Origin of the sequence: Wolbachia endosymbiont (group B) of Philonthus cognatus (genome assembly GCF_947179345.1) — a bacterium.
Taxonomy (GTDB): Bacteria; Pseudomonadota; Alphaproteobacteria; order Rickettsiales; family Anaplasmataceae; genus Wolbachia.
This window is the reverse complement of the sequence record NZ_CAMXBG010000001.1, coordinates 57,672-115,342: the sequence shown is the minus strand read 5'-3', so window position 1 is coordinate 115,342 and position 57,671 is coordinate 57,672. Positions and strand designations below refer to the sequence as shown.

The following is a 57,671-nucleotide window of genomic DNA, read 5'->3' as shown; positions in this document are numbered from 1 at the left end:
CTTAGCGGAGGATAATTTAAAAAGAAGATTAGAAGGTCTTTTTAAGTTCGAATATGGTAATCAAGAAGTTAAGCGAAGACTAGTAAAATCAGTAATGAGAAAAGCAAAGGGTGAGTTAAGCCTGTTAGGAATATTAAGCTTAATGGGCCAGTTTCGAGATTTAGAAGAGGAGATAAAAGGTCCTTTGAATGGGGAAAGTTTAGAAGAAGCTTCAGGTAAAGTGAATGATTTTATAGCAAAGATGTATTTAGAAATAACGAAATGTAAAATGCAAAATTTATTTAAAGGTCAAGCAAAGGGTATAGAGAATTCATGTAAGTTATTAGAAAGGGAGGCACCAGATCTAGTAGAAAAGATTAATTCACATCGAGTGAGAATTGAAAAATACTTAAAAAGACCTGAAAAACCTATGCTATTGAGAAAAATAATAGAAGGGAGTAAGGATTTAAATAAGTACTTAAAAGATGAGCAAGAGAGAAGAGGAGAAAAGCATCCAAATACAAAGCTAGTACAGAAGCACTTAGAAAATAACAAAGAAATTCTAAAAACATTAGAACAGTTGAAATTGGAAGAAAAAGGATTATTGATAAATGAAAAAACAATAAATGATTATAGAGAAGAACTAGAATCTCGTGAAAAAATAAAATTTGCAATAATAGAAGATGATTTACTGAAGGCGTTCGAGCATGAAACTTTTAACGAAGAAGCAATTAAGAAATTATTAGAGAGAGCAGAACTTGAGTACTATTTTGCAGAAAAGTGCATAAAAAGTCCTGTGATTAAGACAAAAGACAATATCAAACATTTTTGTCAAGATTTATTGTCTCCTTTAATAAATAGGTTGGTGGAAAATATAGTAAATAATGTACCAAAAAGTGATAAGAGTTCATGGCTGCAGCCTATAAAAGCTATTAGGACAGGCTTGGGATATATTCAAACAGGTCTTGCCGTTGCAATGCGTGGGGATAAGAGCACAGAAGGGAAAGCATTGAGTGTGGCACATGATACTCATAAGGAAGTAGAGACATTTCTTCAACATTTTCAATCAAGTTATGAGGAAGTAGGAGTTTTTTTGGGTAATTTATTTTCTGATGATGGAACGACATTTAAAAATGATGTATGGCCTAAAGTAGAAGAGCATTTGCATGGAATGTGGGATAGGTTTTTCAAGGATATTGAATTCAAGATAGGGAATAAATTGGATGAAGTAAACGTGACACAGCAAAATCAGGAAACGGCGATTACGGCTTAATGATGAGCTCTCAAAGTTCCTTCAGTATTTTCACACACTAAGTTGACTATCATATTTGATTCTTTTTGGATTTCCTCTTCAGTTAAAGTGTGAGTTGGAGAGCAGAAAGTAACTGAAAATGCTATAGACATCTTATTCGATTCTATATTGTTTCCATGATATACATCAAATATCAAAACTTCTGTGATGAGCTCTGAGCTTTTTTTCACCATATTGATTATACTGCCTGCTGCTACATCTTTATTTACAATAAATGCAAAGTCGCGTTTTACACTTTGATATTTATAATCGATAAATTTTTTTCTACTTATAGGTAAATTTTCGATATTTTCTAATATCAACTCAAAGCCTACAATTTTTTGTTTGATGTTAAAAAAATCCAATATACTCGGATGCAATTCTCCAAAATAACCAACTATTTTACTTCTAAAAGATAAGGAGCCTGATTTTCCTGGGTGATAATATTCTTTTTCTGCTCTCTCTATTGCTAAATTATCACAATTGACATTAAAAAGTTCCAAAGCTGTTATGAGGTCAGCCTTTGCGTCAAAAATATCTATTTTTCTATCAGTGTTATAGTGGTTTTTCGGCGAATTATTTCCTGATCTAATTCCACTTAAAACGTACTTAGACTGAGCCTCACCATTATAAATTGGTCCAATTTCAAAAATTGCGAGATCAGATATCCCGTGAGCAATATTATCTGCAGTGACTTGCAACAAATTTGGTATGACACTTGGCCTCATTATATTGAAGTTATTATTAAATGGATTATCGATAATGAATAACTTATTCAAGTAACCAAACTTTTCAGCTATTGATTCACTCATAAAAGACCAAGTTATCACTTCATGAAACCCTCTGCTTGTCATTAAAATGCGCAAATCATCTTGTGTCTCTTCTTCTACTGTAACGTCTTCTGCTAGTTGCTCTTCCTTTATTTTATCATAGCCGTATATTCTTACTACCTCTTCAACTAAGTCAGCAGGTATGGTTACGTCCGGTCTCCAGCTTGGTACTTGTATATTCCAATTACCTTCGGTTTTTTTATCGATACTAAACCCTAGCTTTGTTAAAATATCGAATACCTCATTAGGTGATGCAGATACACTTCCAAGTTTGTTTGCATCTTGATAATCAAAATTTATCTTGGTATCAGCCTTATTCAAATTGCCAGCAGACACTATGCTTGACACTTCTCCGCCACATAAATCCAAAATCATTTTGGCTGCAAGATTGAGTCCATCAAGGGTAAATTCAGGGTCAATTGAACGTGCAAATCTGTAACTTGAGTCTGTGGAGATGCCTAGCTGCCTTGAAGATTTAGTGATGGAGATGGGGTCAAACCAAGCAGACTCTAAAAAGATATCAGTAGTTTCAAGTGTACATTCGCTATACTTGCTGCCCATAATTCCAGCAATTCCATGAACATTTTTATCATCAGAAATAACTCTTATTTCTTTATTTAATGAATATTCTTTACCATTTAAACCAATAAATTTTTCTCCATCATTTGCTTTGCATACTATGAGCTCACCTTCTATTTTCTTTGCATCATATGCGTGCATTGGGCGGCCAAAAGATATCATGATGTAATTAGTAATATCAACTATTACAGAAATGGAGCGCATTCCTATCGATTCCAATTTATCTTTTAACCATTTTGGGCTTTCTTTATTTTTTACATTGGTGATGTATATTCCACTAATAAAGCTCTCCCCGTCAGTAACTTTGACGTTTACTGGTGAATTTATAGAGCAGGCAAGTTGTGGAATGTTTGAAGCCTTTAACGTTCCAATTCCAGTTGCTGCTAAATCTCGAGCTATTCCATATACGCCTAAGCAATCTCCACGGTTTGGAGTGATGTTTATGTCAATTACAGGATCGCAATTGAAAAATTTATCTCCTGTTTTATAATCATCAGAAAGCTCGATTATTCCTTCACTTTCATCTTGAGTCAGCGAAAGCTCAGAGGCAGAGCAGAGCATCCCTTCACTTAGCACTCCTCGTATTTTTGTAGGCTTAATTGTAAAGTTGCTTTCTGGCAATGTGCTACCAAGAGATGCAAGTACAGTCTTCATGCCTTCTTTAACATTTTTTGCTCCGCAGACTATCTGCAGAACTTTACTTCCATCATTTACTCTACATAATTTTAATTTATCAGCATTTGGATGAGGTGCGATTTCTAATACTTTTGCAACAACAAACCCGGCCAATCTGGAATTGTCGATCACATTCTCTACTTCCAACCCTATGTGAGTTAATTTATCAGTAATTTCCTCTAAACTAGCATTGGTTTCTAAGTACTCTAATAACCAAGATAATGTGAACTTCATTTATTTAACAGAAAATAAAAAAGTTATTGTAATGTAAAATATAATGATTTTAAAGCTTGTTGTAGTGAGTAGCTTCTCTAATTGTAAAAAACGAAGGAGAAGCCTACTTTTTCTACAAAGAAAGAATTTTCTTTATATCACCTTTGCAGTCCATTTCCATGCAGAGTTGAATGTTCATATTGTGATCATCTATATGGAAATTATAAATGTAAGCATCACCAGTGAAATTTCCTATAACATCATGGCTTTCATTTAGCATTTCACCTGCCATGTGGAAAAGACCAGTGTCTGAGTTAGAAGAATAATCTGTAAACTTGATGTACCCGTTACCACATTCCTGTTCTAAATTTAAAGGTGGATTAGTAAAATCTATTTCGTTCATAATTGCCTCATATTAAAATTAAATTATAGTTAAAATAAGATGTTAAGTCAAGAATTTAGAATAAGATTGGTAGCTGACTATAATTTGCATTTTAATTGTATATTTTGTTAATATGTTAATGCTATAATAATACAGAGCTCCTTATCTTAATTCTTGACTTTATTTTATAAAATTTATACTTTATTTACTGCTGCAGTTTAAGTATACAGGGTCAAAATGGCGTTAAATCCGCTAGAACAATTTAAAGTATATACAATAATAGAACTACCAAAATTATTTGGGTATGACATAAACTTTACCAACTCATCTCTTTTTATGATGATCTCGGTGATATTAATGGTACTGTTTTTGCTCCTTGGAATAAGAAAAGGTGCAGTAATACCAGGATATTTGCAAGCTGCAGTTGAATATGTATATGATTTTGTTGTTTCAATAATAGAAAGTAACACTGGAAGCAAAGGTTTGGAGCACATTCCTTTGATATTTACAGTATTTATTTTCATTTTATCGTGTAATTTAGTTGGTGTTCTTCCTTATAGTTTCACAGTTACAAGTCATGTGATAGTTACCTTCGCTTTATCAATGGTGGTTTTTACTTATATAACGATTGTTGGGTTTAAAGAAAGAGGAGTAGAATTTTTACGCATATTGCTACCAAAAGGAACTCCTTCGTGGCTTGCACCTATAATCATCATTATTAAATTATTTGCTTATTTAGTAAGACCGATTAGTTTATCAATAAGGCTTGCAGCAAATATGATTGCGGGTCATACAATCATCAAAGTGATAGCAGGATTCGTCATAAATATGAACATATTTTTTACACCTGCACCTTTTTTGTTTATAATTGCACTAATAGGATTTGAAGTATTTGTTGCAGTTTTGCAAGCTTATATATTTACTATATTAACATGTGTATATTTGTCAGATGCAGTAAAGTAATTGACTTCCTTGCAGAATATTTTACAATTATATTATAAAGAAATAGTTAAAGGTAATATATGGATTTAGTGGCTTTAAAATTTATAGCAATTGGTTTGGCTGTATTTGGAATGCTCGGTGCTGGTTTAGGTATAGCTAATATCTTCTCTGCTATGTTAAATGGGATTGCGAGAAATCCTGAGTCAGAAGGTAAAATGAAAAGTTACGTTTATATTGGTGCTGCCATGGTTGAAATCATGGGGTTGCTTGCGTTTGTACTTGCAATGTTATTAATATTTGCTGCTTAACAGATGCCACAGCTTGATGTTTCAACTTTCTCTTCTCAAATTTTTTGGTTTTTAATTTTTTTCTCTTCACTTTTTTTTGTAGTCAGTTGTTTGTTTTTACCGAAGTTAGATGAAATAATAAGCACTAGAAGTAAAGAAGTGTTAGATTCATTTAATAGTTCTATTCACCTTTTAAGACTTACAGAAGAGCAAATTGCCAAGTATAATGCAGCTTTAAATCAAGCTAGAGTACGGGCAAAAAAAATCATAGATGATGCATTTGCTCAAGTAGAAGAAATGAGAGCGAATGTTAAGGATATATTGGGAGAGGAAGACAAGAAGATGATTAAACTTGTTGAAGAAAAGGTAGTACAATTTAAATCTAAGTATATTAGTGAATTAAAACAAATGGCTACTAGTATTGCTTTGATTTACTATACTAAGTTAACCAATTCTGAAATTGAAGAGGAATTTGTTGCTGACTTGGTGTCAAAAGAATTTTAGGGTTTTTATGTCTACATTACTAGTTATAAGCCTTGCTTTTTTAGTAGGTTTTATCCTCTCATATAAATTGTTAAGGAAGGTAATAAAAAACGTGCTTAACAATAAACGTAACAAAAGCAAGTTTTCAAGTGAAGAAACTGAAAAATTCAGAAAAGATATGTTGGAGTATTACAAAAAATCTTCTGAAAAATACAAAAGATTAGATGCAGAAGTTAACAAAATGATGAATGAAGCACTTGATAAGGCTAATAGTATTATTAAGCATAATAGACAGCAACTCGATCAAACGTTAGATGAAAATGCCCATTCTAATTTGAAGAAAGTTACTGACCAAGTTGAAAAAGCTCTTGGGGATTTACAAGCTAACACAGCGAGTATAGCTGCTGATGCTGTAAAAAAAATAATGCATGAACGTAAAGATGATAAGCGTAGTAGTGAGGTTATATCTTCGTTTTCACGTGACTTGAGCAAAAAGTTGCATTAAGTTTAATGCCTGTACTTCAAACTGATAATGTAGAAAAAATTAAATTTGATTCTAGTTTATGCAAAGAACAAGAGAAACTTTTCTACTATAGGTTTAATATAATTCCTTGGCAAAAATTAAATGATACTACTTTTTTTATGGTTGAAGACATAAGCCAAGATATCAACCTTTGGGTCGAATCTCATTACGGTATTGAATATGTATTGATAAAAGTAGATAGCAAACAGATTTTAAATCTTCTTAACTCACACTTTGGTATTTCAGAATTCGCAAGTAACTACTTATATTATAAGAATCCTAATTTTTCAGCTAAAAGCATTAGGCTCAGTTCAATCTTTTTTTCCTCTTTCTTTGTTATGATTTCGACTTTAACACTGACAAAAAAATATGCATATTTTGCTTTGGTGTTGATATTTATAATCGGGTGTTCTAGTTCTTTATTCAAATTTGTAACTAAAATTTTTGGCTTGCGTAAAATTTCTAACCAAAAAGCAGATTATGATAAGATGAATGAACCTATATATACTATTTTATTGCCTGCTTTTAAAGAGAATGCGGTTATAAAGCAATTGATTAAGAGCATTGAAAGTTTGGATTATCCAAAATCAAAATTAGATGTAAAGCTTGTGATAGAGAGCGATGACCAAGAAATGTTAGCAGCTATAGAAAAATGCACCTTACCGCAGTATTTTGAAGTAATAAAAGTGCCTCATTCTCTGCCTAGAACAAAAGCTAAGTCATGCAATTATGCTATGAACTTTGTTAGAGGAAAGTATGTGGTAATATATGATGCAGATGACAAGCCAGATCCGTTGCAGTTAAAAAAAGCACTAATTGAATTTAATAAGGGCGACGAAAAGTTGGCGTGTGTACAGGCGAAATTAAATTACTATAACTTTGGTTGCAATTTTCTTACAAAATTCTTTTCTCTCGAGTATATGAACTGGTTTCAATATTTTTTGCCTGGATTTCAAAAAATGAACATGCCAATACCTTTGGGTGGTAGCAGTAACCATTTTTCAGTGGAAATTTTAAAGAAAGTGCTTTTTTGGGATGCTTACAATGTCACTGAAGACGCTGACCTTGGTTTGAGACTTGCGCAAATGGGATATAAAACCAGGATTATTGATTCAGAAACATTGGAAGAATCACCAATTACTGTGTTTGCTTGGATCAAACAAAGAGCACGCTGGATTAAAGGTTATATGCAAACTTATATCGTTCATTTAAAAAATATAAAATTACTTTTTAAGCACACTGGGCTTAAGGGAGTTTTGCTATTAAACCTTTTTGTTGGTTCCTCAGCTTTTATATTTTTCACGACTCCTTTTTTGTTACTTTCATTGGTGCTGACTCAAATTTTCAATGAATTATTCTTATATTATTTTATAATAGTATACGGTATTAACTTGATTTTTTTGATAATAGCTATCAGACAACAAAAAATGCCTTTTTATTTTTATATAGTATCAATATTTTTTCCCGTCTATAGTCTACTACATAGCGTTGCAGCTTTTCTCGCTTTGTGGGAATTTGTTATTCACCCTCAGCAATGGAATAAAACTCAGCATGGATTATGGAAGCAAAACCTGTAGCTATTTGGCTTTTTCTCTGCTCTCTCATGGTGATTTGCATGGTGGGAATTGGTGGATTTACCAGACTTTCAAAAGCAGGATTGTCAATCACGGAATGGAAACCAATTACCGGAACATTGCCACCGCTGAGTGAACAAGACTGGCTAAAAGAAAAATCAAAATATGAAGCTACACCTGAATATAAAGCATTTAATTATGGTATGAGTATGGAAGAGTTTCGCACCATATACTTAATAGAATATGTGCACAGGTTAATTGCAAGGCTGACAGGTTTAGTTTTTATCTTACCATTTATATACTTTACACTAAAAAAAAGAATACCTAAAAATGCAGTAATAAGGTTATCTACAGCACTATTATTTGGAATTTTACAAGCTTTTGCTGGTTGGTATATGGTAAAAAGCGGTTTGGTATCTAATCCTCATGTTAGTCACTATAAGCTCGCACTTCACTTACTGCTTGCGTTGGTTATCTTTGCATTATTGTCATATCAATTTTTTGATTACCAAATCAAACCAAAACAGATAATTAAAATTAATAGCAACATTACATGTTACATATGGATAATTTTAATCCTAGTGACAGTACAAATAATCTTCGGTGCATTTGTTGCAGGGCTAAATGCTGGTTTAATTTACAATACCTTTCCACTGATGGATGGACAAATTGTTCCGGAAGATTTATTTTACTTACAGCCTGCTTGGCTAAATATCTTTGAAAATAGAGTAACAGTGCAATTCATACACCGGGCATTGGCATTGCTGATATTAGTTCTGACAGCAATACTCACAATAAAAAATGCCAGTATAAAACCATTATATGTTATGCTATTCTCCGTCATCATTCAGGTAATTCTAGGAGTAGTCACTTTGTTGCTGCATATACCAATGGCCGTTGCTATAGCCCATCAAATGTTTTCATTTATCTTATTTGGGTCAAGTTTATACTGCTTATGTTATTTAAGAAACCAGATCTAATACTAAATCACCAGCATGTATATTTTTTCCTTCTTTAACAGGGATATTTTTTATCACCATTTCTGATTCAGCACATATTATATTTTCCATTTTCATTGCCTCTACAACAAATAGAGGTTGTCCTACCTCTACCTGATCTCCAGCATTGACGTGTAATTTAACCAATAAACCGGATATTGGAGATTTTACAGCGTCTACTGAAATCCCTTCTGTTTTGTTGTTTAGCATTAATTTGCTTAGTTCAGCTGCATGAGGTTTTAATACACAACATTTAGCTTTCATACCTGCGTGTCTTATAAAGTATTTGCTGCCTTGCCTTTCTATTTTAAGTGCTATATTGGTATCATCATTAATTGTTATATATAACAACCTGTAACTTGGTTTCCACTTACCTACCACGGAGTATTTATTGTGGTTATATACTGTTGTTAATGTGTTATCTTGATATTTTGCATTTACGGAGTACTCATTATCGTCTATTTTCACTATGAATGCTTCATCTATTGACTTACTGTAATACTTTCCCTCATTTTCTAAGTGAATATACAGTGCAGTAAAGATAAATATTTTAATATATTCCTCTGTGATAAAATCGCCTTGAAACCCGCTAGGGTAATGATCTGGAATGAATCTCGTGTGAAGCTTTGCTGCAATAAAATTTGGATTATGGAAGATGGATTCTAGAAATTCTATGTTGTTTATTACTTCCCCTATATAGCACTCAGACAAAGCTTTTTGCATTCTGCTGATCGCCTCTATTCTATCTTTTCCATAGGTTATAATTTTTGCAATCATTGAGTCGTAGAACATGCTGATTTCTGAACCGCTAGCTACTCCATCATCTATTCTTACATAATTATTTTCATCCGGTTTATCGTAATATTTTATTCTTCCGCTGGAAGGGAAAAATTTCTTTGATGGATCTTCAGCGCAAATTCTGCTTTCTATTGCAGAACCAGTAAGTTTAATATCATCCTGATTGAATCTCAATTTTTCTCCACAGGAAGTTCTAATCATTTCTTCTACTATGTCTATTCCAGTTATAAATTCTGTTACTGGATGCTCAACTTGTAATCTCGTATTTACCTCAAGAAAATAGAAGTTTTGGTCTTTATCTACAACAAACTCGACAGTACCTGCTGAAAAATAACCAACTTGCTTTGCCAGAGAAACACATTGGGCATACATTTTTTGTCTTACTTCTTCACTAATAAATGGACTTGGAGTTTCTTCCATTATTTTCTGGTTATTCCTTTGTATCGAGCATTCCCTCTCTCCAAGACACACTATATTGCCATATTTATCTGCTATGATTTGTATTTCAATGTGTCTTGGCAGCTCTATATATTTCTCTATAAAAATACTGCCATCTTTAAAACTTTTCTCCGCCTCATTTGTTGCTGATGTAAATGCTAGTTCAATTTCTTTTTTGGAATGTACAATTCGCATTCCTTTGCCACCACCACCTGATGCAGCTTTGAGCATAACGGGAAAACCAATTTCTTCAGCAACCATGGATGCGTGGTCAGCATCTTCGATCTTACCCATATATCCTGGCACTACATTTACTCCAGCCTTTCTTGCCTCTTCTTTTGCCGTTATTTTGTTGGCTGTAGCTTCTATTGTCTTTGCACTTGGACCAATGAAATCTATGTTATGTTTTTCCAGAGCACGGGGAAAATCTGGATTTTCCGCTAAAAACCCATAACCAGGATGAACTGCCTCAGCACCTGTTTCAACTGCCACCTCGCATATTTTTTCAATATTTAAATAACTCAGGCAAGAAGGTGAAGGACCAATGTACTTCGACTCATCTGCTTGCCTTACATGCACAGAATTTACATCTGCATCTGAATATACGCATACACAAGATATACCCATCTTGCGCGCAGTTTTGATTATCCTGCAAGCAATCTCTCCTCTATTTGCTATTAAAATTTTACTATACTTCTTTCTTATCATCTTATCAGTATACTTTCTTAAGTTAAGAAAGTAAATTTCTATATTACTACCTGCAAATACTTCACACTGGGGCTAAACCACTATCTAAAAGTTGCATAACATCAGGATCTGTAAGTATAGTACTTTCGTTATAGAGGCCATATACTTCATTACATGCCTTAAATAACAGATATGAAGATCCTCCAGAAGCTATTGTTGCTATTGAAGCCAATGCAAGAGATTGAGAAGCCGAAAATAGAAGATACAAAGATACACACCTAGCGGTAGCACACACTATAGCTCCTACTATATATAAGCATATATGAAACTTCTTATTACATATAAAGCCACATTTTATATCTGCAATTTGCTTAACTTCCTTCCGCTCTGCAGGGTCCAAGAAATAAAGGGGTGATACTGCCTTCTTCCCGTCATCCTTAATATAGCTTTTATCGAGGAGTGCTTCCTTAATATATTTCTTATTATTCTTAAGTTCCTTTTCTAATCTTTTTACTTCTTCCCAATCTTTAGCTTCTTTTGCTTTCTTGACTTTGCTCTCAGTATCTTTTTCTAAATACTTTATGATCCCCTGTAACGCAGATAATAGAAACCCTTTACTTGCTGCTATATGAAATGGGTTTCCATTTTCATCAATTCTATGCTTAGCTACACAAGCAACTCTTTTCTTGCAAGCTTCAATAAATTTATTTTCATCCTCTTTTGTTACAACTCCTCTTGCAATTTCAAATAAATTATCCATATATACACCTCACTGCATTCACTAATATTAAATTATACAATGCAGTTTGTTAAAAATAAATGTAAATTGATCTTTCAAATTTACTATAGTTCCACGTTGTTGCAAGTACAAATTTTAGTTATCATCGGTTACGTTATCACAATAGACAAATATGCCAGGTATAGTCACTAGATTCGCTCCATCACCAACAGGATTTTTACATATTGGAGGAGCTCGCACAGCTTTGTTTAATTGGCTCTATGCGCAGCGTCATGGTGGCCAGTTTTTACTAAGGATTGAGGATACCGACAGAAAACGTTCAACACAGGAAGCAATTGATGCAATAATAGATGGGTTAAAATGGCTTGGAATAAACTATGATGGAGAAATAATATACCAATCGAGAAGAATAGCTAGACATATTGAAGTTGCAAATCTTTTAGTTGAAAAGGGTAGGGCGTATCACTGTTACTGCCCTGAAGATGAAGTTGCAGAAAAGAAGGCAAGAGCAAGAGAAGAAGGAAAAATATATAAGCATAAGTGTACTCATTCGACATCAAGCGCAAACCCTGTTGTCCGTTTCAAAGTGCCAGACTCAGAAGATATTGTTGTTGACGATAAAATATACGGCCAAGTTACAATAAGTAGCGATCAGCTTGATGACATAGTAATCTTGCGCTCTGACAATACTCCAACATATATTTTTGCTGTAGTGGTTGATGACCATGATGCCGGAATAACCGATATTATACGTGGCTCTGATCATCTCACTAATACCTTCAAGCAATTACTAATATATCAGGCTCTTGATTTTGATGTCCCACGCTTTGCACATGTACCGCTAATTCATGGAGAAGACGGGAATAAGTTATCTAAAAGACATGGGGCTACAAGTGTTTGCGATTATGAAAAGATGGGAATATTGCCACAGGCAATGCGTAATTACTTGCTAAGACTTGGCTGGAGTCATGGCAACGATGAGATTATTAGCGATGAGCAAGCAATAGAGTGGTTTAATTTAGAAAGCATCGGTCGTTCACCTGCACGGCTCGATTTCAAAAAACTGGAGCATTTAAATAATCATTATATTAGTAATATGAGCAATGAAGATATTCTGACTCTAATGCTTAGAGAAAATACTCTAACTGACAAAAAAAAGGGCTATTTACTGCAGGGACTGACAGAGCTGAAAAAAAGAGCAAACTATCTGACCGAATTATTGGACTTAGCAAAATTTTATATTCAAGTTGATTTTAGTGAAGAAGCTCAGCAAATTGTCAAATCTAACCTCAATGTAATTAAGTTACTTGCATCATTTCTTTCGAGTGTAGGTAGTGAAGATTGGAATAAGAATTTTTTATCTTCTCAGATTAAGGAATTTTCAAAATTACATAATATAAAAATGAGCGATATATACCACTCATTACGCGCCCCAATAACTGGAATAATGGATGCGCCTGGAATCATCGATATCATGGTAATTCTTGGTAAAGATGAGTGTATAAAAAGATTGCGAGCAGTTTAAATAAAAAATTACTTGACAGACTCTGGTGGCTTCATTATAGTGGAGAATGAAGATTTTTTAGGATCCAAAATCTATCTTCACCTGCAGGTTTTTTCACCAAATAATCAAATTTCAGCAAAAAATATATAAGTTTATTTTTGCTAGCTCTTTATTCATATAGGAGGGTTTATGTCTAGAATTCCTGATACTTGACTTTTATTTTTAAGTTAAAAAAACAATTGGCGCCTATGGTTTTCACATTAAATCATTTTAAATTGTTAAAGTTAATACGGGCTTTTTTTGCCTTTTTTTATTGGTATTTTTTTCATATTTTATTATATCATTATACTGTGGTACCATATAGACTTCAGTTTCATGATAAGGGGAGCAGGCTCCGTCTCTCAGCTATGGCATTAAAAAATGACTATGCATAAGATCTAATGGTGTGTCTAATCTATAGATAATTTTTTGTATTGCTAAGTTAATATTTTGCATATCTGTTCAGCAAAGTGGCAAAAAAGACAACTAAATGAGTGTCATGAAAGTAGCTTACACGTAGCTGTAGGAATATTCATTTTTTAAGGTAAATTACACAGCAAATATTGTCATTCAAGTAGCTGACACTGTAATTCCAGCTTCTATAATGTCATGCCAGTGCTCGACACTGGCATCGAGCAAAATTTATCACAAACAAGACAACATTTTCAATTAAAAAATCAGTGTCTGGGTGCTAAGATGACACCTTCATAAGGGAGCCAGCATCAGCTACTTTCATGACATTCATTTAGTTGTCTTTTCTCGTTTACCTTATTTTGCCACTCTGCTGAACAGATATTAAAATAGCAAGCCTCAAGGTCAGAAGCCTGCTATTACTTACTGGTTACTTTACATCAATTTTCTTGATGTGTTTCTCTGACTTAGGTATGGTTACATGCAATACCCCATCTAAAAAGTTGGCAGATACCTTATCTTGCTCTACATTTGTTGGAAGTTGAATAGATCTATAGAAAGAACCATAGTACCTTTCTTTATGGTAAAACTGCTTATCTTTTGATTCATTATTACATGTTTTTTCACCCTTCACTATTAAGTTATCGCCAGATATACTAATGTCTATGCTTTCTTTAGGAATACCTGGTAACTCTAATGATAGGCAATAGCTTTCCTTTGTTTCATAAAAATCACAAACTGGTAGTAGACTACTGCCTCTTTTGGAAAGCTCTGGGTTCCATCCTGTAAAAAAGCTATCAAATATGTCATCAACGGCTCTTTGTAACCCTCTTACACTAAAATTATCACGATTATTGTTTTTATTTAAATGAACTATATTACTCATGTTGTACCTCCTTTTACTAATACATGCATTACATAATCACTCCACTTATTAATTTCAATCCTAAATCTAAAATTTTTTAGATGCGAAAAATTTTCCCCGTTTACTATAACTTGATTATGAGAAAAAATCTTGTTTGGATTACCACGAGTAGTTCTATAAACTAGATTAACTGTAAAAAAGGGCAAGTGTATGCAAATTTATTACTTCTCTTTCCACTTCCACAATCAAACAATTTTGAATGTTTCTTATTTGACTTGCCAACAATGAGAATTGGTATAACTGCTAGCTCCGTCTTTCAGCTATGGCATTAAACAATGACATGCATAAGATCTAATAATATGTATAATTTAAAATAATTTTTTAGGTAAATTGTGAAATTGGGCGTTAATATTGATCACGTTGCAACCCTTCGCAACGCACGTGGAGCTTCTTATCCAGATCCATTAAAAGCAGCAAAAATAGCTATTGATGCTGGAGCAGATTTTATCACCGTACACTTACGAGAAGACAGAAGGCATATCAGAGATGAGGATGTATTCAATCTAAAACAAAACATTAGCACTGAGTTAAATCTTGAAATCGCAGCTACGGAAGAAATGCTCAAAATAGCAAAAGAAGTAAAACCCTATTCGATTTGTATAGTACCAGAAAAAAGAGAAGAATTAACAACCGAAGGTGGCCTGAATATCGTGAATATGCACAGTAAACTTTCTGGTATAATAGAGGAAATGCATAGCTTTGACATAAAAGTCTCACTATTTATCGATCCAAATATTAATCAACTAAAATATCTTGAGAAGCTAGAAAGAAAGCCTGACATAATAGAAATTCACACAGGGGATTACTGTGATAATCCATCAGAAGAAAAATTAAAACTTATTACTAACTCTGCAGAATACATTAATAAGCTAGGAATAGAATGCCACGGAGGGCATGGCATAAATTATAAACATGCTAAAAGAATAAAAGAGATACCTCACATCTCAGCTCTTAATATAGGCCATTCTTTAATCAGCGAGGCTATATTTCATGGCTTACATAGTGTAACTAAAAAGATGAAAATGACAATATCTAAGTAGCTTATACTTTCTCTTTGGTATTTAAAGTACTTGAAAGAGCTTGACTTGCTTTAAACCTTACTCTTTTCTTTTCAGGAACGGTCATAATCTCACCATTTTGAGGATTACGGCATTGTCTTTCCTTACTTATAGCAGTAGAGAATGTCCCTATTCCATGCAAACGTATTTCACCTTTACGATTTAGATCGTTCTTGATTGTTTCCATAAAAATATCATGAAGCTTACTCAAACTAGCTTTTGTTATATCTATACCTTGACTAGAGCACTCTTGACTCAGTTGGTTTACTATATCTTCTTTACTCATAAATTACCTTAATATTGAAAAATTACATAAACAGCATATTATGCTAATGCCAATAGTCAACTAAATTCGTCATAAAAAGAGAAAATGTCATAAAACCTTGTAAGAACTTGTATAATATTTACAAAAAAATACCATTATGAAACAATTATCTCTTAGAAAACTGACATTTTTTCCGAGCTTTATGTTGACCATATTTCTTACGCTCAACAACACGTGAATCTCTAGTTAGGAATCCACCCTTACGTAATATAGAGTGTAGATCTTGACTTATACTACTTAAAGCTCTGCTTATTCCATGAGCTAAGGCACCTGCTTGGCCAGATAGTCCTCCACCTTTTACAGTTGCAAACACATCATACCTATCTAACATAGAAGTTACTATGAATGGCGCTTTAATCATTTGACACACTGATTCTCTTTTAAAATAAGAAATTAAATCATCTTTTTTATTAACACTAAATTTTCCACTTCCTGGCTTTATCCATACTCTTGCTACAGATTCTTTCCTTCGACCTGTAGCATATGAACGACCAAGTGAGTCAATCATTGCCTTTTTTGGCTGATCATTATTATTTATTTTCACTTTTTACTCCATTATTTCTTATTTTTACGATTTAAAGAGGCAAAATCTATTTTTTCAGGTTGCTGTCCTTGATGCTTATGTTCTGAACCAGAATAAACATACAAATTTTCAAACCGTCTACGTGCCATAGGACCATCATCAAGCATTCTTTTTACTGCCATTTTTATCACACGCTCAGGGAATTTGCCATTTAAAATATTATCTGGAGTAGTTTTCTTTAAACCACCAGAATAACCTGTATGCCTATAGTAGATTTTATCTTTAAGTTTCTTTCCGGTAAAATGTACCTTTTCTGCATTAACAATAATTACATTATCTCCACAATCCATATGAGGTGTGTATTCAGGCTTATGCTTTCCACGCAATAGCGCTGCTACAAACGCTGCAAGCCTTCCTACTACTAATCCTTCTGCATCTATAACAAGCCATTTTTTATCGACTTGTTTCTCTTTTAAGAAAAAAGTTTTCATATATCAATACATAACAGTAGATTATGATACACTGAGTTGCTTGATAGTGTCAACAACATTAGTTACAACATTAGTTACAACATTAGTTATTGATTATTAAAGTAATTTATGCTAATAACTTAAACAACATGCTAGAAAGCAAAATGTTTCGATTGATTATTATACTTATAATTGCTTTTGGTACTATAGGTTGCTATGCAATCGATTTGGAAGAAGCCATAAGCAAAGCTATCAAAAACAGCTCAAAAATAAAGTCTCAGTTTTACCAATATAAGAGTGCTGAAAAACAGCTGAAATCTTCTGGATTGGCTGGATTTTTACCTGACATTAATTTACAATATAATTTCGATAGTAATTTTAATATTATTAACGATCGACAAAACTCTGGAAAGCGTCTAACATTAAGCCAAAGAATAATAGACGGTGGGGGCACTTTTGCTACATTTAGCCGATCAAGTCATCTTCTTAAAGCAGCAAAAATTAGATTTCAGCAGTCAAAGCAAGAAGTTGCACTCAGCGCTGTGAAAGCATATGTTAATGTTTTACAAAAGGCAGAAATATTAAAACTGAGAGAACATAAAGAGCGTGTTTCTTTAGAGCATTTGTCAGCTATGAAAAAACGCTTTTCCCTTGGAGAAGTTACTAATGCTGAAGTTTTGCTAGCAAAAGCAAAATTTTCGTCTTCTATATCCGAAAGAGTTGATGCTGAAGGTAAATTAAAATTGGCAAATATTGCTTATTATCATTTGATTGGCGAAGATGCTGATGAACTTTCTGAAGCTAATGATAAATTACCTTCTGTTCCAGAGCTAAATGAATGTTTACAATTAGCAAAAACTAATAACTTGTCCCTAAAAGCAGCAGTTTATCAAAAAAGAGCAGCCGGAATGGAAGTGATCGCTGAAACTTCCAAGTGGCTTCCTTCTTTGAATCTAAGCGCAAGTAAAAATTTTGGAAAGGACAATATAAAATTGGACACGTTACTAGAAAATGTGAATGTTGTCTTTACTCTTGATATTCCGATCTTTAAAAGAGGAGTTAATGTTTTTGGTGTTAGTAGAGCTAAAATGGATGCAAAACAATACACTTACGATTATTACGAAGCAGTAAAAAATATAGAAGAAGCAGTTGTAAATGCTTGGAATAACGTGCTGACAGCAAAAGCTATTATTAAAGCAAGTCAAGAAGCAGAAAAAGCAGCAGCTTTAGCATTGGAAGGAGTTGAGCAAGAAGTAAACTTAAATTTAAAGAGCACATCTGATCTTTTGGATACTGAAGATGAATTATTTAAAGCACGTTCCGATCTAATTCAGGCAAAAAGCAATTATGTAATTAGTGTTTACAACTTGCTTTTTATGATAAATAGTATAAACCTTTAAATTTAATGGTATGAGCGATAATCAATCTGTAAAAGATATACTAGAAGATATAAAAAAAGCTATATCGGGTAAAAATCCAAGTGGCGATAGAGCAGAAATAATAGATGAAGATGATGACGTATTATGCCTTGAAGAGGAGTATCCAGAAGACATCGAAGAAAAAGAAAATAGTGAAGAAGAGAATAATTGCCAAAGTGAGAAAATGAATAACCAATTTAATAGCCATAGTTACAACTCAGAAGAGAAAAATTTGTATGATAATATCCAAATGAGTAATAACAAAGTGAGCTATCAAGAACAAAGTAACGAGCATTTAGTTTTAAAAGAAAATATGGAGGAAATTAAAACATTGCTTGAAAAGATGCAAAGCGAACTACGGCATAAACAACAAAAAAGAGCGGATCTTACTGTTGAAGAATTAGTTGTATCTCTTTTAAAACCTCAGCTTTCAGAGTGGCTGAATAAGTATCTACATGAATTGGTAAAAGAAGTAGTTGAAAAAGAGCTCAAAGATATAATCAATAATAAGTAGGTTATTAGTATAAAGACCAGAGTAAAAACAGCTAGAGGTAGAAAGTTATCTTCAACAAGATGGCTACATCGCCATTTGAATGATCAGTATGTGCAAAAAACCAATAAGGACGGTTATAGATCGCGCTCGGCATATAAGTTAATAGAAATAGACGATAAATTTAAACTACTCCAACAAGGGCAAAAAATTATTGATCTTGGCGCTTTTCCTGGTGGATGGTCACAAGTTGCATCTAAGAAAGGAGCGAGTGTGATTGCTGTTGACATAAAACCAATAAACGCAATTAGTGGAGTAGAGTGTATACAGTGTGATATTATCAGCGAACTTGAAATTTTAAGAGAAAAATTCAAGGATCACAAATTTGATGTAATTTTATCTGATATGGCACCAGAATCTTGCGGTTTAAAATCGTTAGATCATATCAGAATTATGCTTTTATGCGAAGCAGCGCTCAATTTTGCAAAGCATTTTTTGAATCATGATGGCAAATTTGTAGTAAAAATTTTTCAAGGAGAGTCTGATAAAGATTTCTGCAATGAGCTAAAAAAAATGTTTAAAACAGTAAGATACTTCAAACCAAAATCAAGTAGATCTGAATCTACAGAAATGTATTTGGTCAGCTTAGGCTTTATTGGTAGCAACTCTTCTATATAGAAGATACTTACAGAAACGTTGACGAATCTTATCCTATTAAACTGAAGATTAATAACGCTCGCACAAAAGCCCCTTTTTCTTGCTTGAGTGTTTATGATAGTTAATTAAATTCTTGACTTTATTGCTTAAGTATATAATAATTAAAGTATATTATATAGGAGAGTTTGATATGACAAAGTATGAAGATTTAACAGCGGAACAAAAGAAATTATATGATCGGTTAAAGGATGCGATAAAAAGTAAACAGGATATTATTCTTACTCTTAAAGTAATTAAAGAAGCAGAGATATTAAAAGAAGTTCTTACTACTGCAAATATAAATGAAGAGTTATCAGATGGTACGAAGTATAATCTAACACCGCTTGCCTATGCTATGCATTTCAGTAATTTTGAGGAAATAATCAAAGTTATTTTAGAAGAAATTGAAGATAAAGAAAAAGTTCTTACTACTGCAAATATAACTGAAAAGTTAAAAGGTGGTAAGGAGTATAATCTAACACCGCTTGCCTATGCTATGAATCTCATTAATTTTAAGGAAATAATCAAAGTTATTTTAGAAGAAATTGAAGATAAAGAAAAAGTTCTTACTACTGCAAATATAAATGAAGAGTTATCAGATGGTACGAAGTATAATCTAACACCGCTTGCCTATGCTATGCATTTCAGTAATTTTGAGGAAATAATCAAAGTTATTTTAGAAGAAATTGAAGATAAAGAAAAAGTTCTTACTACTGCAAATATAACTGAAAAGTTAAAAGGTGGTAAGGAGTATAATCTAACACCGCTTGCCTATGCTATGAATCTCATTAATTTTAAGGAAATAATCAAAGTTATTTTAGAAGAAATTGAAGATAAAGAAAAAGTTCTTACTACTGCAAATATAACTAAAAAGTTACCAGATGGTGCAGAGTATAAGCTAACACCGCTTGCCTATGCTATGAATCTCATTAATTTTAAGGAAATAATCAAAGTTATTTTAGAAGAAATTGAAGATAAAGAAAAAGTTCTTACTACTGCAAATATAACTAAAAAGTTACCAGATGGTGCAGAGTATAAGCTAACACCGCTTGCCTATGCTATGAATTGCAATAATTTTAAGGAAAAAATCAAAGTTATTTTAGAAGAAATTGAAGATAAAGAAAAAGTTCTTACTACTGCAAATATAACTGAAAGTTTACCAGGTGGTACAAAGTATAATCTAACACCGCTTGCCTATGCTATGCATTTCAGTAATTTTGAGGAAATAATCAAAGTTATTTTAGAAGCAAGTGAAGATAAAGGAAAAGTTCTTACTACTGCAAATATAACTACAAATTTACCAGGTGGTGCAGAGTATAATCTAACACCGCTTGCCTATGCTATGAATTTCAATAATTGTGAGAAAAAAATCAAAGTTATTTTAGAAGCAAGTGAAGATAAAGGAAAAGTTCTTACTACTGCAAATATAACTACAAATTTACCAGGTGGTGCAGAGTATAATCTAACACCGCTTGCCTATGCTATGAATTTCAATAATTGTGAGAAAAAAATCAAAGTTATTTTAGAAGCAAGTGAAGATAATAATATGTTAGAAGAAGTTTTTGCTCGTGTAGAAGGAAATGATCGTCAAAGACTTCAGGAGATTTTAAAAACATTAAAAAGTCAAGAGCAAGATGAAGGGCAAGAAACTAAAATTGATAATTGGCTAGCAAGACTTGCAAATAGCATGTCTAATTGTGAAAGTAATGAAAAGCCTTTAGTGTCTGAAAGTAGCGTGCCTAGAACTGAAGAAAATATAGTAAAAACTACTAATAAATCAATAATGATTGGTAGTGTTTGTGGTGTTGTAGCTGCATTAGCAGTTGGTGGTGGATGTTTTGCTGCTGGTGTTGCATTACCAATATTGGCTTTAATTGGTATAGCTGTTGCTGCTTTCGTACTTACAGGACTTGTTACTGGTGGTATCACATATATTGCACTAAAACCTAGTGATAAACTAGATGCATCAAATACAGGAAAATTCGAGCATGCTACTCAGGCAATATAAAGTATTACAATCACGACAAGTAGGAGAAGAGAAGTTTCTTCCTTTTCTCCAAGTTTTCTTATTTAGCAAGGTATCTAGATACCTTGCTTAACACCAAAACAAAATTAAGGTTTAAACATCCTAGGTGTATGAACATTCATTTTGAAGACAGCAAATGGTGTCATCCCAGCGCCCTCTTTCTTGTTATTCCAGTACTGGGATTCAGAAAACTGACCAGGTTGGTCACGCGCTGGCTCTCTAAAATTACTTTAGTTGTAAATATTAAGAAATTTACTAAATAAAAAAAGACAAAAGAATCCCCATATAGCGAGTTTTAATAATTTAAATTGATAATGTGCTAACAAGCGCGATTTGGCTGAATGTAGAAAAAATAAAAAAAGCCGCTATAATTTTATGTAATTTGCCAATAAATATCTGAGTTTTTTACTGAATTTTGTCGTTGAGCCCAAAAACAAGGATAAATACCTTTATCAGTATAATAAGGAAAGTGGGAAGGTTTGTCAAGTAATAAAACTAGAGGGCTCAAATGAAAGAAGGTAAACTCTAAAGTGTACGTTCAGTAGCACTTTCTATAAGAGAGATTGTATTATCTATCCCATAAAGCTTGATAAAAGATCCCATTCTTGGACCAGTTTTTTGGCCAAGCAGCGTTTCATATAGCAACTGAAACCAATCGCGTAAGTTATTGTAATTATGTTTTTTTCCGATGGAGAAAACCTGAGATTGAATCTCTTCAGCAGTGGCTGTAATAGGCAGGGAATGTAGGTTGTTCTTTAAATCTAGTAACGCTTCTTTCTCTTTTTCGTTTGAAGCTTTATACGCTTTTGTTGGCTTGATAAAGTCGTGATAATACCTAACTGCAAAATCCGAAAGCCTATCTAGCATTTTGTTGCTTTCTGGTGTAACGTTTGGTGCATAAGTTGATATAAAACCCCAAAGAATCTCTTTATTTTCAGCATTACAAGCTGCTGCCAGGTTTAAAAGTAACGAAAAATTTATGCCTGAAGTTTCTACGTTTGGAACTTTACCCTGGTGGATGTGCCATACAGGGCTATTTACATCCTTTTCTTTACTTTCATTATAACGCTTAACAAACTCCAAATACTCATCAGTTGATTTTGGTATCACATCAAAATATAAACGTTTAGCCTTTTTAGGGCTCTGAAAGATGTATAACGCTAAACTCTCTGTGGGTGCATAAGTTAGCCACTCCTCAATTGAAATACCATTTCCTTTTGATTTTGATATCTTCTTTCCTTCTTTATCAAGAAATAACTCATAGCAAAACAAAAGCGGTGGCTTTTCTCCAAGTATTTTACATATTTGACTTGAAAGCACAGCAGATGGAGTCAAATCCTTTCCATGAGCTTCGTAATTAACTCCGAATGCAGCCCACCTCATCCCCCAATCAGGTTTCCATTGCAGTTTACATTTTCCTTTTGTCACTGGAACTTCTATTTTTTCCCCGTTTGGGTCTTCATACGTGATTGTTCCTTTATCTGTATTTGTTTCAATTACTGGAACTTGTAAAACTTTGGAAGTTTTTGGGCATATCGGCAAGAATGGACTGTAAGTCTGCTGCCTTTCTTCCCGAAATGATGGAAGCATTACGTCCATCACTTTATCATAATTTTTCAGCAGGAGTAAAAGTTTTTCATCGTAAACGCCAGATTTATAACACTCTGTTGCACTCCTAAATTCGTATTCAAATCCAAACAAATCAAGAAATTTACACAACAACGAATTCATGTGATGACCATAACTCTCATGAGTGCCAAATGGGTCAGGTATCATGGTTAATGGCTTGTTCAGATTCTCTCTTAGCATTTCCTGATTTGGTACATTATCTGGTATTTTTCGCAAACCATCCATATCGTCGGAAACTGCAATGATTTTGGTTTTTATACTAGGAGCTATTTTTTTTAGAGCGTTTGCAATAACTGTGGTACGAAAAACTTCCCCAAAAGTACCAATATGTGGTAAACCCGAAGGACCATAACCAGTCTCAAATATTATCTCTTTTTTATTAGGGAATTCTTGTAGTATTTTTTCTGCTTCTTGAAATGGCCAGCTTATAATCATTGAATTTAAATTAATTATCTTACCTAAAGTGCTATTCATTTCAATAGATTTTTAATTAATGATGTAGTATTAGTGTTAGAGCTCTTATTAGAAGGTTAAAGATATGTCTACTGGCAGCATACAAACGAATCAATTATTTAAAGGTCTTACAAGACCTGCAATGCTCTTTGGTGTGAGTTATATGTTTGCAATATTAAACGTTCTAATTTGCATGCTAATTTTCATTAATACAAATGATCTTAGAGTAATTCTCCTGATGTTACCAGGTATACATGGACTTGGCTATATAGCTTCTGCAAAGGAACCGTTGTTTATTGAGTTATTTATGGTAAAGTTGGGAAAATGTTCCAAATGTTTAAATCGGTTTTATCATGGAGCCAATTCTTATGACATTACTTGATGTTATGCAATGTTGAGATTTAGAGCTATTCAATCAAAGAATAAATCTATTCTAAGTAGAGAGGTTCACGCTGCTGAATTTATACCTTATTCTTGCTATTGGAATAGTACAACCTTGATAACAAAGCAGAATTGGTTAGTTAAATTTATAAAATTAAATGGCTTTGCGTTTGAAACGGCCGATGATGAAGACTTGGTGATACAAAATAATATCAGAAATCAGATGCTAAGAAGCATTTCATCTCCAGCATTTAGTTTGTACTTTCATACCATCAGGCGTAAGAAGAATATCTTTTCTGATGAATTTGCAAACCAGAGTTTACCAAATTTTTTTGCTAACCATGTAAATCTAAAATGGAGAGAAAAACACGCAACTAGGCAATCTTTTATTAATGATTTATACATTACGATTATTCGTAGGGCAGATACAAAGGGAGTAGAATTTTTATCACATCTACTGAAAAAATTTGGTCATGTAACTTCAAAACATGCTTGGGAAAGTGATATGCGTGATACCTATGAAGATTTAGAGGAAACGACAAATCGTATAGTAACAAGCCTTAGGAATTATTCGCCTAAAGTCCTTGGAGTAAAAGAAACTCCAAACGGACTGTTTTGTGAAATAATGGAGTTTCTGTCTAGAATTGTAAATTGTGGCTTTGTTACAAATACGCTTTTTCCACTAAAAACTGAAATATCAAGATACTTACCGGTTCATAGGTTATTTTTTGGCCATAAGATGATACAGGTTGTGACTCATAATGAAAGTAAATATGCTGGAATAGTTAGTATCAAAGAATATGGAAATAATACTTCCGCAGGAATGCTTGATTCTTTTTTACAACTTCCTTATGAATTTATTATCACGCAGTCTTTTCAATTTACAAATAGGCAAATGGCAATTGCGAAAATGCAGATACAGCAAAATCGTATGATACAATCTGCAGATAAAGCTATTTCTCAAATAGCAGAAATTTCTCATGCGCTTGATGATGCAATGAGTGGTAAAATTGCGTTTGGTGAACACCATTTAACTATCTTATGTATAGAAAAAAGCCCTAAATCATTGGACAATGCTTTATCATTGGTTGAATCGGAGCTTTCTAATTGTGGTGTTTATCCTGTTCGTGAGAGGGTTAATCTAGAACCAGCATTTTGGGCGCAAATTCCTGGTAATTTTGATTATATAGTAAGAAAAGGTACAATAAGTAGTCTTAATTTGGCCGGTTTTGCATCTCAACATAATTATCCTACTGGTAAAAAATTCAATAACCACTGGGGAGATGCTGTTACAGTTTTTGATACAACATCCGGCACTCCATTTTTCTTCAACTTTCATATAAGGGATGTTGGACATACTATGATAATTGGGCCAACAGGTGCTGGCAAAACTGTTTTAATGAATTTTTTATGTGCTCAAGCAATGAAATTTTCTCCAAGAATATTCTTTTTTGATAAAGATCGCGGTGCAGAAATTTTTTTAAGAGCACTTGGTGGTATCTATACTATAATAGAACCAAGAACTAAGACAAATTTTAATCCTCTGCAACTTGACGATACTCCTGATAATAAAACATTTTTGATGGAATGGATAAAATCTTTAATTTTAGTGTACAACGATAAATTCACTTCAGAAGATATTGCTAGAATTAATGATGCAATTGAGGGAAATTTTAAATTAAAAAAAGAAGACAGATTTTTGAGAAATCTTGTACCATTTTTAGGACTTGCGGGCCCTGATACTCTAGCTGGAGCAATATCTATGTGGCATGATGATGGCTCTCATGCTGCAATATTTGACAATAAAGAAGATTTGCTAGATTTTTCAAAAGCAAGAGTGTTTGGCTTTGAAATGGCTAGCTTGCTAAAAGATCCTGTTGCTCTTGGGCCGGTCTTGATTTATTTGTTTCATAGGATTAGTATATCGCTTGATGGCACTCCATCTATTATTGTTCTTGATGAAGCATGGGCGTTAATAGATAATCCAGTTTTTGCACCTAAGATAAAAGACTGGTTGAAAGTGCTGAGAAAGTTAAATGCTTTTGTAGTTTTTGCTACTCAGAGTGTTGAAGATGCAAGTAAAAGTGCTATTAGTGATACGCTTGTACAGCAGACAGCAACACAAATTTTTTTGCCAAATCTGAAAGCTACTAGTGTCTATCGAGATGTTTTTATGTTAACTGAACGTGAGTACATACTGATCAAACACACAGATCCAAGTACTAGATTCTTTTTAGTAAAGCAAGGAGTTAATGCTGTAGTAGCTAGAATAGATCTGAAAGATTTGGATGATGTGGTCAACGTGTTATCTGGACGTGCAGAAAGTGTCCTATTGTTACATGATATATTGAAAGAAGTCGGAGATGATCCAAAGATGTGGTTGCCTGTGTTTTATCAAAAGGTGAAAAATGTTTAAAACTAAACTGTCATTACTGTTAGTTGCGATATTTTTGTTAAATATAGATTTTTTGCTCTCATATCCAGTGTTTGCAGATACAGTAAGTGGTACTGACAAAACGGAATTTGTTAGCAGATTTAATTCTACTGGCAGCTTTAGTCGTGCTTCTAATCCTGACTGTAAGGCGTTTAAAACAGCTGCAGCAGTTGCTGGGATAGCAATTGCTATTGGTGCAATATTTACTGGTATTGTTTTGATTGTTTCTTCCGCTGGTGTATTTACTGCTATTGTTATTGTTGGAATGATAGCTGCAATTGTTGGAGTCTGGAAAGCAATAGGGGGGCTTGTTGTTTGTGAACATAGTTTTGTTAAACACCCAGTTGCACGTGGTCATGATGGAACATACAAAAATTTTAAAGAAGACACAGGTTATAGTGGCTGCACCAATAAAAATTACCAAACAGAAGATGAATATTTTTCTTGTTTACAAGATAAAGCTCGGGAAAACGTGAACAAAAAAGACTATGACGGGAAAAGAGCAGAAAAAGAAGCCTTAAATTCTAACGTTCAGGAGAGTACAGAAAGTTATTACTGGCCAAAAAACGGTGTGCAATACAGTGAATATATAGAAATATGTCATCGAAATCCTTTAACTTTTGGTAATCTTTTTAACAAGAAAGACTTTGATTCCAGAGAAAAACCTGGATACATAGACTTTGATGTAAGGGAAAAAGATACTGGATATGTAGATGGGTCATGGTCCCCGACGGTCGATGGTGAGCTGAAATGTAAAGTTCTCAAAGCAGGACAGAGCGAACCCATACATGGATCAACATTTAAAGCAGTGAAAAAAATGGGCAGATTATGTGTGGAGTTAGCAAGTGTGAGAATGCTTGGTATCGAAATGACTCCTTGGCCGCAAGGGGTTGATATGGGGTGCACGGAATTGCCACCTGACCCACTTGCTCCTATGTGTGAAAAATCTGTGATGAAATTCAAAAATAAAGATGGTACGGGTGAATATAATGTTGATCTTAGCGACCCTATAAATAAAGATAAAGATTACAAAACTATTATAAGGGAAAAGGAAAAAGAAGGAAAAATTTTTGTAGATTATGACAATAAAAGCTGTTTTAGCTCGTATGTCTCTGAAGCTTGCTACAATCAAGCGGGAAGTAAGTCATTATCTCCTATTCCCATAACTTCTATGATAGTGCAATGTATTAAGGAGTCGTTAGATAATTTAGTGGCAGGTATTGATTCAAGTGGTAACTTACTTACAGACAAAAATGGACATGCTAAGGGTAGTTTTTTGTCTGTAGCACAAAAAAGACTGAAGAACACTGTTACTGCTATCTTAATTTTAGCTTTGATATTGTTCTCTATAAAAGCCATGTCTGGTGGAATGCGTAGTCCACAAGAAATGTATATATTGATCATTAAGTTTGCTTTTGTGATTTACTTCACAACAGGTAGTACCATGTCTCATTATTACGGGGAATTAACAAAACTTTCGAACGGCTTATCAGAAATAGTGCTTAAAGCTTCATCTGAGAGTAAAAATATATGTAATTATGAGGCAGGTAAAGATTATGAATACAATCGTGAAGGGCAGAAGGTATCCTACAGTTATCTTGCACCTTGGGATAGGCTTGATTGCAGAATTTTATTTTATTTAGGTGCACCTTTAGATGGAATTGGTGGCAAAATTGGTACTGGAGGTGTTGCAACTTTAGCGGTTTTGCTTGGCGCTGCTCCTGTCTTGTTAGTTGCAGGTTCGGTGATTGGTATTATTTTCGCTGGTGGACAAATTTTAGTAGCTCTTGTCTGTATATTTATGGCCATTTTGCTGATGATGGTTATTTTGTGGATGTGCTATGTATTTATTTTATCTATAGTTGCTTTAAGTGTAATTGTTATTCTATCACCTTTGTTTATTCCTATGGTTTTATTCCAACACACCAAAGGATATTTTGATGGTTGGCTAAAAGAGTTAATTACCTACAGTTTATACCCAGTTATCCTTTTTGCATTTCTATCTTTTATGTTCATAGCATGTGATAAAATCTATTTTAAAAATTTAAATTTTAAACTGGACGAGTCATATAAAAATGAACAACCAGACAAGTCATATCAAAAGAAACAAGCAGAAATCTCATATAGTAAGAAAAAACAGTGGTTTAAATTGAAAGATGGGGAATGTGATAAAAATGAAACTACTCTCGCATGTATGATGCAAAATTATAGCTTTAAAAAGAGCAGCATACTTGGTCTATTCGACTTTACATACATGGAGTTTGGCAGCTCTCTAATCGGAGAATTATTAAAATTGTGTTTAGTATTATTCCTCTTTTACCACTTTTTAAACGTTCTTCCCGGCATGGCTGCTGAGCTTGCTGGTAATCACAGAGCAGCACTTGGTTCGGGTAGCACTCCTGCACAAATGGTGAATAAAGCTTTATCTGCTGCCAAAGCTGCTGCTGGAGGTGCTGGTCAAGTTGCTGCTGCGGCTGTAAATAAGGCAAGAGGGGCTATTGGAGGAGGTGGAGATGATAATAAGGGATCGGGATCTTCCTCTAGTGAATCTATAAAACCAGTGGAGAGTGAGCGCAGGTGAGTAACAGATGTTTGAACATTTGAGCAACCAAAACTTGGTTAAGCTATGCATAAGTTTTGTGATACTCTTTTTATTATCTGGGTGCGGGTGTATTAAGCCAGAAGATTCATCAGGCTTGCGTGAGAAATTGGATATAGTATCAACAGAGCAGAAATGGGTTGATTCTGGAGTCTATATTTCGGATAAAATAAAAGTAACAGAGATTAATATAGTGCCTAATAAGGTTAATTTTTGTTCGCAATATAAAGATTTTGCAATTGAACCTGGAGTAAGAAACGTTACATTACCGTTTGCGCTTAAAGCTGGCGATGCGATAAGCTTTAGTGTTGTTGGAAGTAAAATGTGTAAAAACAATAATGGCATGGTCACCTATAAAAAAATTGACGAGAGTTGCGGTGAAGGGGAAAAGGAGTATTTTTCACATGTTTTAAATCAAGAGAAGTGTCAAGGTGAAATATGTCCTAATAAATATGAAATAGGCAATGCACAATGGTTAAATGGAAAAGAGTACTGGTCTTCAGAATTAGATCAAAGTGAAAGAGAGGAAATTAGAAATGTCATCGACTCTATAAAACAACAAGGGGAAAATGTAGACTGTAGCAAGCTTTCAGAGAGCAGTGCAAGTAAGATAGATACGTACGTTCTAAATCTTGCGTGCCAAAATATATGTTATTACTTTGGTCAAAATTGTGTTGAAATTGAATCTAATACTATAGATGGCAATAAACGTAATGTAGCTAAAAATCTTGCCAACGAACTAGCTGTTGGAAAAGTAAGTAAGGAAGAAGCTATCAAGAAGGCTGTAGATGGTATAATGGGAGTGTTAGATGATAGCAACATAGCTAAAGGACACAGCGATAGTTCAGATGGTGAAAAGGATAAAGTAAATACAGAAAAAAATACCAAGGGAGCTGTGGATGATATAAGAAAAAAGAAAATGAAGAGGATAAAGACTTACATTCCATCATTAAAGGTGTCGATAGGAGGAAAGGAAAGTTTTAAATATGTAAGGAGTGATGGTATACGAACTAACTTTGATCATAAGATCAAAGAAAACTATGATAAGGGTACAGAGTTAGTATTTACACTTAAAAATGCTAAAGAAAAGAGTGCTGGTAAAGGGGGATATAATATAAGGGTCACAAAGAGCCATAGTCTAGCAAAAAACTTATATATACATGTTTCTGATAAGTTTCCTGAGCACAATCCTGGTGAAACTCAGGGAGATATACCTATAGACATTAGCAAAGTTTATAATACTCAATATATGGAAGGCTTAAAAGAAAAGCTAAAAGACAAGAGTGGCACTATATATTACGGAATAAGAGATCATGGCTGTGATTATAAGAAAAATGAGGGTCAGTTTAGCATTAACCTTACAACTAAAGAGCCACCTGTAAGAACTTTTAGTGCGATATATAATTTTTTTGATGAAAAAGTAAAAACTGCATTTTTCGGTTCTAGCTACAAAGACACTAACGCGATTCACTCTGATACTAGCCCTGTGAAGTCTCTTTATCAAAGTTTTGTAGCATCAAATAGAACAAATACCATCAGATCTACAATAGTGTCGTTATTAGTATTATATATAGTTTTATACACCCTTTATTACTTTTTTGGATTGTCTCATGCTTCTACATATGAATTTTTAATTATATGTGTAAAGATAGGAGTTATTACCCAATTGCTGAACGATAACAGTTGGAGTTTTTTTTATAACAATGCATTTTCTATTTTTGTTAATGCTCCAAAACAGTTAATAGAAATAGCAGATTTCAGAGGTACAACATCAAATGTTTTTGAATTTCTTGATTTACCGCTCAATAGGTTTTTATCAGCACACTCAGTGTTACTAATAGTATCTCTTATATTCTCTGGTCCTTTGGGTATTGTATCGTTTTGCTTGGTGATTTGGGGTTTGATAACAGTGAGCTTATCGATGTTTAACGCCTTATTTTCTTTTATCACATCTATAGCAATAGTTGCATTATTGCTTTCCTTGGCGCCTCTTTTTATTATTTGCCTTCTATTTGGATATACTAGACAGATGTTTCACAATTGGGTCAAAAATTTAGCAAGATTTGCAATTCATCCGGTAGTGCTTTTAATTTTTATATCATTAATAAGCCAGGTTATGGATTATATTGTGTATTCGGTCTTTAATTTTGAGGTCTGCCCTACATGTATACTTAATCTTAACTTAAGGATTTTTAATCCTTGTATTTTTTACGGTTATGCTTCCAAACATGTACCTAATATCACCGCTATGATGGCTTTTGTGATTTTGGGACATGCCATGAAAGCTTTAGTTGAAGCATCTTCAACAATATCTGATTCGTTGTTTGGTGTTTATGTAGCAAGCGAACCAGGAAGGCAATATCAGCAAAGCTTAATGGGAACAGTAGGTTTAGATGAACAAAGTATCCAAAGAAGAGCAGGTCAGCAATCTGGTACACCAAGTCGAAGACCTCAAATACCACAATCAGCTCAAAGATCAGCACCTAAAATACCGACAAACACAGGAAATCAATGATGAGCAGAAAATCATTATTATTGATACTATGTCTTGTAATTACTGGCTGCACAATGGATTGTGTTGAACCTGGGTTGCAGAGCAGAAATACTAGTGTCAGTATAGATGTTCCAGTGCGTGAAGCTGGCGAAGGAGTTAAAATTCATTGGGTTGATTCTGGTCAAGTAATTAGCAAGGATGAGAAAATCAAATTTACTCTTGGTGGGTCAGTAAATTTTTGTCCTCTTAAAGAAGGGAAAAATCCAAAGAGAGTACTTGTGCCTGCTGTATTTTGTGCTAATGATTTAATACCAAATTACAGTAATAAGTTAATTGATAATGCTAGCCTTGATGAACGAGAAATATGTGGGGATATAGGCTTTGGAAATAATGAATTCTATAGCAATAGACGTTATGTAGATACTGGAATTAAAGCAAATCCTGGTGATACATTAAGGTTTAGCTTAGTTCCTAGAAAAATGACAATTAATTGTGATAAATTAGAAGACCTTAAAGGAAAGGTTATTTTTGATGACGATTATTACAAAAATAAGGATAGTAAAGCTAGCGCAGGAGAGGTATGTAAAGGAGGTAAGTTTTTTTATAAAGATGAGCAAGATAGCAAAAAGGAATTTGAACTTGATCGACTAGATAAAAGGAAAGATAAAGATGGGAAAGAAGAGGATCAACAGTATAGATACTTGGTTGGTAATGGCTACACTCCATATGATAATAAGGTACATTTTAATAAGGATTATATTCAAAATTCATGGATAAATGGCGCATTGTTAGATTTACGACGAACTAAAATAGGACTGAATGAATTATGTAATGGGAAAAGGTGTGATTTTAATGAGCTGAACAAATACAGTTCTTATGAACTTAATTGTTACTATCATAATATATGTTACAACGCAAAAGGTATAGGGGAGAATTGCGTCTCTTCTATAAGGTATGAGAAGTATGATAAAAGAAATACATGTGACATGTATTCTCACCTTAAACGTATTGAGGATGAACTAAAAGAGATTGAAAAAAATAAGAGGGATTCTAAGCAGATTGACATTAATTTAATATCAAATTCTAAATTAAACTTCAAAGAGGACAGAGAAGATATTTCTTGGGCTGAGGCTCTTGTTGCAAAAGTTGGCGATCTTAATAATCAGAATACTGCTAAAGGTATTCAATGTTTTCCAGAGAGAAAGGGTGCAAAAGGGGATAATGTGTGTTCGCAAATTGGTGATAATTTTGAACATTTTTCTTTGAAATTAAATCATGATTATAAAATAGATGAAAAAGATATAATACCTGGTAGTAGTGTGATGCTTGCTATAGCAAGTAATGGCAACTACCAACTTCATAGAGGTGGATATCATGTTGCAGTGACTAGATCATGTAACTTCGATAGTGGTGAAAAACTGTATATGTACTTGGGTGATAGCCCGCCAGGAGATCCATCTGTTCGAAAGACTAATAATTTCAAAAAAGTAAAGAAATTAGATAAAATAACAGAGGATAATGTAGACTATTACATAATAGATGGAAGTCATTTGGTAAATGAAGAGTCTAAGAAAATATATTTTGGTATTAATGTAGAAAACGTAGAGAAAGATGATATTACGGATAAAGATAGCAAATATTATGAAGATAACAAATACACAGTAAATTTATTTTTAAAAAGAAAAATAAACGATTTTATTTCATCAACTGTAAACAAGATTTTTGATTTCATAACAGACGGGAGTGAAGACGGAATTAAAATTCCATATGAAGGATATAGAAAGGGGCTTCTACAAGGAATAAGAGCTTTGCTTATTCTATACGTTATATTTACTGTTGTTGGCTATATGCTTGGAACAATACAATTAAGTAAATTCGATTTTATTATAAGAATATTCAAAATAGCATTTATAGCTTTTGCTTTTAGTGATAGAAGTTGGGAATTCTTTGGTACAACTTTGTCTGGGCTTTTTGTTGATGGTAGCATTTATTTAGTTGATAGTTTTTCTGGCTATATAGGAGAAGGAGGTAAAAAATTTGCATTCTTAGATTTAACAGCGGGAGTATTATTTACAGGAGAAACATGGCTGAAATTTTTGTCTTTAATGCTATCAGGACCTTTTGGCTTTATTGCATTTTTGGCAATACTTTATGCTACTTTTGTGTTTTTAAGATGCATTATTAGTGCTACGTTTAAGTATGTAATATCTACTGTTTTAGTGGCATTTTTATTGTCATTGGCACCTTTATTTATCGTATTTATTCTATTTCAACAAACTAAAACATTATTTGATAATTGGATAAAAACGCTGGCTCATGTTTCATTGCAACCAGTCATTTTATTTTCATCCTTGTCTCTTTTAAACCAGTTAATGTATTCAGTTCTATACAACCTCACAAATTTTTCTGCATGCTATCAATGCTTAATTAGTGTAAATTTTTTATCGTATGATCTGTGTCTTATGAAATCAATATTACCTCTTGGGTATAGTCCTGGTACTAGTGTTGATGTTGCGCTCAGTACTGGAGAAAGGGCTGTTGGGCACTTTGCAGCATTACCTATAGATCTAATCCAGGCATTTATATATCTCATCATTGCTAGTTCAATGGAAGCTTTTGTTTCTATATCAGAAACTATGGCGCAGGCGTTGTTCAGCTCTGGTTATGGAGTTGCTCAAAGTGTTAGTCATATTTCTAGGAGCGCATCACAAGCTATGCTGTCAACTGTTGGCCTTGATGATAGAACCCAAAATATGATACATAACATCAAGCAGGGAATGAGTAAAGATCGTAGCAAAATTGAAGCTAAATTGCCTGATACACCAAAGCAAGCAGATGGGAAAGGGAGTGCTGGCAGAGAAATGAGCAAATCTGAAACACTAAGCCAGCCAGATAAGCAAAAGGATTCTGATAAAACAAAAGGACAAGTCAAGGAAGATTGATGAGATATATGGAGTAACTAATTAAAAAGATATTTGAAGTAAGGTTTTAGAAATTTATTCTGTATTGGAAAAAGTTTAGGTATGCAATCACGCTTAGGCAAATGTTGGTTTAGGTTATTAATTTTGGTAATCTGTGTTCTGGTTACAGGTTGTAGTAAGAATGATATGCCTTTTCCAAGATGTATATCTGCTGATTATTTTGGTCCTGAACCCATTGCAATTGGTGCTCATTTTTCAAGAGATCATGATGCTTTTGTTCCAGAAGATGGAGAAATTATTGATCCTAATACTGGCGAAATTAATTATGGTTTTCACTCTAATCAAGTGGTGAAGTGGAAAGATACTGGATTTGAAACCAATGGAGATAGTTTAGTAGTACGAGTAAATGGTGCATGGACATCTTGGAGTAATAATAATAAGAAAGAATCTAAAGGTAGTTATAATTTGCAAAGCTTGGAACAGCTAAAATATGCGACTAAGTTTGAAGGTAAACAAGGCGATAATAGTCTGCCTGACTTTCACTTAGTTTGTAATAATTATAAACCTAGCATACAAAAATTTTCAAGTAAGCCTAAAGCAAGTTGCACTGTAAATTGCAAGTGCATTAATGAAGATGATAGCGCAAATACAGTATCACGTGGTGCTCCATGTTGGTTTACCAACGGTCATGGTGCTTATCTTTTGTTTAAAACGGGGAAAGATGATCCTAACGAAAATCTAAAGTTAATGCGCGATCCTCAATATCCTACTGTACATCTAGGTTACAATTCCGTAGCGGAAGATGGAAGTGGACTTTTTACTTTAGACAGAGATAACACCACATTACAGGACAGGAATTGTAATACGGTGAGGTTAGAAAAAGGATGGAAAATATATGTAAAGATATTAGATAGATATTATCTAGATAATGCAGGTGGCTACTCTTTTGAATTTTTGAGCGGAGTGCAGAAACCAAGTAACTTTGGATTTTTTGATTACGTTTATAACTATCTAAAATGTGTATTATTGATTAACGAAAATTGTAAAAAGCATTTTGATAGCAATGATCCTGCAGCTGCACAAGCGATGTTTCAAAATATAGCTGAAAAAAGTACGAGCTTTCACAATTTTGTTCTTTCCTTGCTTGTTCTATTTATAGTGATTTCATCGCTTCTTTATCTTTTTGGAATGATAAGAGAAACTAAGCATGATATGCTCATCAGAATGATGAAAATCACTCTAGTAATAGTGCTTATATCTCCTGGAAGTTTTAGATTTTTCTATGATCATTTTCTTGTTTTATTTGTTAAAGGTCTTGAACAATTGATAAGCATAATTACTAATTTTGCTCCCAACATGAACACCGGAGGTAATTCAAACGTTGCTCAAGGAAATGAAGCTAAATTGTTTAGCTTCATGGAGGATATGTTTAATAAGTTTTTTGCTTACTCTGTTTGGAAAAAGTTTGCAGCATTTTTACATTATCAAATGTGGGCAAGTCTCCTTATGATACCGGCAATTTTTATAGGGATTGTCTTATATTTCCTGCTGTGTATGTATGCTTACATAATATTCCTTTCTGGTTTTATGGGTATAGCTTTTCTTGTAGCTATAATGCCGCTATTCCTAATCTCTATTTTATTTTCACCACTGAAAAGTCTATTTGAGGGTTGGATAAAATTCTGTATTAGTTTCTGTTTGCAATCAATTATGATATTTACCCTGCTGTCATTACTTGCTGCGATGACAATGAATACCTTTTATAAACAGTTAGGCTTTACTGTGTGCTATAATAAATGGCTTGAAATAAAGTTATGTGCTCCAAAATGGGTATTTGGTGGTTTTTGTATAATTGATAAAGAATACTTTAGCTGGACTCCAGGGCAAATTTTTGTACCTTATGCTATTGGAGAGGCTTCTCCATTGAACGTAGATAAGAATATAGAAGGTATAGAAAAACTAAGCAGAATAGGTGGTACAGTAAAGTTTACTGGTGGCGCTGGATATATCCCTCTTCCACCAGATTACATTAATAAAGGTTTTCGTTATATAGATTACCCTTTCTTGAACCCAGTGCCTGGTACTGAGAAAAATCCAGCAGACCATTATATAGCAGAAAGTGATATAGTAGTTGATGCTAATTGTAGTGAAAAAGATCTAGTGCGTCTAACGAATAGTTTATTACATGCATCAGAAAAGGCTGATATCTTATTGTTAATAGATAATATAGATAGTAAGATAAAAAAGCGTTATTGTCAATCTCAACAGCATGAAGAAGAGTGCAGAAATTATGAGAAAATAATAGGCGATTACAAAAAGGGTATCATTCGACCAAATTCAAAAAGTGAAATAAAGTCTTTAGTGCAAGGTGTAATTACGCAAAGTGTAAGCTGCCAATCAGAGAATTTTTATGATATAAATCAAAACTATCAAGAAAATAGTGATTACCAAAGGGTGCAAGACATACAGAGAGGTTATTTAATCAACGCAGGAGAGATCTTTGTATTGTTCTTGCTTTCGTTTTTGATGTTTTCTTTGAAGGAGTTTGTACAACAGATGGGCTCAAGCATTGCCGGTGGTGGGTTTGGTGTTTACAATATATCTAGTATGTATCAAGCATCACCTGTGACTGGTTTAATGCAGGGATTAAAACAACAGATGCAAGATAAAATTGGTGGAGGGCTAGAGTCTTTAGGTAATTGGGCTACTCATGTACCGGACAGATTAGCTGGAGGTACAGCTAATTTGCTAGGTAGGATACCAGGAGTTGGGGGTGTGCTGAAATATTCTATTAATGTGCCACGTAAGCTTGTAGGTGCTACTATTGAAGCAACAAAATTTGCAACATCACCTAAAAATGATGTTGATAAGCTTGAGGAAAAAATCTACAGGGCGTTTGGAATTGATAAAGAAGATATTGCACATAGAAGAATTGATAAATATTTAGAATATTATAAAGGATATGTAGGATCACATTTGGGCTATACAATAGAAGATGCTATGAAGTTTACTTGGGAACATGGTCTCGACTCTATAGGAATTAACCCTGCTACAGGAGAAAAGGATGGTTACCAGCATAATCTACTCTATAGAGCAAAAACATATAGACGGGAATTTCTTGAGAAGCTTCATGACTACACTATTGGCCGCAAGAGAGAACCAGAAGAAGATGAATCATCAAAAGAAAATAAGCCTAATCAATCAAATCGAAAATTAGGTACGGAACCAGAAACCCTAAAAAACACTACAGAAGCTATACGTGCCGGAGAAGATAGAGAGCGTCAAGATAATGAAAGGAATGAGAACATAGAGAATGATGAAGAATCGTAATTTCAAAGGGCTAAGTTATTATGGTCTTCAGCAAGACGAAGATGGTAATATCAAGTTAAACGATTACAATGATGTTTTAAATGCGCGCAGAGCGAGGGTAGATTTGTTACTAGATAGCACTAAGCAAGGTGATGTTAGTCTTTCAAAGCTAAATAAAGCTCTGAATGAGAGACTTATAGATGATAAAGGGCTATCGTCAGAATTTGACAAAGAAGACAAAGAAATTGCACAGAAGGAGCTTAAGATGTTCTCTATTTTAGACGATCTTGATAATCTTGCAAACATTGAAAGTGAAGATCTATTAGAGGTTAGTTTGTTACTATCAGATCTTAGTTTTATAGAGAGAAATATTGTGTTGAATGCCGATCAGAGTTCTGATCTAATAGGGTTCAAAAGTCTATTTATAGAAAAAAAAGCATCTGGTGAGGAATATAGTGATGAAGAGTGTCACAATTTCCTCGATAGTATAGAGAAAATCAATACTTTAATTAAGTTAGAGTTAGAAAGTAGAATTGAAGGGATGGGTCATGATGAAAAAAACAACCATGATGATTTACAAGACGAGATTGGTCGTGCAATCAGTATAGAAAATAAATCAAAGAAAAGCGATTGATCTTGCGTTCCTCCACAAGCAACCTTCTTTCTATTAGACTGCTGAAGCTATGTTGAAATTAAATGTGTATTATAAATAATTAGTTAACTTCGAACTTGTTTTATATGTTACGTGTTATTGCGGGTAAATATCGTGGAAGAAAAATAACTACAGGCAAGAATTTAGCTGCACGGCCCACTATGAGTAGTGTCCGAGAAGCAATATTTAGTATACTTTCTTCAAGAAAACCTATTTATAACCTAAATGTACTTGATTTATTCTGCGGAAGTGGCTCTTTTTCATTTGAAGCACTTTCTCGAGGTGCTAAACATGCATTCATGGTAGATGCAGATTATTACAATTTGCAACTGCCTAAAAAAACAGCAGAAGATTTTGGAATTACGAACGATATCACGTTAATTTGTTGCAATGCTAACGGATTACCAAGACCTATTTCAAAGTGCGATATAGTTTTTATGGACCCACCTTATAATATCAATCTGGTTAACTCAACTTTAGACGAGTTAGCTCACTCAGGCTGGTTAAATGATAATGCGTTAATAATTCTAGAAATGAGGAAAAATGAAGGTTTTGAGTGCAATAAAAACTTCAATATAGTTGTGGAGCGTACCTACGGTATTGCAAAAATAATTTTTCTTTCTTCACTCACTTGAATTTCTTTTGTAAACATCTATAGCTAAGCTAAGTAAGATTTTTCCGAGGACTGAAAGAAAAAATCAATTCGTTTTGGTGGGAATAGGGTGTGTAACAGCAAATCAATACGAGTTGATATACTAGAAGAAGCAGTATGGAAAGAAGTGAAAATGGTACTCAAAGAACCAGAGGCAATGACAAAGGTTAGACTTTTAAAATATGAAAATAAGCAGGCAAAGGATGAGATTGAAAAGCGTGCAAGTAAAATAGAACAAGGTATAGAAAGATTAGCTTATGTATATGCAAGGGGTCATATAACGAAGGAAAAGTATGACTTAGAAGTTGAGAGCATGGAAAAGGAGTTAAAGGAATCAGAGATCAAAGGGAAGAAGCTATCGATGAAAAGAGGCTACAGAAAGAATTAGATTTTATCACAAACAGTGTAGAAAGTTTTTCCTCTGAGAGAGCTTAATCAAGCAGACTATGAAACTAAACTTGATATAATAAGAAAATTAGTTCAACGCATTGAAATTGATGATGATAACGTGCATGTAGTGTTTCGGTTGAAAGAACTCGCTCGAAAGGGAGTGTTAAATAAACTGTGTCAAACCGAGAAGTAAAGTAATAAATTGATAAAATGGAGGTTTGACACAGTTTATTTAACACTCCCCAACATTCTATCGGGATGCCAGTGTCAGCTACTTGCATGACATCCTCCTTCTATAGGTGTCTTTATCTCGTCTACTTTATTTTGCCACACAGATACAATGGTTTCACATGCACTTGGTAGGCTATCTATTTTGAAAAAGAAGGACCACCAACACCTTCAGCGTTTGCATCACTAAACTTGCTTGCCACTTTATCAATAGCCCAAACGAGTGGTGTAACAACAAGCGCAGCAGCCCAGATGACAGCACTAACAGCATAACTCAAAACTGTGTTAACAAACTGAGCTAATGCATTACTATGGTCCCATGCCTTACCTGACAACATGGATGAATAATCTATCAACGATTTTGTACTGTACTTAAGATCAAAACTATCTACTACTTTCGCTAACCCTTTTGCCGGCCAATATGACAAATACGCCAATGCTAGATATAAAGTTTGTAGAACTACATGAGTTAATGCCCAAACAGCAGTACAAATTATACCTAAACTTCCATTTTTCCTACCACCTAAACAAACTTGACTAGATTTAACACCAGAAACTGCATCCTTCACTGGCCCAATAACACTATTAATATAATGAACGGATTTATAGAAACTATTTTGTGGAACTTCACTGTTATTTTTTGCAGCAGGAACAGTTCCATATTTAGCATACCTATTAAAATTCTTAAATAAACTTGACATATTACCCCTCTAAAATAAAAACATAATTATCTTATCAGTATAGATAATTTTAGAATAAATGCAATCACTACCTAACTAAATTATCTGTTGCGCAAAAGCACATATTACCATACCATCGAAAATAAAGAGGTCAGCATGAGTTTTACTTTACCTGAGTTGCCGTATGATAAAACAGCTTTAGAGCCTTATATATCTGTAAAGACACTAGATTTTCATTATGATAAGCACCATAAGGGATATTTAAATAAACTCAACGAACTGGTTGAAAACACAGATTATCAACATATGGAAATTGAGGAATTAGTGACGAAAGTTCATGGAAATAATAATACAGTTCCTATTTTTAACAATGCAGCACAAGTTTGGAATCACACTTTTTATTGGAATTCAATGAAAAAAAATGGTGGTGGTAAGCCTCAAGATGGTGGTCTTCTAGCAAAAAAAATTCAAGATGATATTGGTGACTTTGACAAATTTTGTGAAGAATTTTCAAATTATGGAGTAAGCCAATTTGGTAGTGGATGGGTGTGGTTAGTGCTTGAAAAAGGAAAACTCAAAATCACTAAAACTCCAAATGCGGATCTACCGCTAATTTATGGCCAAGTGCCACTACTTACTATGGATGTATGGGAGCATGCATACTATTTGGATTGCCAAAATCGCAGAATTGACTACATAAAAGTTTTTCTTGATCATTTGATCAATTGGGATTTTGTAGAAGAGAATTTAAAGAAGAATATATAAGATGAATATACCACAAGTAACAAAACTAGATAATGGTCTGCGCATAATAACTGAGCGAGTGCATGAAGTTGATTCCGTAGCTTTAAATATACGAGTTGGTGTTGGCAGTAGAGCTGAAAGTGCAAGTCAAAATGGAATATCTCATTTCCTAGAGCACATGGCTTTCAAAGGAACAAAGACAAGAACTGCTTTTGAAATTGCAAAAGCTTTTGACGACATAGGTGGAGCCTTCAATGCTTGCACCGGTAGAGAAAGTACAAGTTATTACGCAAAGGTTCTTAAAAAAGATATAAAGACTGGCATTGATATATTAATAGATATATTAATGAATTCTACATTTCCAGAGGATGAATTGGAACGCGAAAAGGGTGTTGTAATACAAGAGATTTTTCAAACTAATGATTCACCGAGCGATATCATTTTTGATAAGTATTTTGAAGCAGCTTATAAAGATCAACCATTTGGTAGGTCAATCTTGGGTATGCAAGATACTGTCAAATCTTTTACTCGAGCTAATCTAGATAACTACATAAATGAGCATTACTTTGGCGAGAACATTATATTTGCTGTTGCAGGAAATGTTGAACATGAGGAAGTTGTTCAATTAATCAAAGACTTTCTCTCAAAGATTCATTCAAGAGAGCTGAAAAAAAGCGAGAATGCAAGTTATACCGGTGGTGAGTATTTAGAACATCGTAAATTAGATCAAGTACATTTATTAATTGGTCTACCTAGTGTTTCTCGTGATGATAATAGATATCACACATTCAAAGTTCTTGATGCCATACTGGGAAGCGGAATGTCATCACGCCTATTTCAGGAAGTAAGAGAAAAGCAGGGTCTTGCTTACTCCATTTACTCATTCAACTCTAGTTATGCTGATACAGGAATGCTCTCCATTTTTGCCGGTACAGATAGCAGTAATCTAGATAAGCTTTTAAAATCCATAACGACAGAGCTAAAGAAATTGTCCACAGACAATCTGAAGGAAGAAGAAGTAAATAGAGTAAAAGAGCGAGTAAAATCTCAAATTTTAATGTCACGCGAAAGTGTTAGCTCGCGTGCTGAAACGTTAGGACACTACTACGGCAACTATAATAAATACATCAGTAAAAACGAATTAATAGAAAAAATTAGTGCTGTTACTATTTACGATATAAAAAAAGCAGCAGAAGAATTGCTATCTCAGCATGAAAAAATTACTTTAGCTGCGATTGGAGAAATTAATTCACTGCCAAGTTACGATAAAGTGGTTTCTATGCTTAGTGTACTTTAGTTATGTTGCTTATGCTCACTAAAAAGTTCAATGAATGGTTGCAAAATCCTTTCTATAAAAAGTTTGCTTTCTGGTTCATCGCGTATACCACTAATCATTTTATTGAAAGTTTTTTCGCTGTTTTGTAAAAATAAATAGCTTTCTACTGATTGCACAATAGACAAGGCAGTTAAAATTCCTCCTATCACTAAACAAGAAGCTATAGCAGGTACGGTACCCACTGCAATTCCAGTTGCGATTAATGATAAACCAGCTAAGAGTGTAAAGGCTGAAACGCAAAACGCTATTTGATGTTTTTCTTTATTTTTAACCATAAATGCCTCACAAAAATTATATTTCTAGTATATCCGTATATATAATGTACTGTCAAGTTTTTAAAGAAGATTAAAAAATGCAACGCACATGTGCAAAATATGAACTAGGTATATAATTCACAATGCAGCGGTATTTCACTAATCCAATTATTTTTTTCCTGATCTAACCTATCATTCAATATTGCTTGTCTTATTGATTCCATCAACTTATTCATGAAGAAAACATTGTGAATGGTAACGAGTGTATAAGCCAGCAACTCTTTAGCTTTCAGTAGATGGTGTATATAGGCTCTTGAATGTTTTCTGCAAGTAAAGCACAAACAGTCATTTTCAATTGGGTTATCATCTAGTTCGAATCGTTGATTTCGCAAATTAATATGCTCTTTGCACTTTGAAGAAATAGAATCTCTATTTTTTACTTTAACAAGCGCGCCACCATGTCTTGCGAGGCGAGTTGGATGCACGCAATCAAATGTATCAACTCCAAGCTCTACTCCACGAAAAATGTCTACAATTCCACCAATACCAAGCAAATGAGTAGGCCTATCTTTTTTTAAATGTTCCATAATAAAGGAAACTACATCATACATCTGCTCTTTACTTTGACCAAGCGATCCACCTATTGCTTGACCAAAAAATGGCAAATCGTTGATAAAATCACAACTTTCTCTACGCAAATCTTGATACACTCCGCCTTGACTAATTCCATAAAGCACCTGTTTGCCATTATTATTTTTTTCAAATTCATTTAAAGAACGTTCAGCCCATCTATGGCTCATGAGCATCGATTTCCTTGTGTACTCCTTGCTGACGTGAAATGGAGTACATTCATCTAAAACTAAGATTAAATCTGCACCTAATTTTTGTTGAATTTGTATCGACTTTTCAGGAGTTAGACAATAAGTTTTACCATTTATGTAAGAACGAAAAATTGCCCCATCCTCGTTAATTTTGATCAGAGTTTTTTGTTTCTGTCTTACTCCCTTTATCTCTTCTGAAACTGATCCGTGTCCTAAACTAAATATCTGGTATCCACCAGAATCAGTGAGCATTGGCCCACTCCATCCCATCATCTTGTGCAAGCCACCAAGCTTTGCCACAGTATCCTCTCCCGGTTGGAGCATTAGGTGATAGGTGTTGGAAAGTATTATCTGAGTACCTGCTTCTCTGATTCTCTCGATATCTGCAGCTTTAATAGCAGCTTTGGTTGCACAAAATATAAATGCTGGTGTTTCTATACTTCCATTTGGAGTTTTGATCGTTCCAACTCTTGCAGAACCTGATTGCTTGGTTATCCTAAACGAGAACTTTTCCATCTATTTACTTGAAAGTTCTGCTATGATATTTTCCACTTTTTCAGGAGTGAGGTTTTCATAAAAATCGTTATTGATCTGTACAACAGGGGCATTAACACATGCACCAAGACATTCAACTTCCTTTAAAGTAAATAGATTATCTTTAGTGGTTTCACCGATATTGATTCCAAGCTTCTTTTTAAAGGTACTTAAAACTTCCTCGCTATTGCATAACCAGCAAGGAGTTGTTCTACAAACTTGTATTAGATATTTACCTACTGGCTTTAAATTATACATGGTATAAAAATTTGCCACTTCATACACGCGAATATGTGGAATATGAAGCATGTCAGCAACGTAGCGCATGGCAGATTCAGGAACCCATCCGCATTGTTCTTGTACTAGATACAGTAAAGGCATAACAGCGCTTCCTTCTCTACCTTTAGGATACATCTCTATAGACTTTTTTGCTTTGCTAAGATTGTCTGGTGTAAAACTAAACTGCTCTTCTTTCTCTTTCATCTAATAAGGTTCATGTAAATCTCAACAAATTATACTTGAAGAGTTAACAATTGCAATTAGACTTCTTGCATAATCTAAGACCTACTGTAAACCAAGCTTAGTATAATCCAATTTGACGTACCTTATTATTTTTTTTACTTTGTAATTGATCTACATGAGAAACTTTTTCACCACTTTGTAATCTTTTTCCCTGTAAAATTCCTGCAGGCCTTTCAAAGTACCCACGTTCAATAGCATTGTAAACTGAGTAACCACCAAATAAGCAATTTTTTCCTATTTCTTCTCCACAATCTTTTAATTCTTTCAACCTCTCTTGATCTCTTACTTCTACCTTTATCCAGTCTTTATTTTGCTTATCAGGATATAACCTAACGTCTAACTCTCCCTTAGTGGTAGGGAAAGTCAACACTATATCACTATCGTCCGCAAGATTGGTGTAATTCCTTATACCATTCTTTGTTATAATTGCTACCTCACTTTTACCAATCTTTATTATATCTCTTTCATAGTCTATGTTGCCCTGAGCTCGCCTTAACTCACTAGCTTTTTCTGTGAGCCTTGCAACATTTATTATACTATCTTCGGAATATTCCGAGTATAAAGTAGTGTTATCTATTTTTGCATTCTTTACCATACCATTAATAACTGCTCCTTTTATAACTTCCATAAAATCTAGGGTACTCTCTAGATAATCTAGATAAGCTTCTATCATATTTTCTTTGTGCTCTTTAAATTCAGATTCTAGTGTATCAATTACTTTCATATTATCTTTATTATATAACACTGCCCCTATTGATACCAACTTGCATACTATCTTGCTTGCAACTTCAGGATTCTTTCCTAACTCACCAATCCTTTCCATAACACAATCTGTAAAATTACGCTTCTTATCTTGAGAAAATCGTCTATTAATCCTTCCTCCTGAGAGAATAGCCTCATTTACAACTCCTTCTAGTTCATCCATATTTTGAGCTTTAGAAACTTTATCTAAAAATTCTTTTAGCTTTATCTGTCGATTCGGCGGTAAATTACTCCATAAATCCCTAGAATAATACTCCTTCTCATCATAACTTGACCATTGTAAATTGATTGCATCTGCTTTCAAAAGTAATCTTTTTACTTCAAATTTATTTGCTCTTTCATCAGTACCTGAACGAGCAAAAGAATCAAGATTTTTAGCATTTTGATGCACCTGCAACTCTCCTTCATTACTTCGAAGATTCAAAACCATTCTTAGATCTTGATCATTCCCAAAATCATCTAAGAATTCTTGTAGATCTTCAACAACTGAATCACCTTCTGAGTTATTTACTATATCCAACAACTTTCTTCTCAAGCCCCCCTGTCTCTTAGTTAAAACGTAACCTGAACCATCTTCGAACCAGTCTTTTGTTTCCATTATAGAGCGTAACTTATCACTCAACTTCTCTCGCTTATAAGTCACAAAGTACTTTTCAATATGTTCATGATGATTATCACGTGCAACTTGCAGAGGAGTTTTTCCTTGTTTATCACTTTGATCAGAAATAGCTCCTTTCTCTAAGAGTAAAACTACGCCTTCAGAACAACCAACACTAGCAACATGATGCAAAGGCGTTTTTTTTTCATTATCTTCTGCATTAAGGTCAGCTCCCTTTTCTAAGAGAGCAGCTATACTATAAGGTCCAGTAGCATAGTGTAATGGTGTCCTTCCTTTATCATTCTTGATATTAGGGTCAGCTCCTGCTTCTAAAAGCAAACTTACGGCACAATCATATTGTTTTCTTGCCCAAGCCATACTTGATATTATGTGCAATATCGTCAAACTAGACTCTCCCCTTTCACAATTAAGAACGGTTTTTAGATCTTGATTATCTTTATTATTTAATAAAAACTTTTGAAGTTGTCGGTAACTATCTCCTGCACTCAAAGATCTCATTGCACTAAAAATAGATAGCAATTCCTCATCTAACTCTTCTTGACTGTCTGTCAACTCAGTTGTAACAAGCCACGCACACATTAAATTATCAAACGAGCCTTTTGTAGCTTCAGCAATATCTACCAAATGACGCCTATCAGGAAACATGAATAAACTTTTAATCAGTTCATATTCATAATCCTGTTGTAGCTCGTTTTCTATTCTACTTTCCTTATTAGAATCTTGCCCAGTAACTTCTGGCATATTTACTCCTCACTTTATAAAACCGAATGTAATTATAACAAATAAAGCTAATGCAAGCTAGCTTTCTACTACTTCTTGTATAGTTATATCACTAACACGTAGCGGGATTATAAACATTAAGAAATTAACTAGATGGAAAAAAGGCAAAAGAATCCCCTAGTAGTGAGTTTTAATAATGGAAATTGGCGTTGTAATAATGTGCTAACAAGCGCGATTTGGCTGAATGTAGAAAAAATAAAAAAAGTCGCTATAATTTTATGTAATTTGCCAATAAATATCTGAGTTTTTTTACTGAATTTTCTTGTTAAATCTGCAGAGATTAAAAACAAGGATAAATACTCTTACTGTCATGATAAGGAAAATGGGAAAATGTGTAAAGTAATCTTTTTCACCTCTGTGAGCTACTTGAATTACAAAAGAAGAGATACTAACCTCTTACATTCAAACTCACATAAATCATGAATTATGCATGTTTCACACGAAGGTTTTTGCGCTTTGCAAACATATCTACCATGCAAAACTAGCCAATGATGAGCATAAAGTAGGTATTTTTTTGGCACTACATTCAAAAGAGACTGCTCTGTTTTAAGTACATCTTTTTCTTTCACAAGCCCAACTCTATTGCTCACTCTAAAAACGTGAGTATCAACTGCCAATGTTGGAATACCAAGCCCTGAATTTAAGAACACATTAGCGCTCTTTCTCCCAACCCCTGGTAAAGATACCAAATCATCGAAATTAGTAGGCACTGTGCTATTGTACCTCTCAATCAATATTTTACTGAGCCCGATTATATTTTTTGCTTTAGAATTATATAAACCAATACTGCTTATGCATTTTCTCAGCTCACTTTGCCCAAGATTCAACATTTTTTCTGGCGTATCAGCGATACTAAATAGCTCCTTTGTAATTTTATTAACACTTATATCGGTCGTCCGCGCTGACAGAACTATTGCAACTAATAACGTAAAATGATTGGTATAATTTAGCTCTATTTTTGGCGCAGGATTTGATTGCTTGAATTTTTCAAATATCAGTTCTACTTTTTTTGAGTCCATGCATAGAGCTAAAAGCTTATACTATACTGTTTGCTGTGCAAATTCAATTGCTTGAGGATTAGATAGTCCTTCAATATTAACATCAGACATATCAGTTTTTACCTCATCAAAATTCCTTTCAGCAAACTCGCTTGCCACTTCTGCAAAACATTTTCTAACAAGAGGCATGATAATTGGCATTAACAGTTTTCGTGGATCATACCGTCCTAACAGATCAGTCTCCTTTTGTACTCTATCTCTTGGATCTTCCTCAAGTAAATCTCTTATGTGCTTATCAGAATATATTTCACAGCCTTTTGAAAAAATAGGAGCTAATGCTTCAATTAATACTGCCAATAACAATAGTGGACCAAGTACAGCTTCACCAACAGTTAATCCATTAGCAATGAAATTTATTGTAACTAAATAAACAGAAAAAGCAGCTAAAGGATAGTTGATAAGAAGCTTACTGCCTAGCGCGATATAGTTCATTTTACTTATGAATTCATCAGTGGAAATTTCTGAATTTTTATACTTTTCCATATAATAATTCACTAATAAACCAGAGGCTCTACTAATAGCGATGTTAAATGCTATGATCCACCATGAAAAATAGCAACCTATAGTAACTGTAGTTAACAGGCCTAAGGGTAGAACACTAAGAGTCCGAATAAATAGTAAGGCATTTTTACGTTCTATAAATCTTAACGCTAATTCTTTTTTATCCTCATCTACTAGGTTCTTTTTTTCCTTTAGAGGAGAAATATAAAGAAATAGCTGCATACTAGGTTTTGATAAGCGTTTATTAAGCTCGCCAGGGTCTGACGACCTAAAAAAACTGCTATAAATATCTCCTGAAAAATAGTATTCCACATCCTCTTCAAACGCACTATCATTCTTTTTTAATATAGAAGTCAATTCATCAAAATCTTTACCTATAGCTTCTTCACTAATCCCTAGTGTATAGAACAGCTTCTTTCTATAATGAAATTCACGTGCTGTTAAACGCCCATCACTTTCAGCATCAACGCTGACCTTAACACAAGGATTTCCTGACTCTAAAGGTTCAATGTATTTTTTTAGCTCTTGATGAGCTTTACAAATTTGATTAAATCTATTTTTATCTCCACCCTTGTCAGGATGGTTTACAAGTATCAATTTATTATATTGTTTTTTCAGAAACTTGCTAAGAGCTTGATAATCCTTACCTACAATTTGTTCAGCTTTTATCTCTAGTACGTTAAACAGATCATTATTATCATAAAACTCCTGACCAGTTAACTTGAAATGTTGACTCATTACTACACCTCACATAAATACACGATGCTATTAGTATAATATATTTAATGTTTCACACAAGCATAAAAATATCAAGCAACCACTAAGAGAAGAAACCCTCTTTCCCATCATACAAATACAACTTATCCATTCTCACTACATTAAAGTTATTTTCTTCGAGTTTGATTAGTAAATTATTCACGTCACTATTTGTAATAGTTTTCTTTTCACTATTCGCAATAAACCTACAAGTTATTTGGTCACTTAAAGATTTTGAACTTCCTGGCCAAACTGCAAGACCCTTTGAGTATATTGCTATCATCTGCAGATTACTCGATTCTAATAATCCTACTATTTGATCAAAATTGTTGGATTTGTCCCAGGCAAGCGTTATATCACTACCCACTAGCTTTTTAACTTTGTAATCTTGTTCGTAATTGTCTTGTACTTTATTTATTTTACTATCCGAATCACTGCTAATTATAAGCTCAGATAACGTTGTGGGTTTTTTCCCTAGATTATCTATAACAGCTTTTGCAAATTCTTTTGTTCCAACCTTTTGTTTACTCTTTTTCTCCTTATATAAATCAGCGGTATGTACTCCATCTTCCAAAGTCTTGAGCCATGCATCATAGATTAGTTTTGCAGTACTCACTTGACCGATATAGACCAACATATGCACTGCAGCATTTAAAAGACCAGAAGGATTAGCTATGTTTTTTCCTGCAATATCAGGAGCAGAGCCGTGAACCGCTTCAAACATTGCATATTCATTACCTATATTGCTACTTCCTGCAAGCCCTACAGAACCTGAGGTTTGTGCCACTATATCTGATAATATGTCGCCATATAGATTTTCAGTTACTATAACATCGAAATTCTCGGGTTCTGTGGCAACACGTGCCATTCCAATATCAACTATATAATGTTCCGCCTTTATATCCGGATATTCTTTTGCAATACGATCAAACGCTGCATGAAAAGCGCCGTCAGTCATTTTCATTATGTTGTCTTTAGTCAGGCAAGTTACTTTCTTTCTGTTATGTTTTTTCGCATATTCAAAAGCGTACCTGCATATTTTTTCTGAGCCAGATCTAGTAATAATTTTAGTGCATTGGTACGAGTCACCAGTGAGCCTATGCTCTATTCCGGTGTAAACGTCCTCTTCATTTTCGCGTATTACAACAACATCAAATTTATCGAATTTATTTTCTATAACAGGGTGATACGAAATGCATGGTCTAATGTTTGCATACAGCCCTAAGTTCTTTCTGAGCGCAACGTTTAAGCTTTTGTGCCCTTTACCTTGAGGGGTTGTTGTTGGAGATTTGAGTAATATCTTTGTCCTTTCGATAGATTCCCAACCACTCGGAGAAATTCCATGAGACCATTCCTTACTATAAACACGCTCTCCTATTTCAATAATATCTATTGAGATCTCTGCTTTCGCTTCACGCAATATCGACAGCACCGCTTCCATAATTTCTGGTCCGATACCATCACCATACGCAACTGTGACTGATGTTGACATAACTTCCTTAACTGTAAATGATTTAATGTTAATTCAAATAATAAAGTGGGTCAATGTTGCTAAAATAGCATATTTACGGTTATTTAATAATGAACTTTTATGCTGGTTATAGCATTGCAAAATATGGAAAGTGTATGGATACTAAAATAAGTTATGCAGGGATTACAAGACGTATTTTTGCATTTGCAATCGATTATATTTTAGTACAGGGAATGGGGTTTGTTATCGGATTTATCATTGGATTTACTTTGGCATATTCTCTATCACTCAATGTAACTGAAATGTTTTTAGATAAAGCAGTAGCTATACAAGTAATAGGGTTGATATTGGAATTAATATTTTATGTATTTACGATAATAGAATTTGGTGGTACTCCAGGACAATTGTTACTTCGCATGCGTGTAAAAGACGAAAATACACTTGAAAAAATCACTCTAATACAAGCAATAAGCAGAACAGCAGTTTTTGGAGTATTATATTTTATAATCTGCTACACACTATTCAATATTTCTAGTCTATTCATAGTTGTATCAATCTTAATCATATTATTTGCAATCCTTGACCAGCGTAAACAATTTCTTCACGACAAAATTGCAAAAACAGTAGTAATAGACTATAAACCTAGTTGATATTTTTCTTTAGTTGTTACCACCAAGGGTGTTATTCCAGCGCGTGACCCACATCTGTACGAACATTGCAATTAGCAGGTAATTTGCATAATAGAGGGTGTCATTCCAGTGCTTGACACTGGAATCCAGTTTTCCATATAATCTCATCGAAAACGTTGTAACCACTTTCTATGCTAGTGTGCTTTCATCAACCTGGATCCCAGTGTCAGCTACTTTCATGACAAGAAAAGAAGCACTGGTTTCACATGAATCTGAACAGATATCATGTTTTTCTTTAGTTTACTGCTTACAAAGTGACTTTTTTTGTTTCTGCATGAGCTAAATTAACTACCAATATCATACCTGAAGAACCCACCTAACCATTCTAGAAAATTTAACGCTGAGTACACTTTACTTTTAGCTTCTTCCACAGTGTTTCCTTCTCCTACTATATTTAGCACTCTTCCGCCATCGGAAATCCAATTACCACTTTCATCCAACTTAGTACCAGCATGAAAAACTAGCACACCAGGAATGTTTTCAATTTTATCCAATCCTTTAATTACCTCTCCTTTTTGATAATCACCAGGATAGCCTTTACTTGCAACAACTACACAAACTGTAGTTTTGTGATTAAACTCCACCATTTTTGTATTTAACTTGCCTTCTGCAACTGACAACATCAACTTTAACAAATCACAATTTGGATCAAGTCTAGGTAAAATAGATTGTATTTCCGGATCCCCAAACCTAACATTATACTCAAGAAGCTTTGGACTATCTTTGCAAATCATTAAACCAGCAAAGAGTACGCCTTTATAGGATGTTCCCATGTTAGTCAGTGCTTGAATTGTAGGATATATTATTTTTTGGATAATTTTTTGCTCCATCTCCTTACTTATAATCGAAGGTGATGAGTATGACCCCATGCCTCCAGTATTTTGGCCCTCGTTATTTTCATCAACTTTCTTATAATCTCTTGCACAACCAAAGGTTACTACTTTCAACCCATCAATAAGAGCAAAAAAACTTACTTCCTCTCCAATTAAAAACTCTTCTATGATTATTTCTTCACCTGACTCACCAAGATTTTTCTCCACTAGCATTGAATCTATTGCTGAAAAAGCCTCATTTTCTGTGTGGCATATTATGACACCTTTCCCTGCTGCAATTCCATTTGCTTTAATTACAAGCGGCAATTTTATTTTATTACTACGGACAAAATTTTTAGCTAACCTTTCATCAATAAAACGTTCATATTTGGCGGTCGGTATACCATATTGTTTACATAGTTCCTTCGTAAAAGACTTTGATGCCTCAAGTTTTGCAGCTGCTTGACTTGGAGCAAAAACGTTTATCCCCTCCGCAGTTAAATCATCAGCAAGCCCATTAATTATCGGCTGCTCTGGACCAATAATCACTAGCTCTATATTTTCTTTCTTGCAAAATTGTGTAACATCCACTGAATCTTGAATATTTATATTCACAAGAACTCCAAAATTTTCCATGGCCGGGCGACCAGGAGTAACATATAACTTAGTCAAGGTAGGAGACTTCTTTAAAGCCCAAAGTAAAGCATGCTCACGCCCACCAGAACCTATAACCAGAACCTTCATCTTTATTTCCTCGCTTTTCTATATGTCAAAATTATTGTTTGCTTATAACAGTATCATTACTCATGTATCTTTGCAACACGTTTGGTATTGTAACTGACCCATCGGAATTTTGATAATTCTCCATTATGGCAACAATTGTTCTTCCTATGGCTAAAGCTGAGCCGTTTAAAGTGTGAACGTATTTTTTTGTTTTTCTGTCAGTTTCTAAGAAGTATTTAGTGTTCATTCTTCTTGCCTGGAACGTACCGCAATTTGAGCAGCTTGATATTTCTCTGTACTTATTTTGCTCAGGTAACCATACCTCTATATCATAAGTCTTTTGTGCAGCAAAGCCCATATCACCACTACAAAGCAGCATTATTCTATACGGTAGTTCTAATTTTTTTAATATTTCCTCAGCAGCATTTGTCATGCGTTCAAGCTCATCATTTGACTGGTCTTCAGTTGTGATGCTTACCAACTCCACTTTACCAAATTGGTGTTGCCTTATCATACCTCTTGTATCTCGTCCTGCGCTACCAGCTTCTTTACGAAAACATTCTGAATATGCAGTAAAACGAATAGGCAGTTCTTTTTCTTCTATTATTTTGTCAGCAACTAAATTTGTTAAAACTACTTCACTTGTGGGAATTAATCTTAATTTATCGGTAGTTAAATATGAATCATCAAAAAATTTTGGTAGTTGACCAACATTATACATCGCCCTATCCTTTACTAAAACTGGATGATGCACTTCAGTATAACCAAATTCATTAACATGTGTTTCCAGCATAAAATTTATTAATGCTCGTCCAAGCTTAGCTAACTGTCCTTTTAGTATTGTAAACCTTGATCCAGAAATTTTTGCTGCTTGTTCAAAATCCATCAAGCCTAACCTTTCTCCGAGTTCATAATGAAATTTTGGCATAAAACTAAATTGCCTTTTTTCTCCATATTTTCTGATTTCTACGTTGGAGCTCTCATCTTCACCTATTGGTACATCTTGCGCAGGAATATTCGGCAAGTTAGATAAAACATTCACTAACTTATTTTTTTCTGTTTGCTCCTTGAGGCTGATTGTCTCTATCTCACTTGTGATGCTTTTTGATAACTTTACTTGTTCTTCACATGGGCTTTTGTTCATTTTAAGCCTCTTTATTTCTTCCGTGACCTCGTTTCGTTGCTTATTTAAAGCTTGCAATTTAGTAGTCAGTGATCTTTTTTTATGGTCAATCTCTAATATTTCTTTTGCAGTAAATTCTTTCACCCCTCTGCTTTTTATTGCTTTTTCAAATCCTTTAGGGTTTTTGCGTATATGTTCTATATCATGCATATGTTGTGCTATTACTAACATCATTACTCTACTTCAAAAGCTTTGAATGCTCAATATTTTTACATATAAATGCTAATATTGATTTTACCTTCATAATTTGCTAGAATTAATAAACGTAAAATATAATATGTTAGGCGTCATAGAAAAATACGATGAATTTAAAGAGAGTACTCACTTCACCAAACTTAAAGCTGGTGGAAGATTTGCCATTTATGCGCTTGGTATATACTTAGCAGCTACAGTTACTATCGGCTGTTTGGGACTGATAGTGGGGTCTTTCCTCTTAACCTTACCACTTGCTATGCTAATTTTTCATCCTGTAGCTTGGATCTTAATGGGAATAGTGCTTGCAGCGACGTATAAAATGATCGTCGAACCTTTATTTCACTTGGTAAAAGGTTATGTTGATGGAAAAGGAACTGTAAAGGAAGAAAAGAGTCCAAAAGAGCAAAAATTCACAAGAAGTAAATCACTGGATAGTGGACTAGATACTATATCAAGACAAACAAATGATTCGGATAAGAGGGTACGTAGAAATTCCTATTCTCCATCTACAGATAGTGGTATTAGTATCAGCTCAACAAAAAGTGAGCAACCTAAACAAACAAAAGTTGTTCGATGTTATACTGTAGGGGACGGTAACTGCTTTTTCCATGCTGTGTTTGGAGCGAAGAAAGGTGATTCCAGTAAATATAGAGCTGAAAAAGCACAAGAAATGAGATTAGAGTGGCATAAATTTTTAAGTCAATTCAATTCTTTAGATGATGAAAGAATGCCACCTGCTTTAAGAGCTGAATTACGGACAGTTTTTAATATGTTTTTAGACAGGCCAAGAGATCTAACAGATAAGTATAAGGAAATAGAAAAGTTAGCTGAGCACACAAAAAAGAAAATAAAAAAGGTTGAAAAAAAGGTTGAAAAATTGATAAAAAAACTACTTAGTACAGGATTACCTGAAAATGAAGTGAGTAGTAACTTAAGAGAACTTGCTGTTAATAACCTTATCAGCACAAAAAGATATGACAAAAATTATAGTAGCGAAAGTGTGACAAATTCTTTTCTGAATGGCAAATCCATTTATAGATCTTATCTAGAGGCAATTAGTAGTCAAAATTACTTTATTTTCATAGAAGAAATTCCTATCTTAGCTTCGTTGGCAAATATCGAAATCCACCTTCATCCTCATATATCACATAATCAAGGTATATTTAAGCCAAATCCTGAAATGATAAATGAAGGTTATCAACGGAACAACGAACTATGGGGAAATAAAAAACAAGAAACAATATACTTAAAACCTGGTCATTACGAGAGAGCTAAGGTAGTAGAGGCGGAGCCTTCTCTTATAGAGAAAGCAAATTCATTTATGCAAGATGTTATAATTTCAGCTTATAACGGTGTCAAAAATGCATTTTCTAGAGACTAGAAAGCCTGTGTCCCTCCAAATAGGAAATTTGGCTATTGATTCTCCAGTAATTTTAGCTCCGATGTCTGGAGTGACTGATTATCCGTTTAGGAGTATTGTAAAAAAACTTGGTGCAGGTTTGTTAGTCTCAGAAATGATTGCAAGCAGGGCTATGATCATGCAAACTCGCCAGAGCATGCAAAAAGCAAAAGTTGATGAACTAACCGCTGTACAACTTGCTGGTTGTGAGCCTGATATTATGGCGGAAGCTGCAAAGTTAAATGAGGACATGGGTGCGAAAATCATAGATATAAATTTTGGTTGTCCAGTTAAAAAAGTTGTAAACGGTTACGCAGGATCAGCACTTATGCGTGATGAAAAAAAGGCTGCTGAGATAATAGAAGCTGTAGTCAAGGCAGTAAGTGTGCCAGTTACAGTAAAAATGCGTACTGGATGGAATGACGAAAATCGTAATGCTCCGCGCTTGGCAAAAATTGCAGAAGATTTGGGAGCAAAGATGATTACTGTACATGGAAGGACAAGGGCACAGCTTTATAATGGTCAAGCAGATTGGAAATTCGTTAGAAATGTTAAAGAGCAGGTAAAAATTCCAGTTATAGTAAATGGAGATATTAAGAGTTTGAATGATGTTCAAAGTGCACTTAAAGAATCTGGGGCAGATGGAGTAATGATAGGTCGTGGTGCTTACGGCAAACCTTGGCTGATTAATCAAGCAATAAACTTTTTGAGTGGAAATAAAGTTTCTGAGCCAACAGCCTCAGAGAGATTAAGCACAATACTCAAGCATTATGACAGTATTCTTGAGTACTATGGAAGCGATACAGGAATAAAGATGGCCCGCAAACATATAGGATGGTACAGTAGCGGGCTTCAAAACTCATCTGAATTTCGTGTAAGAGTAAATAACATAATAGACAGCACAGAGGTGAAAGAAAATATAATTGATTTTTTTAGTTAAAAACAGATTAAACATACTACCTCATTAGCTACATTCAATTTGACTGATCATAGTGCGATGCCACCACACTCTCTTCTTCATCAGAATGTAATTGATAACTATTATCACTCAGCAATTTTTCGTCATAAGTCTCAATATCAAAATATTTTTCATATTTATCTATATTTTCACAAAGCGAAAGTGCTTTCACCTTATTCATAATCAGACCCGTACCAGCAGGAATTAACCTTCCTACTATAACATTTTCTTTTAACCCACTCAAAGGATCACTCTTTCCGCAAAATGCTGCTTCCGTAAGTACTTTTGTTGTTTCTTGGAAAGAGGCAGCAGAAATAAAGGAATTAGTTTCAAGGCTTGCTCTAGTAATTCCCTGCAGAATAGGAAGATAATGAGCAGGTCGTTTTCCAGAGTTATTCATAGCATCATTTTCTCTATCAATTTCCAGCCTGTCGATATTTTCTCCAATTAAGTACATAGTATCACCAGGATCGGTAATTTCTACTTTTTGTAGCATTTGCTTTAAGATCACTTCTAAATGCTTGTTATCTATGCGCACACCTTGCAATCTATAAACTTGCTGTATTTCAGAAATCATATAGTGTGCTAACGCTTCTAACCCAAGCACACGTAGAATATCATGAAGATCAGGATCGCCATCCATCAATAAATCACCTTTACGCACAAAATCACCTTCATTGACTATTACATGCTTACTTCTTGATACTAAATACTCAACTTGAGAAGCTTGCTCATCTACAGGTTTAATTACTACACTGCGTTTTCCTCTACGGTCTTTTTCAGAGAACGTTACATAGCCATCTATTTCACTAACGATAGCATGCTCTTTAGGACGACGTGCTTCAAATAATTCTATAACCTTAGGCAAGCCACCAGTAATATCACGAGTTCTAACTGACTCTCTCGGCGTTCTTGTGATAACATCACCTGCATGAACCTTTTGGCCATCCTGTACATTAAGCACTGCACCAACTGGTATAAAGTAACATGCTTCCACACCACTTGAAAGTGTTATTACTTTTTCATTATCATCAAGCAGTGCAATACGAGGACGTAAATTAGCTACACCAGAGTGCAATTTCCAATCTTTTACTACTCTATTTGATATTCCTGTAGATTCATCCATCACTTCAGTGATTGAAATTCCATCTTTTAAATCCTGGTAAGATATTGTACCACTCTTTTCCGTAATAATAGGTAGTGTATACGGATCCCATTCCGCAACTTTATCACCAATTTTTACTAACTCACCCTCATTTACATAAAGTTTAGCACCATAAGGCACACTGTGCTTCAATTTTTCACTACCAAGGCTATCAATTAAAACGACTTCACAGGAACGGCTTATCACAATTTTATTTCCGTTTTTATCTATAATTATATTACTATTGTTTAGTTTTATTCTAGCATTAATAGAAGCTATAATATT

At 34.0% G+C, this 57,671-nt stretch carries 47 protein-coding genes and 1 pseudogene (2 of these 48 cut by a window edge); 27 read left to right on the top strand and 21 right to left on the bottom strand.

The window, feature by feature from the left end; genetic code table 11:
• Positions 1-1,252: the final stretch of a hypothetical protein gene (locus ONG78_RS00515; RefSeq protein ID WP_264377432.1), read on the top strand. 1,769 nt of this gene lie to the left of the window's left edge; the window shows 1,252 of its 3,021 coding nt (coding positions 1,770-3,021); the start codon falls outside the window, past its left edge; it ends in the stop codon at positions 1,250-1,252.
• Here the strand turns inward: ONG78_RS00515 and pheT are convergent.
• Positions 1,249-3,588: a phenylalanine--tRNA ligase subunit beta gene (pheT, locus tag ONG78_RS00510; RefSeq protein WP_264377431.1), complete on the bottom strand. Its 2,340-nt coding sequence runs from the start codon at positions 3,586-3,588 to the stop codon at positions 1,249-1,251. The genes ONG78_RS00515 and pheT overlap by 4 nt on opposite strands.
• A 112-nt stretch (positions 3,589-3,700) precedes the next feature.
• The gene (locus ONG78_RS00505) at positions 3,701-3,970 is read right to left on the bottom strand and encodes a hypothetical protein (RefSeq protein ID WP_010402566.1); all 270 of its coding nucleotides are present in this window, start codon (positions 3,968-3,970) and stop codon (positions 3,701-3,703) included.
• 216 nt (positions 3,971-4,186) lie between these two features.
• Between ONG78_RS00505 and ONG78_RS00500 the strand changes: the two genes are divergently transcribed.
• The 6 genes from ONG78_RS00500 to ONG78_RS00475 are packed head-to-tail and all read left to right on the top strand — an operon-like array spanning position 4,187 to position 8,738.
• Entirely contained in the window at positions 4,187-4,912 is a 726-nt protein-coding gene (locus ONG78_RS00500; RefSeq protein ID WP_007302047.1) for a F0F1 ATP synthase subunit A, read from the top strand.
• 59 nt (positions 4,913-4,971) lie between these two features.
• The gene (locus ONG78_RS00495; protein WP_006014985.1) at positions 4,972-5,199 is read left to right on the top strand and encodes a F0F1 ATP synthase subunit C; all 228 of its coding nucleotides are present in this window, start codon (positions 4,972-4,974) and stop codon (positions 5,197-5,199) included.
• Between the two features lie 3 nt (positions 5,200-5,202).
• Positions 5,203-5,682 (top strand): F0F1 ATP synthase subunit B family protein, encoded by a 480-nt coding sequence (locus ONG78_RS00490; protein ID WP_264377430.1) that lies wholly within the window; start codon positions 5,203-5,205, stop codon positions 5,680-5,682.
• Positions 5,683-5,689: 7 nt separating this feature from the next.
• Positions 5,690-6,166 carry a F0F1 ATP synthase subunit B family protein gene (locus ONG78_RS00485; protein ID WP_264377429.1) on the top strand — a complete coding sequence of 159 codons (477 nt, stop codon included), beginning with the start codon at positions 5,690-5,692 and terminating at the stop codon, positions 6,164-6,166.
• A gap of 5 nt (positions 6,167-6,171) precedes the next feature.
• Positions 6,172-7,761 (top strand): glycosyltransferase family 2 protein, encoded by a 1,590-nt coding sequence (locus ONG78_RS00480; RefSeq protein WP_319606839.1) that lies wholly within the window; start codon positions 6,172-6,174, stop codon positions 7,759-7,761.
• Positions 7,743-8,738, top strand: coding sequence for a COX15/CtaA family protein (locus tag ONG78_RS00475; RefSeq protein ID WP_264377427.1), 996 nt, complete (start codon positions 7,743-7,745; stop codon positions 8,736-8,738). Before ONG78_RS00480 ends, ONG78_RS00475 begins: the two co-directional genes overlap by 19 nt.
• On the opposite strand, the gene ONG78_RS00470 is transcribed toward ONG78_RS00475, so the two are convergent.
• Complete coding sequence (locus ONG78_RS00470) at positions 8,721-10,700, bottom strand: acetyl-CoA carboxylase biotin carboxylase subunit (RefSeq protein ID WP_264377426.1); 1,980 nt, start codon at positions 10,698-10,700, stop codon at positions 8,721-8,723. The two genes, ONG78_RS00475 and ONG78_RS00470, sit on opposite strands and share 18 nt — an antisense overlap.
• A 61-nt stretch (positions 10,701-10,761) precedes the next feature.
• Complete coding sequence (locus ONG78_RS00465; RefSeq protein WP_264377425.1) at positions 10,762-11,439, bottom strand: ankyrin repeat domain-containing protein; 678 nt, start codon at positions 11,437-11,439, stop codon at positions 10,762-10,764.
• A gap of 151 nt (positions 11,440-11,590) precedes the next feature.
• Between ONG78_RS00465 and gltX the strand changes: the two genes are divergently transcribed.
• A complete protein-coding gene (gltX, locus tag ONG78_RS00460; RefSeq protein WP_264377424.1) occupies positions 11,591-12,943 on the top strand; it encodes a glutamate--tRNA ligase in 1,353 nt (450 codons plus the stop codon).
• A gap of 859 nt (positions 12,944-13,802) precedes the next feature.
• Here gltX and ONG78_RS00455 read toward each other — a convergent pair.
• Positions 13,803-14,258: an Hsp20/alpha crystallin family protein gene (locus ONG78_RS00455; protein ID WP_017532141.1), complete on the bottom strand. Its 456-nt coding sequence runs from the start codon at positions 14,256-14,258 to the stop codon at positions 13,803-13,805.
• A gap of 371 nt (positions 14,259-14,629) precedes the next feature.
• Here ONG78_RS00455 and ONG78_RS00450 point away from each other — a divergent pair, with 371 nt between their 5' ends.
• Complete coding sequence (locus ONG78_RS00450) at positions 14,630-15,337, top strand: pyridoxine 5'-phosphate synthase (RefSeq protein ID WP_264375024.1); 708 nt, start codon at positions 14,630-14,632, stop codon at positions 15,335-15,337.
• Between the two features lies 1 nt (position 15,338).
• Here ONG78_RS00450 and ONG78_RS00445 read toward each other — a convergent pair whose 3' ends face one another.
• From ONG78_RS00445 to rplM, 3 genes are all read right to left on the bottom strand, one after another.
• The gene (locus tag ONG78_RS00445) at positions 15,339-15,641 is read right to left on the bottom strand and encodes an HU family DNA-binding protein (RefSeq protein ID WP_264375023.1); all 303 of its coding nucleotides are present in this window, start codon (positions 15,639-15,641) and stop codon (positions 15,339-15,341) included.
• A 145-nt stretch (positions 15,642-15,786) separates the two neighbouring features.
• Positions 15,787-16,188, bottom strand: a complete 402-nt coding sequence (rpsI, locus tag ONG78_RS00440; RefSeq protein WP_052264863.1) for a 30S ribosomal protein S9 — start codon at positions 16,186-16,188, stop codon at positions 15,787-15,789.
• A 47-nt stretch (positions 16,189-16,235) separates the two neighbouring features.
• The gene (rplM, locus tag ONG78_RS00435; RefSeq protein ID WP_006014941.1) at positions 16,236-16,694 is read right to left on the bottom strand and encodes a 50S ribosomal protein L13; all 459 of its coding nucleotides are present in this window, start codon (positions 16,692-16,694) and stop codon (positions 16,236-16,238) included.
• Between the two features lie 143 nt (positions 16,695-16,837).
• Between rplM and ONG78_RS00430 the strand changes: the two genes are divergently transcribed.
• From ONG78_RS00430 to ONG78_RS00415, 4 genes are all read left to right on the top strand, one after another.
• On the top strand, positions 16,838-18,073 hold the full coding sequence (locus ONG78_RS00430) for a TolC family protein (protein WP_264377423.1): 1,236 nt from the start codon (positions 16,838-16,840) through the stop codon (positions 18,071-18,073).
• A 10-nt stretch (positions 18,074-18,083) separates the two neighbouring features.
• Positions 18,084-18,605 (top strand): PopZ family protein, encoded by a 522-nt coding sequence (locus tag ONG78_RS00425; RefSeq protein WP_264377422.1) that lies wholly within the window; start codon positions 18,084-18,086, stop codon positions 18,603-18,605.
• 75 nt (positions 18,606-18,680) lie between these two features.
• A complete protein-coding gene (locus ONG78_RS00420; RefSeq protein WP_064085440.1) occupies positions 18,681-19,259 on the top strand; it encodes an RlmE family RNA methyltransferase in 579 nt (192 codons plus the stop codon).
• 169 nt (positions 19,260-19,428) lie between these two features.
• The gene (locus ONG78_RS00415) at positions 19,429-21,285 is read left to right on the top strand and encodes an SLC41A family transporter (protein ID WP_264377421.1); all 1,857 of its coding nucleotides are present in this window, start codon (positions 19,429-19,431) and stop codon (positions 21,283-21,285) included.
• Between the two features lie 543 nt (positions 21,286-21,828).
• On the opposite strand, the gene ONG78_RS00410 is transcribed toward ONG78_RS00415, so the two are convergent.
• Entirely contained in the window at positions 21,829-23,406 is a 1,578-nt protein-coding gene (locus tag ONG78_RS00410; protein WP_264377420.1) for a lysine--tRNA ligase, read from the bottom strand.
• 64 nt (positions 23,407-23,470) lie between these two features.
• Between ONG78_RS00410 and ONG78_RS00405 the strand changes: the two genes are divergently transcribed.
• The 9 genes from ONG78_RS00405 to ONG78_RS00365 all read left to right on the top strand — a co-directional run bounded on the left by ONG78_RS00405 (position 23,471) and on the right by ONG78_RS00365 (position 39,215).
• Positions 23,471-23,767, top strand: coding sequence for a type IV secretion system protein VirB3 (locus tag ONG78_RS00405; protein WP_006015054.1), 297 nt, complete (start codon positions 23,471-23,473; stop codon positions 23,765-23,767).
• A 9-nt stretch (positions 23,768-23,776) separates the two neighbouring features.
• Positions 23,777-26,182 (top strand): VirB4 family type IV secretion/conjugal transfer ATPase, encoded by a 2,406-nt coding sequence (locus ONG78_RS00400; protein ID WP_264375017.1) that lies wholly within the window; start codon positions 23,777-23,779, stop codon positions 26,180-26,182.
• Positions 26,175-28,781 (top strand): TrbL/VirB6 family protein, encoded by a 2,607-nt coding sequence (locus ONG78_RS00395; RefSeq protein WP_264377419.1) that lies wholly within the window; start codon positions 26,175-26,177, stop codon positions 28,779-28,781. Before ONG78_RS00400 ends, ONG78_RS00395 begins: the two co-directional genes overlap by 8 nt.
• A 7-nt stretch (positions 28,782-28,788) precedes the next feature.
• Positions 28,789-31,314, top strand: coding sequence for a TrbL/VirB6 family protein (locus ONG78_RS00390; RefSeq protein WP_264377418.1), 2,526 nt, complete (start codon positions 28,789-28,791; stop codon positions 31,312-31,314).
• Entirely contained in the window at positions 31,311-34,235 is a 2,925-nt protein-coding gene (locus ONG78_RS00385; protein WP_264375014.1) for a TrbL/VirB6 family protein, read from the top strand. The genes ONG78_RS00390 and ONG78_RS00385 overlap by 4 nt, the downstream gene beginning before the upstream one ends.
• A gap of 81 nt (positions 34,236-34,316) precedes the next feature.
• Positions 34,317-37,544, top strand: a complete 3,228-nt coding sequence (locus ONG78_RS00380; protein ID WP_264377417.1) for a TrbL/VirB6 family protein — start codon at positions 34,317-34,319, stop codon at positions 37,542-37,544.
• Complete coding sequence (locus ONG78_RS00375) at positions 37,528-38,157, top strand: WD_0853 family protein (protein ID WP_064085846.1); 630 nt, start codon at positions 37,528-37,530, stop codon at positions 38,155-38,157. The genes ONG78_RS00380 and ONG78_RS00375 overlap by 17 nt, the downstream gene beginning before the upstream one ends.
• A gap of 104 nt (positions 38,158-38,261) precedes the next feature.
• Positions 38,262-38,810 carry a 16S rRNA (guanine(966)-N(2))-methyltransferase RsmD gene (rsmD, locus tag ONG78_RS00370; RefSeq protein WP_264375012.1) on the top strand — a complete coding sequence of 183 codons (549 nt, stop codon included), beginning with the start codon at positions 38,262-38,264 and terminating at the stop codon, positions 38,808-38,810.
• Positions 38,811-38,897: 87 nt separating this feature from the next.
• A complete protein-coding gene (locus ONG78_RS00365; RefSeq protein WP_264377416.1) occupies positions 38,898-39,215 on the top strand; it encodes a hypothetical protein in 318 nt (105 codons plus the stop codon).
• A 370-nt stretch (positions 39,216-39,585) separates the two neighbouring features.
• Here ONG78_RS00365 and ONG78_RS00360 read toward each other — a convergent pair whose 3' ends face one another.
• Complete coding sequence (locus tag ONG78_RS00360) at positions 39,586-40,146, bottom strand: hypothetical protein (protein WP_264377415.1); 561 nt, start codon at positions 40,144-40,146, stop codon at positions 39,586-39,588.
• Between the two features lie 135 nt (positions 40,147-40,281).
• On the opposite strand from ONG78_RS00360, the gene ONG78_RS00355 reads away from it, so the two are divergent.
• Entirely contained in the window at positions 40,282-40,890 is a 609-nt protein-coding gene (locus ONG78_RS00355; RefSeq protein WP_264377414.1) for a superoxide dismutase, read from the top strand.
• A gap of 1 nt (position 40,891) precedes the next feature.
• Entirely contained in the window at positions 40,892-42,166 is a 1,275-nt protein-coding gene (locus ONG78_RS00350; RefSeq protein WP_264377413.1) for a M16 family metallopeptidase, read from the top strand.
• On the opposite strand, the gene ONG78_RS00345 is transcribed toward ONG78_RS00350, so the two are convergent.
• The 7 genes from ONG78_RS00345 to icd all read right to left on the bottom strand — a co-directional run bounded on the left by ONG78_RS00345 (position 42,163) and on the right by icd (position 50,304).
• Entirely contained in the window at positions 42,163-42,480 is a 318-nt protein-coding gene (locus ONG78_RS00345) for a WD_0736 family protein (RefSeq protein ID WP_264336854.1), read from the bottom strand. The two genes, ONG78_RS00350 and ONG78_RS00345, sit on opposite strands and share 4 nt — an antisense overlap.
• A 104-nt stretch (positions 42,481-42,584) precedes the next feature.
• On the bottom strand, positions 42,585-43,796 hold the full coding sequence (tgt, locus tag ONG78_RS00340) for a tRNA guanosine(34) transglycosylase Tgt (RefSeq protein ID WP_264377412.1): 1,212 nt from the start codon (positions 43,794-43,796) through the stop codon (positions 42,585-42,587).
• Complete coding sequence (nuoE, locus tag ONG78_RS00335; protein ID WP_010402402.1) at positions 43,797-44,297, bottom strand: NADH-quinone oxidoreductase subunit NuoE; 501 nt, start codon at positions 44,295-44,297, stop codon at positions 43,797-43,799.
• 97 nt (positions 44,298-44,394) lie between these two features.
• Positions 44,395-46,458 (bottom strand): ankyrin repeat domain-containing protein, encoded by a 2,064-nt coding sequence (locus tag ONG78_RS00330; RefSeq protein ID WP_264377411.1) that lies wholly within the window; start codon positions 46,456-46,458, stop codon positions 44,395-44,397.
• A gap of 410 nt (positions 46,459-46,868) precedes the next feature.
• On the bottom strand, positions 46,869-47,516 hold the full coding sequence (nth, locus tag ONG78_RS00325) for an endonuclease III (RefSeq protein ID WP_264374981.1): 648 nt from the start codon (positions 47,514-47,516) through the stop codon (positions 46,869-46,871).
• Between the two features lie 21 nt (positions 47,517-47,537).
• The gene (locus ONG78_RS00320) at positions 47,538-48,794 is read right to left on the bottom strand and encodes a molecular chaperone DnaJ (RefSeq protein ID WP_264374982.1); all 1,257 of its coding nucleotides are present in this window, start codon (positions 48,792-48,794) and stop codon (positions 47,538-47,540) included.
• 82 nt (positions 48,795-48,876) lie between these two features.
• Positions 48,877-50,304, bottom strand: coding sequence for an isocitrate dehydrogenase (gene icd, locus ONG78_RS00315; protein WP_264377410.1), 1,428 nt, complete (start codon positions 50,302-50,304; stop codon positions 48,877-48,879).
• A gap of 134 nt (positions 50,305-50,438) precedes the next feature.
• On the opposite strand from icd, the gene ONG78_RS00310 reads away from it, so the two are divergent.
• Positions 50,439-50,933: an RDD family protein gene (locus ONG78_RS00310; protein WP_264376299.1), complete on the top strand. Its 495-nt coding sequence runs from the start codon at positions 50,439-50,441 to the stop codon at positions 50,931-50,933.
• A 74-nt stretch (positions 50,934-51,007) separates the two neighbouring features.
• Here the strand turns inward: ONG78_RS00310 and ONG78_RS08065 are convergent.
• From ONG78_RS08065 to serS, 3 genes and pseudogenes are all read right to left on the bottom strand, one after another.
• A pseudogene (locus ONG78_RS08065) lies at positions 51,008-51,073 on the bottom strand (WPE palindromic element domain-containing protein); the annotation flags it as partial.
• Between the two features lie 183 nt (positions 51,074-51,256).
• On the bottom strand, positions 51,257-52,528 hold the full coding sequence (gene purD / locus ONG78_RS00305; protein WP_264377409.1) for a phosphoribosylamine--glycine ligase: 1,272 nt from the start codon (positions 52,526-52,528) through the stop codon (positions 51,257-51,259).
• A 31-nt stretch (positions 52,529-52,559) separates the two neighbouring features.
• Positions 52,560-53,840, bottom strand: coding sequence for a serine--tRNA ligase (gene serS, locus ONG78_RS00300; protein ID WP_264377549.1), 1,281 nt, complete (start codon positions 53,838-53,840; stop codon positions 52,560-52,562).
• A 127-nt stretch (positions 53,841-53,967) separates the two neighbouring features.
• Here serS and ONG78_RS00295 point away from each other — a divergent pair, with 127 nt between their 5' ends.
• Both ONG78_RS00295 and dusB read left to right on the top strand, forming a co-directional pair.
• Complete coding sequence (locus tag ONG78_RS00295) at positions 53,968-55,266, top strand: OTU domain-containing protein (RefSeq protein ID WP_264377408.1); 1,299 nt, start codon at positions 53,968-53,970, stop codon at positions 55,264-55,266.
• Positions 55,247-56,224: a tRNA dihydrouridine synthase DusB gene (gene dusB / locus ONG78_RS00290; protein ID WP_405197772.1), complete on the top strand. Its 978-nt coding sequence runs from the start codon at positions 55,247-55,249 to the stop codon at positions 56,222-56,224. Before ONG78_RS00295 ends, dusB begins: the two co-directional genes overlap by 20 nt.
• A gap of 34 nt (positions 56,225-56,258) precedes the next feature.
• Here the strand turns inward: dusB and ONG78_RS00285 are convergent, their stop codons facing one another.
• A protein-coding gene (locus ONG78_RS00285) for a DNA-directed RNA polymerase subunit beta/beta' (RefSeq protein ID WP_264377407.1) crosses the window boundary here: on the bottom strand, positions 56,259-57,671 show its end. It continues 7,107 nt past the right edge of the window; only the last 1,413 of its 8,520 coding nucleotides appear in the window; its start codon lies beyond the right edge, outside the window; its stop codon occupies positions 56,259-56,261.

Excerpts from the sequence above, each read along its gene's own strand:
- ONG78_RS00400 (WP_264375017.1), top strand. The coding sequence starts at position 23,777 with ATGTTGAGATTTAGAGCTATTCAATCAAAGAATAAATCTATTCTAAGT.
- ONG78_RS00375 (WP_064085846.1), top strand. The coding sequence starts at position 37,528 with ATGATGAAGAATCGTAATTTCAAAGGGCTAAGTTATTATGGTCTTCAG.
- nuoE (WP_010402402.1), bottom strand. The coding sequence starts at position 44,297 with ATGAAAGAGAAAGAAGAGCAGTTTAGTTTTACACCAGACAATCTTAGC.
- serS (WP_264377549.1), bottom strand. The coding sequence starts at position 53,840 with ATGCATGATATAGAACATATACGCAAAAACCCTAAAGGATTTGAAAAA.
- ONG78_RS00485 (WP_264377429.1), top strand. The coding sequence starts at position 5,690 with ATGTCTACATTACTAGTTATAAGCCTTGCTTTTTTAGTAGGTTTTATC.
- dusB (WP_405197772.1), top strand. The coding sequence starts at position 55,247 with ATGCATTTTCTAGAGACTAGAAAGCCTGTGTCCCTCCAAATAGGAAAT.
- ONG78_RS00310 (WP_264376299.1), top strand. The coding sequence starts at position 50,439 with ATGGATACTAAAATAAGTTATGCAGGGATTACAAGACGTATTTTTGCA.
- ONG78_RS00385 (WP_264375014.1), top strand. The coding sequence starts at position 31,311 with ATGATGAGCAGAAAATCATTATTATTGATACTATGTCTTGTAATTACT.
- icd (WP_264377410.1), bottom strand. The coding sequence starts at position 50,304 with ATGTCAACATCAGTCACAGTTGCGTATGGTGATGGTATCGGACCAGAA.
- ONG78_RS00295 (WP_264377408.1), top strand. The coding sequence starts at position 53,968 with ATGTTAGGCGTCATAGAAAAATACGATGAATTTAAAGAGAGTACTCAC.
- tgt (WP_264377412.1), bottom strand. The coding sequence starts at position 43,796 with ATGGAAAAGTTCTCGTTTAGGATAACCAAGCAATCAGGTTCTGCAAGA.
- nth (WP_264374981.1), bottom strand. The coding sequence starts at position 47,516 with ATGGACTCAAAAAAAGTAGAACTGATATTTGAAAAATTCAAGCAATCA.
- ONG78_RS00430 (WP_264377423.1), top strand. The coding sequence starts at position 16,838 with ATGTTTCGATTGATTATTATACTTATAATTGCTTTTGGTACTATAGGT.
- ONG78_RS00330 (WP_264377411.1), bottom strand. The coding sequence starts at position 46,458 with ATGCCAGAAGTTACTGGGCAAGATTCTAATAAGGAAAGTAGAATAGAA.
- ONG78_RS00495 (WP_006014985.1), top strand. The coding sequence starts at position 4,972 with ATGGATTTAGTGGCTTTAAAATTTATAGCAATTGGTTTGGCTGTATTT.
- ONG78_RS00425 (WP_264377422.1), top strand. The coding sequence starts at position 18,084 with ATGAGCGATAATCAATCTGTAAAAGATATACTAGAAGATATAAAAAAA.
- ONG78_RS00465 (WP_264377425.1), bottom strand. The coding sequence starts at position 11,439 with ATGGATAATTTATTTGAAATTGCAAGAGGAGTTGTAACAAAAGAGGAT.
- purD (WP_264377409.1), bottom strand. The coding sequence starts at position 52,528 with ATGAAGGTTCTGGTTATAGGTTCTGGTGGGCGTGAGCATGCTTTACTT.
- ONG78_RS00395 (WP_264377419.1), top strand. The coding sequence starts at position 26,175 with ATGTTTAAAACTAAACTGTCATTACTGTTAGTTGCGATATTTTTGTTA.
- ONG78_RS00470 (WP_264377426.1), bottom strand. The coding sequence starts at position 10,700 with ATGATAAGAAAGAAGTATAGTAAAATTTTAATAGCAAATAGAGGAGAG.
- ONG78_RS00455 (WP_017532141.1), bottom strand. The coding sequence starts at position 14,258 with ATGAGTAATATAGTTCATTTAAATAAAAACAATAATCGTGATAATTTT.
- ONG78_RS00355 (WP_264377414.1), top strand. The coding sequence starts at position 40,282 with ATGAGTTTTACTTTACCTGAGTTGCCGTATGATAAAACAGCTTTAGAG.
- ONG78_RS00350 (WP_264377413.1), top strand. The coding sequence starts at position 40,892 with ATGAATATACCACAAGTAACAAAACTAGATAATGGTCTGCGCATAATA.
- ONG78_RS00320 (WP_264374982.1), bottom strand. The coding sequence starts at position 48,794 with ATGAGTCAACATTTCAAGTTAACTGGTCAGGAGTTTTATGATAATAAT.
- ONG78_RS00475 (WP_264377427.1), top strand. The coding sequence starts at position 7,743 with ATGGAAGCAAAACCTGTAGCTATTTGGCTTTTTCTCTGCTCTCTCATG.
- rsmD (WP_264375012.1), top strand. The coding sequence starts at position 38,262 with ATGTTACGTGTTATTGCGGGTAAATATCGTGGAAGAAAAATAACTACA.
- ONG78_RS00390 (WP_264377418.1), top strand. The coding sequence starts at position 28,789 with ATGTTTGAACATTTGAGCAACCAAAACTTGGTTAAGCTATGCATAAGT.
- ONG78_RS00445 (WP_264375023.1), bottom strand. The coding sequence starts at position 15,641 with ATGAGTAAAGAAGATATAGTAAACCAACTGAGTCAAGAGTGCTCTAGT.
- pheT (WP_264377431.1), bottom strand. The coding sequence starts at position 3,588 with ATGAAGTTCACATTATCTTGGTTATTAGAGTACTTAGAAACCAATGCT.
- ONG78_RS00345 (WP_264336854.1), bottom strand. The coding sequence starts at position 42,480 with ATGGTTAAAAATAAAGAAAAACATCAAATAGCGTTTTGCGTTTCAGCC.
- rpsI (WP_052264863.1), bottom strand. The coding sequence starts at position 16,188 with ATGATTGACTCACTTGGTCGTTCATATGCTACAGGTCGAAGGAAAGAA.
- ONG78_RS00480 (WP_319606839.1), top strand. The coding sequence starts at position 6,172 with ATGCCTGTACTTCAAACTGATAATGTAGAAAAAATTAAATTTGATTCT.
- ONG78_RS00360 (WP_264377415.1), bottom strand. The coding sequence starts at position 40,146 with ATGTCAAGTTTATTTAAGAATTTTAATAGGTATGCTAAATATGGAACT.
- ONG78_RS00410 (WP_264377420.1), bottom strand. The coding sequence starts at position 23,406 with ATGAATAGCACTTTAGGTAAGATAATTAATTTAAATTCAATGATTATA.
- ONG78_RS00380 (WP_264377417.1), top strand. The coding sequence starts at position 34,317 with ATGCAATCACGCTTAGGCAAATGTTGGTTTAGGTTATTAATTTTGGTA.
- ONG78_RS00415 (WP_264377421.1), top strand. The coding sequence starts at position 19,429 with ATGACAAAGTATGAAGATTTAACAGCGGAACAAAAGAAATTATATGAT.
- rplM (WP_006014941.1), bottom strand. The coding sequence starts at position 16,694 with ATGAAAACTTTTTTCTTAAAAGAGAAACAAGTCGATAAAAAATGGCTT.
- gltX (WP_264377424.1), top strand. The coding sequence starts at position 11,591 with ATGCCAGGTATAGTCACTAGATTCGCTCCATCACCAACAGGATTTTTA.
- ONG78_RS00490 (WP_264377430.1), top strand. The coding sequence starts at position 5,203 with ATGCCACAGCTTGATGTTTCAACTTTCTCTTCTCAAATTTTTTGGTTT.
- ONG78_RS00500 (WP_007302047.1), top strand. The coding sequence starts at position 4,187 with ATGGCGTTAAATCCGCTAGAACAATTTAAAGTATATACAATAATAGAA.
- ONG78_RS00505 (WP_010402566.1), bottom strand. The coding sequence starts at position 3,970 with ATGAACGAAATAGATTTTACTAATCCACCTTTAAATTTAGAACAGGAA.
- ONG78_RS00405 (WP_006015054.1), top strand. The coding sequence starts at position 23,471 with ATGTCTACTGGCAGCATACAAACGAATCAATTATTTAAAGGTCTTACA.